Annotated in this window: 52 protein-coding genes and 3 riboswitches (2 of these 55 cut by a window edge); of the genes, 19 read left to right on the top strand and 33 right to left on the bottom strand. The window is 70.6% G+C overall.

The features are described from left to right. From ACQP2E_RS21640 to ACQP2E_RS21660, 5 genes are all read right to left on the bottom strand, one after another. Window positions 1-503, bottom strand: partial view of a LacI family DNA-binding transcriptional regulator gene (locus ACQP2E_RS21640; protein ID WP_433824748.1) — the 5' portion only. The gene continues 583 nt to the left of window position 1, outside the view; the window shows 503 of its 1,086 coding nt (coding positions 1-503); the start codon lies at window positions 501-503; its stop codon lies off the left edge, out of view. A 542-nt stretch (window positions 504-1,045) separates the two neighbouring features. After that, entirely contained in the window at window positions 1,046-2,929 is a 1,884-nt protein-coding gene (locus ACQP2E_RS21645; RefSeq protein WP_433824749.1) for a hypothetical protein, read from the bottom strand. After that, window positions 2,929-3,213: a hypothetical protein gene (locus ACQP2E_RS21650; RefSeq protein ID WP_433824750.1), complete on the bottom strand. Its 285-nt coding sequence runs from the start codon at window positions 3,211-3,213 to the stop codon at window positions 2,929-2,931. Before ACQP2E_RS21650 ends, ACQP2E_RS21645 begins: the two co-directional genes overlap by 1 nt. A 66-nt stretch (window positions 3,214-3,279) precedes the next feature. Then, window positions 3,280-3,735, bottom strand: a complete 456-nt coding sequence (locus tag ACQP2E_RS21655) for a lamin tail domain-containing protein (RefSeq protein WP_433824751.1) — start codon at window positions 3,733-3,735, stop codon at window positions 3,280-3,282. 90 nt (window positions 3,736-3,825) lie between these two features. Next, window positions 3,826-4,383 carry a TetR/AcrR family transcriptional regulator gene (locus ACQP2E_RS21660; protein ID WP_433824752.1) on the bottom strand — a complete coding sequence of 186 codons (558 nt, stop codon included), beginning with the start codon at window positions 4,381-4,383 and terminating at the stop codon, window positions 3,826-3,828. A 74-nt stretch (window positions 4,384-4,457) separates the two neighbouring features. Between ACQP2E_RS21660 and ACQP2E_RS21665 the strand changes: the two genes are divergently transcribed. After that, window positions 4,458-5,888, top strand: coding sequence for an MFS transporter (locus tag ACQP2E_RS21665; protein WP_433824753.1), 1,431 nt, complete (start codon window positions 4,458-4,460; stop codon window positions 5,886-5,888). A gap of 37 nt (window positions 5,889-5,925) precedes the next feature. Here the strand turns inward: ACQP2E_RS21665 and ACQP2E_RS21670 are convergent, their stop codons facing one another. Beyond that, window positions 5,926-9,000 (bottom strand): discoidin domain-containing protein, encoded by a 3,075-nt coding sequence (locus tag ACQP2E_RS21670; protein ID WP_433824754.1) that lies wholly within the window; start codon window positions 8,998-9,000, stop codon window positions 5,926-5,928. Window positions 9,001-9,201: 201 nt separating this feature from the next. Here ACQP2E_RS21670 and ACQP2E_RS21675 point away from each other — a divergent pair, with 201 nt between their 5' ends. Then, window positions 9,202-9,669, top strand: a complete 468-nt coding sequence (locus ACQP2E_RS21675; RefSeq protein WP_433824755.1) for a hypothetical protein — start codon at window positions 9,202-9,204, stop codon at window positions 9,667-9,669. On the opposite strand, the gene ACQP2E_RS21680 is transcribed toward ACQP2E_RS21675, so the two are convergent. Continuing rightward, entirely contained in the window at window positions 9,638-9,871 is a 234-nt protein-coding gene (locus ACQP2E_RS21680) for a pentapeptide repeat-containing protein (RefSeq protein WP_433824756.1), read from the bottom strand. The two genes, ACQP2E_RS21675 and ACQP2E_RS21680, sit on opposite strands and share 32 nt — an antisense overlap. Between ACQP2E_RS21680 and ACQP2E_RS21685 the strand changes: the two genes are divergently transcribed. The 3 genes from ACQP2E_RS21685 to ACQP2E_RS21695 are packed head-to-tail and all read left to right on the top strand — an operon-like array spanning window position 9,777 to window position 11,330. Continuing rightward, window positions 9,777-10,037: a winged helix-turn-helix domain-containing protein gene (locus ACQP2E_RS21685; RefSeq protein ID WP_433824757.1), complete on the top strand. Its 261-nt coding sequence runs from the start codon at window positions 9,777-9,779 to the stop codon at window positions 10,035-10,037. The two genes, ACQP2E_RS21680 and ACQP2E_RS21685, sit on opposite strands and share 95 nt — an antisense overlap. Continuing rightward, window positions 10,034-10,459: a hypothetical protein gene (locus tag ACQP2E_RS21690; protein WP_433824758.1), complete on the top strand. Its 426-nt coding sequence runs from the start codon at window positions 10,034-10,036 to the stop codon at window positions 10,457-10,459. The genes ACQP2E_RS21685 and ACQP2E_RS21690 overlap by 4 nt, the downstream gene beginning before the upstream one ends. Before the next feature lie 22 nt (window positions 10,460-10,481). Continuing rightward, window positions 10,482-11,330, top strand: a complete 849-nt coding sequence (locus ACQP2E_RS21695; protein WP_433824759.1) for a TPM domain-containing protein — start codon at window positions 10,482-10,484, stop codon at window positions 11,328-11,330. A 608-nt stretch (window positions 11,331-11,938) separates the two neighbouring features. Here the strand turns inward: ACQP2E_RS21695 and ACQP2E_RS21700 are convergent. Beyond that, window positions 11,939-13,390 (bottom strand): MFS transporter, encoded by a 1,452-nt coding sequence (locus tag ACQP2E_RS21700; protein WP_433824760.1) that lies wholly within the window; start codon window positions 13,388-13,390, stop codon window positions 11,939-11,941. Between the two features lie 124 nt (window positions 13,391-13,514). Between ACQP2E_RS21700 and ACQP2E_RS21705 the strand changes: the two genes are divergently transcribed. Further along, the gene (locus ACQP2E_RS21705; RefSeq protein WP_433824761.1) at window positions 13,515-14,183 is read left to right on the top strand and encodes a TetR/AcrR family transcriptional regulator; all 669 of its coding nucleotides are present in this window, start codon (window positions 13,515-13,517) and stop codon (window positions 14,181-14,183) included. 88 nt (window positions 14,184-14,271) lie between these two features. Here the strand turns inward: ACQP2E_RS21705 and ACQP2E_RS21710 are convergent, their stop codons facing one another. From ACQP2E_RS21710 to ACQP2E_RS21740, 7 genes are all read right to left on the bottom strand, one after another. Then, a complete protein-coding gene (locus ACQP2E_RS21710; protein WP_433824762.1) occupies window positions 14,272-14,751 on the bottom strand; it encodes an N-acetyltransferase family protein in 480 nt (159 codons plus the stop codon). A gap of 19 nt (window positions 14,752-14,770) precedes the next feature. Continuing rightward, window positions 14,771-15,139, bottom strand: coding sequence for a hypothetical protein (locus ACQP2E_RS21715; RefSeq protein WP_433824763.1), 369 nt, complete (start codon window positions 15,137-15,139; stop codon window positions 14,771-14,773). A gap of 182 nt (window positions 15,140-15,321) precedes the next feature. Next, window positions 15,322-17,007, bottom strand: coding sequence for a WD40 repeat domain-containing protein (locus tag ACQP2E_RS21720; RefSeq protein WP_433824764.1), 1,686 nt, complete (start codon window positions 17,005-17,007; stop codon window positions 15,322-15,324). 954 nt (window positions 17,008-17,961) lie between these two features. Beyond that, window positions 17,962-18,267: a MazG-like family protein gene (locus ACQP2E_RS21725; protein ID WP_433824765.1), complete on the bottom strand. Its 306-nt coding sequence runs from the start codon at window positions 18,265-18,267 to the stop codon at window positions 17,962-17,964. A 392-nt stretch (window positions 18,268-18,659) separates the two neighbouring features. After that, window positions 18,660-19,985 carry an L-serine ammonia-lyase gene (locus tag ACQP2E_RS21730; protein ID WP_433824766.1) on the bottom strand — a complete coding sequence of 442 codons (1,326 nt, stop codon included), beginning with the start codon at window positions 19,983-19,985 and terminating at the stop codon, window positions 18,660-18,662. Further along, on the bottom strand, window positions 19,982-20,353 hold the full coding sequence (gene gcvH, locus ACQP2E_RS21735) for a glycine cleavage system protein GcvH (protein ID WP_433824767.1): 372 nt from the start codon (window positions 20,351-20,353) through the stop codon (window positions 19,982-19,984). Before gcvH ends, ACQP2E_RS21730 begins: the two co-directional genes overlap by 4 nt. A gap of 38 nt (window positions 20,354-20,391) precedes the next feature. Next, window positions 20,392-20,475: riboswitch (glycine riboswitch) on the bottom strand. A 4-nt stretch (window positions 20,476-20,479) separates the two neighbouring features. Beyond that, a riboswitch (glycine riboswitch) is annotated at window positions 20,480-20,575 on the bottom strand. 50 nt (window positions 20,576-20,625) lie between these two features. Then, window positions 20,626-23,910, bottom strand: a complete 3,285-nt coding sequence (locus ACQP2E_RS21740) for a PAS domain S-box protein (RefSeq protein WP_433824768.1) — start codon at window positions 23,908-23,910, stop codon at window positions 20,626-20,628. A gap of 145 nt (window positions 23,911-24,055) precedes the next feature. On the opposite strand from ACQP2E_RS21740, the gene ACQP2E_RS21745 reads away from it, so the two are divergent. Beyond that, complete coding sequence (locus tag ACQP2E_RS21745; protein ID WP_433824769.1) at window positions 24,056-24,307, top strand: hypothetical protein; 252 nt, start codon at window positions 24,056-24,058, stop codon at window positions 24,305-24,307. A gap of 21 nt (window positions 24,308-24,328) precedes the next feature. On the opposite strand, the gene ACQP2E_RS21750 is transcribed toward ACQP2E_RS21745, so the two are convergent. Together ACQP2E_RS21750 and ACQP2E_RS21755 are read right to left on the bottom strand one after the other, a co-directional pair. After that, complete coding sequence (locus ACQP2E_RS21750) at window positions 24,329-24,631, bottom strand: STAS domain-containing protein (protein WP_433824770.1); 303 nt, start codon at window positions 24,629-24,631, stop codon at window positions 24,329-24,331. Beyond that, complete coding sequence (locus ACQP2E_RS21755) at window positions 24,628-28,725, bottom strand: SpoIIE family protein phosphatase (protein WP_433824771.1); 4,098 nt, start codon at window positions 28,723-28,725, stop codon at window positions 24,628-24,630. The genes ACQP2E_RS21750 and ACQP2E_RS21755 overlap by 4 nt, the downstream gene beginning before the upstream one ends. Before the next feature lie 117 nt (window positions 28,726-28,842). Between ACQP2E_RS21755 and ACQP2E_RS21760 the strand changes: the two genes are divergently transcribed. Then, on the top strand, window positions 28,843-29,853 hold the full coding sequence (locus ACQP2E_RS21760) for a zinc-dependent alcohol dehydrogenase (RefSeq protein WP_433824772.1): 1,011 nt from the start codon (window positions 28,843-28,845) through the stop codon (window positions 29,851-29,853). Window positions 29,854-29,857: 4 nt separating this feature from the next. On the opposite strand, the gene ACQP2E_RS21765 is transcribed toward ACQP2E_RS21760, so the two are convergent. The 8 genes from ACQP2E_RS21765 to ACQP2E_RS21800 form a co-directional block, all read right to left on the bottom strand. Then, window positions 29,858-30,877, bottom strand: a complete 1,020-nt coding sequence (locus tag ACQP2E_RS21765; RefSeq protein WP_433824773.1) for a hypothetical protein — start codon at window positions 30,875-30,877, stop codon at window positions 29,858-29,860. Continuing rightward, window positions 30,874-31,857 (bottom strand): alpha/beta hydrolase fold domain-containing protein, encoded by a 984-nt coding sequence (locus ACQP2E_RS21770; RefSeq protein WP_433824774.1) that lies wholly within the window; start codon window positions 31,855-31,857, stop codon window positions 30,874-30,876. The genes ACQP2E_RS21765 and ACQP2E_RS21770 overlap by 4 nt, the downstream gene beginning before the upstream one ends. Before the next feature lie 54 nt (window positions 31,858-31,911). Then, window positions 31,912-32,898 (bottom strand): nitronate monooxygenase, encoded by a 987-nt coding sequence (locus ACQP2E_RS21775; protein WP_433824775.1) that lies wholly within the window; start codon window positions 32,896-32,898, stop codon window positions 31,912-31,914. A 22-nt stretch (window positions 32,899-32,920) separates the two neighbouring features. Further along, a complete protein-coding gene (locus ACQP2E_RS21780) occupies window positions 32,921-33,706 on the bottom strand; it encodes a sulfite exporter TauE/SafE family protein (protein ID WP_433824776.1) in 786 nt (261 codons plus the stop codon). A gap of 238 nt (window positions 33,707-33,944) precedes the next feature. Beyond that, window positions 33,945-34,490, bottom strand: a complete 546-nt coding sequence (locus ACQP2E_RS21785) for a transglycosylase family protein (protein ID WP_433824777.1) — start codon at window positions 34,488-34,490, stop codon at window positions 33,945-33,947. Further along, a riboswitch (cyclic di-AMP (ydaO/yuaA leader) is annotated at window positions 34,489-34,672 on the bottom strand. It overlaps the preceding gene by 2 nt. A gap of 222 nt (window positions 34,673-34,894) precedes the next feature. After that, window positions 34,895-35,257, bottom strand: a complete 363-nt coding sequence (locus tag ACQP2E_RS21790) for a DUF1304 domain-containing protein (protein WP_433824778.1) — start codon at window positions 35,255-35,257, stop codon at window positions 34,895-34,897. Continuing rightward, complete coding sequence (locus ACQP2E_RS21795) at window positions 35,254-36,468, bottom strand: DUF418 domain-containing protein (protein WP_433824779.1); 1,215 nt, start codon at window positions 36,466-36,468, stop codon at window positions 35,254-35,256. The genes ACQP2E_RS21790 and ACQP2E_RS21795 overlap by 4 nt, the downstream gene beginning before the upstream one ends. Before the next feature lie 240 nt (window positions 36,469-36,708). Continuing rightward, window positions 36,709-37,125, bottom strand: a complete 417-nt coding sequence (locus ACQP2E_RS21800) for a nuclear transport factor 2 family protein (protein WP_433824780.1) — start codon at window positions 37,123-37,125, stop codon at window positions 36,709-36,711. Window positions 37,126-37,200: 75 nt separating this feature from the next. Here ACQP2E_RS21800 and ACQP2E_RS21805 point away from each other — a divergent pair, with 75 nt between their 5' ends. After that, the gene (locus ACQP2E_RS21805) at window positions 37,201-37,644 is read left to right on the top strand and encodes a MarR family winged helix-turn-helix transcriptional regulator (protein WP_433824781.1); all 444 of its coding nucleotides are present in this window, start codon (window positions 37,201-37,203) and stop codon (window positions 37,642-37,644) included. On the opposite strand, the gene ACQP2E_RS21810 is transcribed toward ACQP2E_RS21805, so the two are convergent. Beyond that, window positions 37,633-38,256, bottom strand: a complete 624-nt coding sequence (locus ACQP2E_RS21810; protein WP_433824782.1) for a sensor histidine kinase — start codon at window positions 38,254-38,256, stop codon at window positions 37,633-37,635. The genes ACQP2E_RS21805 and ACQP2E_RS21810 overlap by 12 nt on opposite strands. A 656-nt stretch (window positions 38,257-38,912) precedes the next feature. Here ACQP2E_RS21810 and ACQP2E_RS21815 point away from each other — a divergent pair. After that, window positions 38,913-39,470, top strand: coding sequence for a hypothetical protein (locus ACQP2E_RS21815; RefSeq protein ID WP_433824783.1), 558 nt, complete (start codon window positions 38,913-38,915; stop codon window positions 39,468-39,470). Here the strand turns inward: ACQP2E_RS21815 and ACQP2E_RS21820 are convergent. Next, window positions 39,442-40,512 carry an alkene reductase gene (locus tag ACQP2E_RS21820; protein WP_433824784.1) on the bottom strand — a complete coding sequence of 357 codons (1,071 nt, stop codon included), beginning with the start codon at window positions 40,510-40,512 and terminating at the stop codon, window positions 39,442-39,444. The two genes, ACQP2E_RS21815 and ACQP2E_RS21820, sit on opposite strands and share 29 nt — an antisense overlap. A 154-nt stretch (window positions 40,513-40,666) precedes the next feature. Then, window positions 40,667-40,984, bottom strand: coding sequence for an ArsR/SmtB family transcription factor (locus ACQP2E_RS21825; protein ID WP_433824785.1), 318 nt, complete (start codon window positions 40,982-40,984; stop codon window positions 40,667-40,669). Window positions 40,985-41,179: 195 nt separating this feature from the next. Between ACQP2E_RS21825 and ACQP2E_RS21830 the strand changes: the two genes are divergently transcribed. From ACQP2E_RS21830 to ACQP2E_RS21860, 7 genes are all read left to right on the top strand, one after another. Beyond that, window positions 41,180-41,815, top strand: coding sequence for a TetR/AcrR family transcriptional regulator (locus ACQP2E_RS21830; RefSeq protein WP_433824786.1), 636 nt, complete (start codon window positions 41,180-41,182; stop codon window positions 41,813-41,815). Between the two features lie 68 nt (window positions 41,816-41,883). Then, the gene (locus ACQP2E_RS21835) at window positions 41,884-43,674 is read left to right on the top strand and encodes a flavin-containing monooxygenase (protein ID WP_433824787.1); all 1,791 of its coding nucleotides are present in this window, start codon (window positions 41,884-41,886) and stop codon (window positions 43,672-43,674) included. A gap of 99 nt (window positions 43,675-43,773) precedes the next feature. Then, window positions 43,774-44,391 carry a DUF998 domain-containing protein gene (locus ACQP2E_RS21840; protein WP_433824788.1) on the top strand — a complete coding sequence of 206 codons (618 nt, stop codon included), beginning with the start codon at window positions 43,774-43,776 and terminating at the stop codon, window positions 44,389-44,391. A 12-nt stretch (window positions 44,392-44,403) separates the two neighbouring features. Beyond that, window positions 44,404-44,766: a YciI family protein gene (locus tag ACQP2E_RS21845; RefSeq protein ID WP_433824789.1), complete on the top strand. Its 363-nt coding sequence runs from the start codon at window positions 44,404-44,406 to the stop codon at window positions 44,764-44,766. A gap of 38 nt (window positions 44,767-44,804) precedes the next feature. Continuing rightward, complete coding sequence (locus ACQP2E_RS21850) at window positions 44,805-45,983, top strand: RNA polymerase sigma factor (protein WP_433824790.1); 1,179 nt, start codon at window positions 44,805-44,807, stop codon at window positions 45,981-45,983. 82 nt (window positions 45,984-46,065) lie between these two features. Continuing rightward, complete coding sequence (locus ACQP2E_RS21855) at window positions 46,066-48,108, top strand: ATP-binding protein (protein WP_433824791.1); 2,043 nt, start codon at window positions 46,066-46,068, stop codon at window positions 48,106-48,108. Window positions 48,109-48,184: 76 nt separating this feature from the next. Continuing rightward, window positions 48,185-49,111, top strand: a complete 927-nt coding sequence (locus tag ACQP2E_RS21860; protein ID WP_433824792.1) for a M56 family metallopeptidase — start codon at window positions 48,185-48,187, stop codon at window positions 49,109-49,111. A gap of 20 nt (window positions 49,112-49,131) precedes the next feature. Here ACQP2E_RS21860 and ACQP2E_RS21865 read toward each other — a convergent pair whose 3' ends face one another. Beyond that, window positions 49,132-49,506 (bottom strand): BlaI/MecI/CopY family transcriptional regulator, encoded by a 375-nt coding sequence (locus ACQP2E_RS21865; protein WP_433824793.1) that lies wholly within the window; start codon window positions 49,504-49,506, stop codon window positions 49,132-49,134. Window positions 49,507-49,600: 94 nt separating this feature from the next. Between ACQP2E_RS21865 and ACQP2E_RS21870 the strand changes: the two genes are divergently transcribed. Both ACQP2E_RS21870 and ACQP2E_RS21875 read left to right on the top strand, forming a co-directional pair. Further along, window positions 49,601-50,959: an MFS transporter gene (locus tag ACQP2E_RS21870; protein WP_433824794.1), complete on the top strand. Its 1,359-nt coding sequence runs from the start codon at window positions 49,601-49,603 to the stop codon at window positions 50,957-50,959. Beyond that, on the top strand, window positions 50,895-51,716 hold the full coding sequence (locus ACQP2E_RS21875) for a hypothetical protein (RefSeq protein WP_433824795.1): 822 nt from the start codon (window positions 50,895-50,897) through the stop codon (window positions 51,714-51,716). The genes ACQP2E_RS21870 and ACQP2E_RS21875 overlap by 65 nt, the downstream gene beginning before the upstream one ends. Window positions 51,717-51,721: 5 nt before the next feature. Here ACQP2E_RS21875 and ACQP2E_RS21880 read toward each other — a convergent pair whose 3' ends face one another. From ACQP2E_RS21880 to ACQP2E_RS21895, 4 genes are all read right to left on the bottom strand, one after another. Beyond that, window positions 51,722-52,459 (bottom strand): dienelactone hydrolase family protein, encoded by a 738-nt coding sequence (locus tag ACQP2E_RS21880; protein WP_433824796.1) that lies wholly within the window; start codon window positions 52,457-52,459, stop codon window positions 51,722-51,724. A gap of 1,018 nt (window positions 52,460-53,477) precedes the next feature. Beyond that, window positions 53,478-55,043 carry a hypothetical protein gene (locus ACQP2E_RS21885; RefSeq protein ID WP_433824797.1) on the bottom strand — a complete coding sequence of 522 codons (1,566 nt, stop codon included), beginning with the start codon at window positions 55,041-55,043 and terminating at the stop codon, window positions 53,478-53,480. Window positions 55,044-55,057: 14 nt separating this feature from the next. Continuing rightward, complete coding sequence (locus ACQP2E_RS21890) at window positions 55,058-56,140, bottom strand: DUF3500 domain-containing protein (RefSeq protein ID WP_433824798.1); 1,083 nt, start codon at window positions 56,138-56,140, stop codon at window positions 55,058-55,060. Window positions 56,141-56,245: 105 nt separating this feature from the next. Continuing rightward, window positions 56,246-56,709, bottom strand: the 3' portion of a protein-coding gene (locus ACQP2E_RS21895; protein ID WP_433824799.1) for an ROK family transcriptional regulator. The gene runs 703 nt beyond the window's last position; the window shows 464 of its 1,167 coding nt (coding positions 704-1,167); its start codon lies off the right edge, out of view; its stop codon occupies window positions 56,246-56,248.

A 56,709-nucleotide genomic window follows, 5' to 3' on the forward strand; every position in this document is an offset into this window, starting at 1 on the left:
TGCCGGGTGCCGGCCGCGATGTCCGCCGAGATCGACAGCATCCCGGGAACCTGGCGGTGCACGAGAACCGTCGAGTCCGGATCAGCGGCCTCTGCCAGCTCGGCGTCGGTCGCACGCGGCGAGCAGAGCAGCACGCCGTCGGTGTTCCTGCCGAGCGTGGCAAGGGCTTCCAGCTCGGCCGACACATCCTCGTCGGTGTCGGTGATGAAGACACCACAGTCGACAGCGCGAGCCCGGGCGCTGATGCCTTTGGCGATGTCCGCGAAGAACGGGTTCTGCAGATCCGGAACGATCAGCCCGTAGTTCCCGGTCCGGCCGGTGATGAGCCCTCTGGCGGTACGGTTCGGCCGGTAACCGAGTCGCTCGGCGGCGGCCATGACGGTGGCGCGGGTGGCGGGGCTGACACTGCCGCCGGTAAGTGCCCGCGAGACGGTGGACACCGACACACCGGCGGCATCCGCGACATCGTGCACGGTCGTGCGCACCGGGTTCGTCTCCCTCATCAGGCTGGCCGCCAGCATAGCGGCAGCCGGCCCGGTTGTGACACGGCGTGGGAATTCTCTGCATACGTTTGCAAGTGGGGTTGGCGGGTTCCGTGGTCGGCGCGGCCCGCGCTGGCGTTGCGTGTCACAACCCGTTCGGCATCCTAGGACTCTAGGAAGAAACCTGGCGCTTGTTGCTGGCGCTTGTTGCTGGCGCTTGTTGCTGGCGCCTGTTGCTGGCGCTTGTTGCTGGCGCTTGTTGCTGGCGGTCGTCGCCAGTTGCCGGGCGCCGGGCGATCTTGAGCGATTGTCTACCGCGGAGGGGTGAAAGTCGCTCAAGATCTCGCGTGGAGCAGCGGCGGCCGGCTGGGGGTGCCGCCACACGTGGGTCGCGCTCTGGATGGTCGCGCTCTCAATGGTCGCGCTCTGGATCTTGAGCGATTCCGGCCCCTCCGCGGTAGAAAATCGCTCAAGATCCGGGGCGGCTGGAGGGGGTGTCGTCGATCTTGGACCTTTGGCTGCATACGGGTGTGGTCAAAGGCTCAAGATCGGCGACTTGGTGCTCAGTTGTTGAGCGAGGCGCGGGCTTTCTCCTGGGAGTTGCTCGGGGCCTCGGCTGTCGGCTTGTTCGAACTGGGTGAGTTGTCGGCGTTGTCCTTGACAGCGCCGTTGGCCTCGCCGCGGGTGTCGGCACTGTTGTCCTTGGCTGCGCCGTTGGCGTTGCCGCCAGGGCTGGGGCTGTTGTCCTCGGACGGTTTGTTCGTGCCTGTCGGAGTGTCCGGGTTGTCGCTGGCGGAACCGCGCGCATGCTCGGCGTTTCCGGCGTTGGCGTCCTCGGCCGGCTTGGTGGAGTTCGCGGGCGTGCCGGAATTTTCCTTCAGGCTGCCGTTCGCGTCGTCGCGCTGTCCGGCCTGCGCCGAGTCGCTGTTCGGCGTCGGCGTCGGCGCCGGGGAATGGCTGGTGGCATCGTTCGAGGAACGGTCACCACTGTCCTGGGCGCCGGCGTTCGAAGGCTGGGCGGGGTTCTCACTGATCGTCCCGTTGGACGGCTGGCTCGGCCCGCCCTCCGCCGGCTTGTTCGGGGTGGCCTGCACGGCGTCGCCCTCGCCAGCCTTGTTCGGTGTCGACTCACTCTCCGTGGACTTGTTCGGTGTGAGCTGCGCCGCGTCACCCTCGGTCGGCTTGTTCGGCGTCGCCGGGGTGGATGAGCCGTCGCGGTTGGAGTCGCGCGCTTCGGCCCGGGCCTCGTCGTTCGGCTTGAGTGCGTCGGAGGAGGCTTCGCCATTCGGCCTGAGCGTGTCGGAAGAGGCTTCGCCATTCGGCCTGAGCGTCGCGTCGGTTTCGAACCCGGCACCGGGCTCGGCCGCTTCGCTGACGCCACCCGCGATTCCACCGGCGGCCGCGCCGACGGCCCCTCCGGCACCAGGTCCTCCGGCAACACCCGTGGCGGCACCGCTTACTCCAGCTGCGACGTCACGGGCAGCACCGCCAACACCGGTACCTGCACCCGCACCTCCACCCGCACCTGCAACTGCGCCTGCAGAGCCGCTAATGCCTGCGGCAAGGCCTCCGGCGGCCGCGCCCAAGCCGGTGCCCGCCGCAGCGCCGCTGACGCCGACGGCCAGGTCACCGGCTGCTGCTCCGACCGCGCCTCCAGTACCGGCAGCCCCGCTCAGACCTGCGGCCAGACCACCGGCAGCCGCACCGAGTCCGGCACCTGTCCCACCTGCCGCACCGCTGACCCCGCCGGCCAAGCCCTCGGCGAGACCGCCGGCGGCAGAACCGAGCGCTCCACCAGCACCAGCACCAGCACCAGCCAAGCCTGCAGCAAGACCACCCGCCGCGCCGCCGAGCACTCCCCCGGCACCCGCGGCCAGACCACCCGCCACGCCCGCGGCCAGACCACCCGCCGCGGCGCCTGTCGCGCCTGGGTTGGCTACGTCGGAAGGGCGGATCACCGGTACGCCTGCCGCCGCCGCCTGTCTGGCCCGGACTGCCTGGATCGCGGCGGCCATCTCCGCTCGGGCGTCTGTGGCCTGGGCCGCCGCGGACTGGTAGGCGGCTACCTGGCGGGGGTAGTCCGGGGACGACGGGTTCAGCGGTTCATTGATCAGCATGCCGTAGACCGGGAGGCCGCCTGCTGCCGCCGTCTCGCGCGCCGATGCCATCCGGCTCTGGGCCATCGCCAGGTGCCGGCCGAAAGTGTTGAACGCGCCTGCTGTCGACTGGATCTCGCCGTGCAGGGCTGAGGCCAGGGTGCCGGCTCGGGACATGCGGGTGCTGAAGGCCGCTCCGCCGGAGCCCCGCCAGCTCGTGGTCGCGTCGGCGCCCACGCTGCGCAGGGTTTCGGCGCTCGCGCGGACGTCGAAGGCCAGCTGGTCGCGGAGCCATCCGGCGGACTCGAAGATCTGGCCCGGGTCGCCGTCGAGGCGGGTGTCGATGGGCATCACAACACCTCGCTGATCCTCTGTCCGGCGGCGGTGTCCTCGTACGCGTACGTCTGGCCGGCCTCGGAGACACGCATGCCCGCGTCGTGGAGCCCGGCCGCCAGGCCGGTGGAGCTCTCGGAGAGCTGCGCGAGCAGCTCGGCGAAGATCGGGGTTGCCTCGCCGGCGTCCGGGGCGGCGCGCAGCCTGCCCGCGCCGGCGGCACGCAGCGCCTCGCCGGAGCGACGGAGCCGGTCGGAAATCGATTCGAGCAGTACCAGGTCGACGGTCAGACGATCAGCCATGATTCTTCCTCCCCACCGTGCGGATGCTCGGGTGTACACCGCACGGTGGGAGAAAGGTTCAGATAATCAGCAGGCGATCTTGCTGCGGCCCTTCTTGTTGGTCCACGAGCAGGTGTCGTACGCCTTCTTGCTGGGCTTGCGCAGGGTCGCCTTGTCGCCGGTGTTGTTCCAGATGTAGTTGCCGCTGTTCCAGTAGACGTGCTTCTTGGTGTCGGTGCCGTTGCCGGTGTGCAGGTAGATCTTGCCGCCCTTGGCCGGGATGCTGACGGCGCCGAACGTGTAGACCCGGCCGCCCTTCTCCTTGATCGACCAGCCCTTGAGGTTGACCGCCTTCTTGCCGGTGTTGACCAGCGAGATCCACTCGGCGTTGCGGGACTTGTTGCTGCGGGTGTCCTTGCCGGGCGAGTCGTAGAAAGCGGTGTGGAAACGGAGCGTCGGCGCCGCCTGGGCCGGGCTCGCCGCGGCGAGGGTCCCGCCGAGGGCGACGGCGAGGGCGGCCATGGTGCCGAGCAATCTACGCATGGAAAAGGATCCTTTCGGTGGAGACCCAGGATCCTGCCGAACAGCGGGCGGCAGTTCACGCACCGCGAGTAGCCCCTTCGGCTGGAAAAGTCAGCCGGTGGCGCGGATGCCGTCCAGCGCGAAGTGGAGGACGCGGTCGCGCTGGGCGTCGTCGACGAAAGCGGCTGAGGTCAGGCCGGAGACCAGGCGCAGGACGTCGTCGAAGCTGGCGTCGGCGCGGACCTCGCCGGACTGCTGGGCGCGGGCGAACAGGGGCTCACCGGCCGCGTACATCACGACCCGGCAGGACCGGAACATCTCCGAGTCCCGGTTGAGCAGGTCGATGATGGCGCGCTTCGTCACGGCGTACGCAACAAAGCGCTGGAGCCAGACCCGTAAGGCCTCCCACGGCGGGAGAGACGCGGCGGCCTCGGCCGCCGCGGCGAGCTGGTTGATCTCCTCGACGTAGACCGCTTCGAAGAGGTCCTGGCGAGCCGGGAAGTTGCGGTACAGCGTGCCGATGCCGACTCCGGCGCGTTTCGCGATGTCCTCGAGGGAGGCGTCGGCGCCCTTCTCGGCGAACGCGTCGCGGGCGGCGGCGATCAGCGCGTCGTAGTTGCGGCGGGCGTCGGCGCGCTGCGGGCGGCGCAGGGTGACCGGACCGTCCATGGTGAGGCTCCTCACATCCCCGGGGATGGAAAACCGGTTGCTAACCGGAGGCACACCTCCGCTAATCTGGAGGCATGCCTCGACTTTACCAGCCATCCCCGAGGGTGACCTTCGCGGTGCTGGCCGCGGCGGCTGCCGCCTTCTCGCTCATGCAGTCACTGGTCACCCCGGTGCTGCCGACCATCCAGCAGGATCTGCACACCAGCACCGGATCGGTCACCTGGGTGCTCACCGCCTGGCTGCTCGCCGCGTCCGTCGCCACCCCGCTGATGGGCCGCATCGCCGACACCATCGGCAAGGACCGCACCCTGCTCGTCGCGCTCGCCGCCATCGCGCTCGGCTGCCTGGCCGCCGCGCTCGCCCCGAACATCGGCGTGCTGATCGCCGCCCGGGTGCTGCAGGGTCTCGGCGGCGCCGTCTTCCCGATCTCGTTCGGCATCGTCCGCGACGAGTTCCCCCCGGCCCGGGTCGGCTCGATGATCGGCGTGCTCGCCGCGGTCATCGCCACCGGCAGTGGCCTCGGCATCGTGCTGGCCGGACCGATCGTCGGCGTGCTCGACTGGCGCTGGCTGTTCTGGATCCCGATGGCTGTCGTCACGATCGTCGCCGTCGTCGCGTGGCGGGTCATCCCGGTCTCGCCACGGCACGGCCAGGGCCGGATCAACTGGCTCTCCGCCACCCTGCTGGCCGGCTGGCTCGTCGCCCTGCTGCTGCCGCTGAGCATGGGACGGACCTGGGGATGGTCGTCCGGGCGTACCCTCGGGCTTTTGGTCCTGGCAGTTGTTGTTGTCTCTGCCTGGCTGGTGGCTGAGCTGCGCTCCGCGGAGCCGCTGATCGACATGCGGATGATGCGGCTGCCGGCGGTCTGGACCACCAACCTGGTCGCACTGCTTTTCGGGGCCGCGATGTTCGGGGTCTTCGCCTTTCTGCCGCAGTTGCTGCAGGTGCCGGCTTCCACTGGGTACGGGTTCGGCGCGACCGTGACCGGCGCCGGCCTGCTGATGCTGCCGATGCTGGTCTCGATGGCGGTGTTCGGGTCGCTCAGTGGGCCCCTGGCCCGGTGGGTGAGCAACAAGGCGCAGCTGTTGTGGGGTTCGGCGATGGGTACGGCGGCGTGCCTGTCGCTGGCGCTCGCGCACTCCGAGAAGTGGACCGTCGCGGTGGCGGCCGGGGTGTTCGGAATCGGACTCGGGCTCATCTACTCCTCAATGATCAATTTGATCGTGTCGAGTGTTCCGGCCCACCAGACCGGCGCTGCCAGCGGAATGAACACCAACATTCGTACGATCGGAGCCTCGCTGGGCACGGCGGTGGTCAGCACTGTCGTCACCGGTCACCTGCAGCCGAGTGGGTTACCGGCCGAGGCGGGGTACACGACGGCGTTCCTGCTGCTGGCGGGCGCGAGCGCGGCGGCGTTCGGGGTGGCTTTGCTGGTGCCGGCCGCTCGGCGGGCGGTGTCGCCGGTGCCTGAGGTACTGCCCGAGCTGAGCCCGGTCGAGGTGTGAGGCGGGTCGGCGCCGGTGAGCGGTGCGGACCCGGACGTCACCGGGCCGCCACGCGCATCTCGGAGATGCTCGTCCACGGGCCGCCGTTGGCCTCCGACAGCGCTCGCAGGCGGACGTAACGGGCGGTGCGGGCGGTGAAGCAGGCGTTCTGTTCGCCGATCACATTCGGCCAGGTGCCGGCGGCTGCGGGTGTGCCCCAGGTGCTGCCGTCGGTGGACGTGTAGACCTCGTAGCGGGCGATCCGGCCGTTGACATGGTCCTGCCGGGGGCGCTGGTAGACGCAGCTGACGGTCATGTTCCGGCCGAGGTCGAGCTGGATCTCGTGCGGGTGCGGCGGGTCCGGGTTGCCGGAGTACGCCGTGTGCCAATACGTCGCCAGGTTGTTGTCCAGGACGTTGGTGCCGCGTGCGTTCGTGCTGGTGGTCTCCTGGCTGTCGACGGATCGGACCGTGGTGGCGATGCGCGGCAGCCTCGGGTAGACCGTCACGTTGAGTTCGGCGATCGACGTCCAGGCCCGGCTGTTGACCTCGGAGAGCGCGCGCAGCCGGATGTACCGGGCGCTCTTCGGCGCGATCACCGCGGTCTGCTCGTCCGCGTTGTTCGCGAACGTGCCGGTGGCGACGGCGCTGCCCCAGGTGGTGCCGTCGAGCGACAGATAGACCTCGTACCGGCCGATCCGCCCGTTGGCCACGTCGGCGCGGCCGCGATAGACCAGTCCGGTCACGTCGTAGATGCCCCGCAGATCAAGATCGATCTCGTGCGGGTGCGGCGGGTCCGGGTTGCCGGAGTACGCCGAATGCCAGAACGTGGCGGCGTTGCCGTCGAGGACGTTGCGGGACGGCTCGGTGGCCTCCTGCGAGTCGACACGGCGCACGGTGATCTGCGACTGGACGAGCCTTTGGCGTACGAAAGTGGCGGTGTATGTGGTGTTCGCCGCCGGCGCGATGATCGTGTGGGTCTGCCCGCCGCCGTCCGACCAGGCGGCGAAGACCTGTCCGGCACCGCCGGAGGTCTGCGGGGTGATGCCGCTGACCGTGTTCGCCGAGCCCTGGATGACCGTCCTGGTGAACGGCGTCGTCTGCGCGGCGCCGCCGAACGCGATCTGGGTGCCCGGAGGGTTGCCGGCAAAGGTCAGATTCACCGTACGCGGATCAAGGCGCCGCGTCGTCGTGGACGACAGCCCGCCCGCGTCGGTGGCGGTGAGCACGAGTTCCAGATAGGACGGGTACTCGTGGTCGGGCGCCGGGAACGAGGCGCCGGCCACGCCGTTCCATTCCTGCGCGGTGTGGATGTGGCAGTTGTCCGCCGTGTAGCAGTGGTACTGCAGCAGCCGCCAGCGCAGCGCCGACGCGGGCAGTGTCCCCTGGTTCGGATCGGTGGCGCCGCCGCTGAACGTCATGGTCTGCCCGACGGCGAACGTGGTACCGGCGGCCGGGGTGGCGATCGTCGCGACCGGTGGGCTGTTGCCGGCCTGGATCTGCACGGTCTGGGTGTCCGCCGCGTCCAGGGTGTCGGCGACGCGCAGCCGTGCGGTGAACGGCCCGCCGCTCGACGGATAGGTGTACGTGGCCGTGGCGTTCCGCGAGTCCACGGTCCCGTCGTTGGTGAAGTCCCATTCGTACGTGAGCAGGCCGGCGTCTGCCTCGTCCGGGTCGCTCGACGCCCGGGCGTCGAAGTTGACGGTGAGCGGCGCCTCCCCGGTGGTCGGCGAGGCTTCGAGAACCGCGTTCGGCGGCTGGTTGCCCGCGAAGTACCGGATCCGCTTGACCGTGCCGCCCGCGTCGGCGTAATACAGCTCGCCACCGGGCCCGATCGCCAGGTCGACCGGGTTGGACGCGGCGGAGACGAAGGTGAGCCGGTTCCCGGAGTCCGGCGCGCCGCCCTCGGCCGACGGCAGCATGGCCCAGATGCAGTCCCGGGTGTAATCGGCGAAGAAGAGCGCACCCCGATATTGCGCCGGGTAATCGCCGTCGGCCGTGGGGTAGAACGCCATCCCGGAGATGCTGGACCCGCCGGTCGGGCACGCCTCACCAGCCACCACCTGGCCGGAGTGCTGGTACGCGTAATGCGGCGCCGTCTGCCCGCCGGCGGTGTACAGGCTCTCGCAGAGGTCGAGGTTCGCGCCGTCGTACCCGCCCTGGCGGACCGTGCCCTCGAAGCACGGCCAGCCCAGGTTGCGGACCGTCGCGACGTCCGGCAGCCGGTTCACCTCTTCCCAGGTGTTCCAGCCGACGTCGCCGGCCCAGAGTTCGCTGGTGCCGGGACGCAGGGCGAAGCGGTACGGGTTGCGCATCCCGTACGCGACGATCCGCTGCGTGTTCGGGTCGGCCGACCCGATGGCGGGGTTTCCGGGCGCGGCCGCGCCGGTCGCCGGGTCGAGGCGCAGGATCGCGCCGTCGAGGCCGGTCGGGTCGCCGCCGGTCCGCACGTCCTGCGAGCGCAGCGCTCCGCCCTGTGCGGTCGGCGCGGTCATCGTGCCGCCCGGCGGGTCGGCGCACGGGTTGATCGGGTTGCCGAGCTGGCCGTAGTCGACGACGTTGTAGCTGGCCCCGTCGCCGGCGCTGAGGTAGAGCATGCCGTCCGGGCCGAAGTGCAGGTCGCCGATGGAGTGCGACGGGTACTGCTGGCACCAGTCGTGCAGCAGCACCGTCTCGGCGCCGGTCATCACGTTGCCGCCGGCCGTCAGCCGGGACAGCCGGGCGGTGACGATGCAGCGACCGCCGTTCGCCCCGCCGACCGCTGAGCAGTTGTCGTTCCAGACCGGCGCGGTCTGCCCGGGCGGGGCGTCGTAGGTGTAGAGCACGTAGACGTACGGCACCACCGGGAAATCCGGGTGCAGGGCGAGGCCGAGCATGCCCCGGTCGTTCTGGCTGTGCACGTTGACGCTCAGGTCGGCGAAGATCGTCGGCGTGGTGTCGGCGATCGAGTCGAAAACCTTGATCCGGCCGGCTTTCTCGGCCACGAAGATCCGCCCGTCGGGGGCGAACTCGACGTTCATCGGAAGGTCGAGCCCGGACAGAACAGTCTGCTCCCGGAACCCGGCAGGCAACACGGCGGCGTGCGCCGGCGAACCGCCGACCACTCCTAAGAGGGTGGTGACCAGCAAAAACACGACCAAAATGGAAATAGTACGCCGACCGGCCACTGCCGTCCTCCCCCGAGGCTGGTAACCGAAGTCGGATGACAACATGGCCGGCAGGCGATCAGTTGATTTCAATTGTGTTTCTTGCGGATGACGCCAATTCGGCACTTTCCCATGTGGAAAGTGGCTGCTACTTTCCTGGTAGGAAAGTACGTTCCCGAGGAGGAAGTCATGAGTGTCCCGCCCATCGACGCCGAACTCGCCCTCGCCGAGATCCAGTTGCGCCGCGCCCAGGTCGTCGACACGAACCTCGTGCCCCGCTGGTTCTGGTTCAGCATCGCCGCGCTGATGGTGGCCTTCGTCGCCGCCGTCGAGTCCGGCGTGACCTGGATCGTCGCCACCGGCTCGATCGTTTACGCCCTGGGCATCTGCGCCCTGATCATCGCGATGGTCCGGCACGCCCGCGTCCAGGTCCGCACCGGCCTGCTCGGCTTGCGCGGCGGGCTCGCCATCGCCGGGTTCACCCTGGTGCTGGTCGCCGCCGGCATCGGGCTCGGGTTCGCCCTGGAAGCGCTCGGGGTGCCGTTCCCGGCCACCCTCGGGTGCGTGCCGGTCGCGCTCGGCCTTGCCGTCGGCGGCCCGGCCCTGATGTCCCACCTGCGCCGGATCATGCTGGCGCGGCCGCTGGCGGGTTCCTGATGGGCACTTTCGCCTCGGACAAGTCCGCCTCGGACAAGTTCGCCTCGGACAAGTTCGCCTCGGGCAAGTTCGATGAACTTATCCACGCTCCCACCCGACTGTCCTTGGTGAGTCTGCTGGCCGCGACGGACTGGGCCGACTTCCGGTTCCTGCGCGACAGCGCGGACCTGTCCGACTCGGCGCTGTCCAAACAGCTGACCACCCTGGAGGAGGCCGGTTATGTGGAGATCCGCAAGAGCTTCGTGGGCAAGCGTCCGCGCACGTCGGCGCGGCTCACGCCACAGGGCCACGAGGCCTTCGCCGGGCACGTGGCGGCGCTGCAGGAGATCGTCGCCCGGGCCGGTCTGGCGGTGCTCCCCCAGCCGTGATCACCACGTTCCGCCCACCCCTCTGGCTGCGCGTGGTCCAGATCATCCTGTTCGGCGGCCTGGGCGCCGCGCTCACCGGTGGCGGCATCGACGAGGGCGGCTGGGTTCTGCCCCTCGCCCTGACGGGCTCGGCCCTCACCCTGGCGTCCGGCGCGCGCTTGTGGGTCCTTCGCATCGATGTGTACGCGGACCGCCTGGTCCTGATCAACCTGTTCCGTACCGTCGTGCTGCAGTGGCGCGAAGTCGCCAGAGCCGGCCACGACGACCAGGGGTTGTGGGTCCGCGACCACGACCTCCAGGAATACCGCCCGACCGCGCTGATGGTGAACAGCCAGAGTCTGGCGTTCGTCCAGCGTGCCGCCCTCGCGGACGCCCGGAAGGCCGCCGCTCTCATCGAAAGGATCCGCAAGAAGCATTCTTGACACGGTCCCTCACATTGACGGCATGAGAGCACGCCTCGCATTCATCGTCGGCTCTGTCGCCCTGGCCGTCGCACTGCCGGCACCGGCCCTCGCGGCTCCGGCGTTCCCGGCCGCGGATGGCTGGTGTGTGGATGAGGCAGGTGTGCTCGGCGGGCTCTGCGACCAGATCACCGCGATCCTGCGCGAGGACGAGGCCGCCACCTCCGACGAGATCGCGGTGGCGGTGGTGCCGACCACCGGCGACGCCTCCATCGAGACCTGGAGCACCGGGCTCTTCAACGACTGGGGCGTGGGCAAGGCCGGCGCGGACAACGGGATTCTGCTAGTCGTCGCGGTCGAAGACCATCGGGTACGCCTGGAGACCGGCCGTGGCATGGCGCAACGCCTGGACGACGCCACCGCCGCCACGATCATCGACACCGTGATCACACCGCGTTTGACGGCCGAGAACTACTCGGCCGGCATTCTCAACGGGCTGGACGAAGTGCGGCGCACCCTCGGCCACCCGGTGGAGCCCGGCAACGCCCTGGCCGATCTGACCGGCACCGGTGCGGGGAGTGACGGTGCGGGGAGTGACGGTGCGGAGAGTGCCCTCCTCGGGCAGGACACCGATTTCCAGCCCCCGCAGCCGGAGAGCCGGAGCCTCCTCCCGATCATCGTGTTCGGAGTGATCGCCGTCGGCCTCCTCGGTCTGATCGGCTGGGCCACCGGCCGCGGCAAGCGCGGGCCGGGTTCGTCGGGCGCTTACCACACCGGCGCGGCGACCGGCACCTACGTCGGCTACGACTCGTCCTCCTCGTCGAGCACCAGCAGCGGCTCCAGCTTCGGCGGCGGTTCCTCGGACGGCGGCGGCTCGTCCGGAGGCTGGTGACCAGAGAAAGGCTGGTGACCAGAAGAGGCTGGTGACCAGAAACAGCCACGCCCGCGCGAGATCAGAACCGTGCCTCGTCGATCACATGGACTGACCTTGTGAGTTTGTGGCTGCGACAGCGGCATTGACTCACAAGATCCAAGAACGACGGAAGCGAGCCACGGGTGCACGGCGACGTTCTGTGCGACCTGACCCACGCCGCGGCTGCTTCAGCTGGCTCCCAGCGCTGCCTCGCCGGCGATTCGACAGCACTGACCCTGCTGGTCAATTCGCCGAGCCGTCAACGGTGTGCGGTTGCGCCACTGGACCGACCCGAAACCCACAAGTTCCACCGCCGCGCCCAACACCCAGCCCGTTTCGCCCGTCGCCGCCGGAACGCCCGCACGCCCGCACGCCCGCAGCCCAGTGTGACGACTTGCAGTCCAGTGTGTTGATTTAGGGTGCGATCCGCACCCAATGTCCACACGCACGCCGTGGAAGCGGCTGTTCGTGTTGATTTCAGGTTGGAATTGCACCCTAAATCAACACGCTGAGCTGACACTTGGGCTTGGTCGCAGCAGGCGGCGGCACCCCCGCCGGGGGTGCCGCCTTTCGTCATCGGAGAGGGCTCACGCGGCGACTTCCTCCACCTTCGTGCTGCGGCGGGCCGCCCAGATCACCAGCGCCGCGCAGATCGCGGTCAGCACCAGCGTCGCCGTCGTCACCGCGTTCTCGAATTCGTGCGCCGCCGCCGCACTGCCACCGATACTCGTCAGCGACCCTGCGATCGCCGCCGCCACGATGGTCCCGGTCACCGCCATGCCGACGCTGCCGGCGACCTCCTGGCTGGTGTCGCTGAGCGCCGCCCCGGTCGACGTCTGGTCCTCCGGCAGCCCCCGCATCACGGTTACCCCGGCGATCGTGGCGACCACCCGCATGCCGGCCGCGGTCAGTGCCAGCGCGATCGCGATGAACACGTAGTCGTACCGTCCCAGCAGGGCGTAGACGAGCAGGCCGGCCACGACCGAGGCCGCGCCGAGCGCGCCGGCGCGCTGGGTGCCGAGCTTGTCGGCGATCTTCTCGACGAACGGGCCGATCGCGATGAGGACGACCACCTGCGGGAGGTTGCCGAGCGCGGCCTGCGCCGGCGACCAGCCCCAGACGAGCTGCAGCTGAAGCGAGACGCTGTACGCGATGGCGGCCATGCCCAGGCCCATCGCGGCCTCGTACGCCAGACTCGCCGACACCGCCGGCCGCTTGATCAGGGCGAAGTCGAAGATCGGGTGGGCGGTACGGCGCTCCCGGACCACGAAGGCGACAGCGCTGGCGATGGCGCCGGCCGCGGACAGCCACGGCGCGGCGTGACCCCAGCCGTCCTCGACGGCGAGGGTGGCGGTCCAGAGCGTGAGCAGCAGCGTGGTCGTGCCGAGCATCGCGCCGAACAGGTCGAGCGGGGTGGTGTTGCGCTGCGCCGGGTTGTCGGCCGGGATGCCGCGGCGGATGCAGAAGAACGCGAGCACCGCGATCGGCACGTTCATCACCAGCAGCGTCTGCCACGGCAGGACCTGCAGGACCAGGCCGCCGACGGTCGGTCCGATCGCCATCCCGACGAGGCCGACAGTGGCGATGAAGGAGGTGGCCCGCATCAGCAGGTTCTCCTGGTCGAACAGCCGGAAGCAGAGGGCCATCGTGCCGGGCGCGGTCATCGCGGCGGTGATGCCGATGGCGGCACGGACGGCGATCAGCTCACCGGGCGTACGAACGAAAAGCACGGCGAGGCTGGCGAGGGCGAACAGGCTGAGCCCGATCAGCATCATCCGCCGGGTTCCGTAGCGATCGGCGATCGCGCCGAAGGCGATCATCAGGCCGCCGAACAGCAGGGAGTACCCGGAGGTGATCCACTGCAGGTCGGACGCGGTGGCGTGCAGCTCGCGGGCGATGGTCGGCAGCGCGACGCTCAGCACGGAGTTGTCTAGCATCTCCACGAGGAAGACGACGGACAGCCCCAGAATCGCGGGCCAGACGGCCCACAGCGACGTGGCGGGCGCTTTCTCGCGCGCCTCCAGAACAGTGGCACTCATGATCTTGACCTCCCGCAAACGACACCGGACACGATCGTCCGGCGGACTTACCGGGCGAATCACTGGAACACCGTTCCATGACTCCTAGCTTGGAACACCGTTCCAGACATGTCAAGATGGGTTCATGGCCACCCGGACGCGGAACACAGATCGGCGCGACGACGCGCTATCCAAGGTACGCATCGTCGAATCCGCTGTCGCGATGCTGGACGAGGCGGGCGAGAGCGGTCTGACGTTCCGGGCGCTCAGCGCGCGGCTGCAGACCGGGCCCGGCGCGATCTACTGGCACGTGGCGAACAAGGACGAACTCCTGGCCGCCGCCACGAACGCCGCCCTGACCAGCCGCATGACGGCCGAAGCGGCAGTCGGCCCGCCGAAGGACGTGATCCGCGCCATCGCGCTCATCATGTTCGACGCGATCGACGAGCACCCGTGGCTCGGCGAGCAGCTCTCCCGCGGGCCGTGGCAGGGCGTGACGCTGCAGATCTGCGAGCGCATCGGGCAGCAGATCCAGGCGATGGGCGTACCGGCCGGGGCGCAGTTCACCTCGGCGTCCGCGTTGATGATCTACATCCTGGGTGCGGCGCGGCAGAACGCCGCGAACGCCCGCATGCACCCGCCGGGCACCGATCGGGCCGAGATCCTGGAGACCCACGCGGCGGCATGGCGGAGCCTGGACCCGCGGCAGTTCCCGTTCCTGCACGACATCGCCGGCCAGCTGCGCGACCACGACGACCGCGCCCAGTTCCTGGACGGGATCAACCTGATCCTGACCGGGGTGAGCGACCTCTGAAAGCCGGGATCAGCGACCTCTGAAAGCCGGGATCAGCGACCTCTGAAAGCCGGGATCAGCGACCTCTGAAAGCCGGGATCAGCGACCTCTAGAAGGCTCGGTGCATCACGTGCAGACCGACCGGCCCGTGCACCGGATGCTCGAACGCGCCCGGAATCGTCCCGACGATCGCGAACCCGAACGACAACCAGAGCTTCACGGCCGGATTCGTCTCGACCACGGCATTGAATACCATCGCCCGATAACCGTCCTCCGGCGCCTCGGCCAGGACATGCTCGGCCAGCCGACGCCCGATCCCCCGCCCGCCGAACGCCGGGTCGACCATGAATCCGGCGTTCGCGACCCTCGCCGCCGGGCCGCCGTAGTTCGGCTTCACATACGCCGACGCGACCACACGACCGTCGTCCTCGACGACGAAAACCCGGGCCGCCGGACTCATCCAGAGCGCGCGGGCGCCGGCTTCGGTCGTCTCACGATCCCAGGTGTACGTCTCACCGGCCGCCACGATCGTCCGCCAGAACGGCCAGATCTGGTCCCAGTCGGCCGCCACCGCATCTCTGATCTTCATGATCACCAAGGCTAGCCGGTCAGACCGCCAGGTCGAAAAGGTCGCCGCTGCGCAGCATCTGACGCGGGTCGACGCCCTTCTCCTGAAGCAGGCTGACCAGCTGTGACGCGCTCGCCTTCCGTACGTCGGCCGGGTCGGAGGCGAGAGCTTGGCTGAGCCGCTCGGACTTGGCAGCCTCCCGAGCGGCCTCCCGAGCGACCTCCTGAGCGGCCTCCTCCCGAGCGGCCTGCTGGGCCTCCGCCACGGCCTTCTGGCTCTTCGCGACCGCCTTCTCATCCTCGGTGATGGTCTTCGTGTCCGCCTTCGCGGCCTTGTCGGCGGCGAGCTGCTGCTGCGCCGTGAGGAGGTCGGTACGGGCGTCGGCGTACGCGGTGCTGATCGAAGCCATGGTGTTTCTCCTGTTCGAAGCGGTGCCTGTTGCTTACGCCGGTCCAGTCGGTCGCGCCGGGACGGGCTTTCGGCTTCGACAGCTGATCCACAGCAACACAAAGGTTCCTGCTAGCTCCGGTCCTTCTCGAACGCCGCACGGCTGGCCTCGACGTGCGGCACGTGCTCCCCGCCGCTGACCGGTCATCGCGCCCTGAGCCGGGCCTTCAGGTCGCCGGTCAGCAGATCCCACACCCGCACGGTGCCGTCCTCGGACCCGCTGACCACCTGGATGCCGTCGATCGCCACCGAGGTGATCCGCCCGGTGTGGCCGGTCAGGCGTACCCCGGCCTCGCCGTCCCAGATCCGCACCGTTCCGTCCTCGCCGCCGGTCACGACGACGAGTCGTCCTTCGTGCACGGTCGCGGCCACCGCCGTGAGCTGCCCGTCGTGGCCGGCCCGCCGGAATATCAGCTCCCCGGCCGCCATGTCCCACACCCGCAGCTCGCCGTCGCGGCCCGCGCCGGAGATCACCACCATCCGCCCGTCGACGCGCGCGACCGTCACCGGCGGCCACGTCACGCTGCCGCCGGCGCCTCCGCCGGCCATCGGCGTACCGATGACGTTGCCCTCGGCGAGGTCCCACGCCCGCAGCGCGATCTCGCCGGCGTCGTACTCCCCCGTCGCCTCGTCGTAGGGATGGTCCTCGGTGACCGCATAGATCACCTCGCCCACCTGCGAGAATGCCCGAGCTCCTGCCCACTCGTCCAACGGACCGGCGGCAAGCTCGCCGGTCGCCAGGTCCCATGCCCGGGTACGCCCGTCGCCGTGCAGACAGACCGCGATGGTCCGTTCCTGCCAGTCCGCGGCGGCGAGCACAGTGGCCGGATACCTGGTGTCGATCGGATCGCCGGCCGGGGCGCCGGTGGCGAGGTCCCAGGTCCGCAGCGAACGGTCCCCGGCGGTCACGGCCACCGTCCGTCCGTCGAGCTCGGTGGTGGCGATCGCGCGTACCCAGGAGGTGTGGCCGTTGATCTTGTCGCCCGCCGGGGTGAGGGTGGTCAGATCCCAGCGGCGCAGCGCACCGTCGCCGTCGCCACTGATCACGAACGGACGCCCGCCGGCGTGGCCGACCGCCACCGTGGTGATCGAGACCGTCTCGTCGGCCCAGGGCGTGCCGATCGGCGCGCCGTCCGGAAGCTCATGGGTACGCACCGACTCGTCGAGCCCGTGGGTGACCAGAACCGGACGACCGTGAAGCACGGTGGCGGCGAGGGCGTCCACCTCGTCGAGCGAGCCGGCCGGGAGAATGGCCTTACGACCGTCGGTGGTGACAATAATGATCTTGCCGTCGATCTCGGCGGCGGCGATCGAGGCGACAAGCTCGCCGGGCCGGTCGATCGGTGCACCGGCCTCCTCACCCGAGGTCAGGTCGGACTGGTGGATCACCCCGTCGACATCGGCGCTGACCACGATCGAGTCCCCGGCCAGCGCGAGAGCGCTGATCTGAGCCCGGTGCACGGCAAGTGGACCGCCCACCTCCGCGCCGGTGGCGATGTCCCAGCGGCGCAGTTCGGTACCGGCCCCGCCGATCAGAGTCGGCCGTCCCGCCAGCACCCCGGCGGTGATCACCTGAGGCGCGGTCCCGGCGAACGTGATATCCACGCCGGCGCCGGACGCCAGGTCGAACACGTGCAGCCGCTCGTTCGCCACACAGATCGCGATCGGTCGTCCGTCGAGCTCGGCTGCGGCCACCGCCTCGATCCCGGCGAGCCCGGTCGGAATGGTGCCCGCCGACACACCGGCCACCAGGTCGATGACGTCCAGCGCCGGACCACGCACAACGATCGCGTGCGGCCCGCCGGCCTCAAGCACTGTCAGGCAAGACATGGCCGTCACTCTAAGCCGCCAGATCCGGTCGGGACGAGAGCGGATTGTCGATCTTGAGCCCGGCGTGTGCACGCTCCCATCCGTCCACAGTGCCATCCCGGAGAGCAAACACCCTGCTCAAACAGGCTGCGTGCGCACCCATGCCACCGGCGTCGCACACCCAGATACCGGCTAGCGGCCGACCAACCACGGCAGCCAGCTCTACCACCGCAGGCGGCGCTCTACCACCGCGACCAGCACCAGCGTCGAGGGCAGCGCTTCCAAGATCCGGGGTCGACGCTCGGAGGGCGGCGCTCGGAGGGCGGCGCTCCACGATCCGGCCAGCCGGCCCACATTCGGCGCGCTGGTCGGGCCCGCTCCGACGCGCCCGCACTCGGTGCGCCGGAGCGGGCCCGACCAGCGCGCTCACACTCGGAGCTGCGCTGTCGTGTCCGAGCGCCCGGCTCGCGCTCACGGTCGCCATCGCGCCCCCGAAACGACCTCGAGCACAAGCCACCCCAGCCCGGCTCGCGCTCACGGTCGCTTCCCCGGCCGCCGCACGGCCACGAGCACGAGCCGGCCAGGCGGCCAGGCAGCCAGGCGGCCAGGCAGCCGGGTGCCGCTCGGCCTTGAGGCGGTCAGCCGGGAGCAGAGCGAAGTCGTGAGCTTGCGCCGTCCCACCGACCACAAACTCACAAGGTCGCGGAGAACAGCCCGCCGGAACATCACCGCCCGCGGCGCCTGCCCGAGATCTTGTGAGTGTGCGCCGCCACGGCAGCCACAAACTCACTAGATCTCCTCGAGGTTCGCTATCAACGCCGGGCGCGCAGGGCGGGCGGGGCGGGCGGGGCGGGCGGGCGGGGCAGGGCGGGTGGGCGGGCGGGAGCGGGTCTAGGGCACACGGTGGGTCCTGGATTCCCGGCGAGGGAGGCCGGCTGCCGGCGGCTTGTCCTCACTCGATAACGGCGGGTGGGACTACTGCGGCAGGTAGCCGGCGGCCTTCTTCGCGCAGGCCTGCACTGCTTCTTCGGCGTCGGCACCGATGCTTTCCAGGGCTACCAGCGCGGTGAAGACGACGTCAGCCAGCTCGCCGATCACCTGTTCGCGGGTGTGGGTGACGCCTTTGCGGGGGTTCTGGCCGAGCAGGCCGATCCACGCCTGAGCCGCCTCGCCGGACTCCTCGGTGAGTTTGAGGATTCGCAGGGTCTGTTCGAGTTCGGACGTGCCGTTGCGTTCGTCGAGGTGGGCACGCCAGCGCTTGGCCTCGGTCCAGATGTTCATACGGCGATTCTGGCGGCCCAGCGCCGGCCCCGATCGCCGGGCCCCGGGCCACGAGCCACGAGCCACGAGCCACGAGCCACGAGCCACGAGCCACGGGCCACGGGCCACGGGCGGCCGCCGTCGGTTCCGGCGGCCGCCGTCGGTCCCGGCACCGCCCGCCGCGTGCTGACCAGCCGATCCGACACTCCAGCCGGCTGAACACCACAGCGACCACCACGTACAGCCGGCCGAGAGCGGCTGCACACCACGGCCCCCGGCTGTCACCCACGGCGACCACCACGTACAGCCGGCCGCCCTGACGTACAGCCGGCCGCCTTGACGTGCAGCCGGCGGCGGGACTGGGCGGGGGCGGGACTGGGCGGGGGCGGGACTGGGCGGGGGCGGGGCTGGGGTCAGCACTCGATGACGTTGACGGCGAGGCCTCCCCGGGCGGTCTCCTTGTACTTCACCTTCATGTCGGCGCCCGTCTCCTTCATCGTTTTGATGACCTTGTCGAGGGAGACGTGGTGCCGGCCGTCGCCCCGCAACGCCATCCGGGCCGCCGTGACCGCCTTCACCGCGGCCATCCCGTTGCGCTCGATGCACGGGATCTGCACCAGCCCGCCGACTGGGTCGCAGGTCAGGCCCAGGTTGTGTTCCATGCCGATCTCGGCGGCGTTCTCCACCTGCTCCGGGGTGCCGCCGAGCACCTCGGCCAGCCCCGCCGCCGCCATCGCGCACGCCGAACCTACCTCGCCCTGGCAGCCCACCTCGGCACCGGAGATCGAGGCGTTCTCCTTGAAGAGCAGCCCGATCGCACCGGCCGCGAGCAGGAACCGGACGATCCCGGCGTCCGAGGCCCCCGGCACGAAGTCCAGGTAATAGCGCAGCACGGCCGGGATGATGCCCGCGGCGCCGTTGGTGGGCGCGGTCACCACGCGGCCTCCGGCCGCATTCTGCTCATTCACTGCCATGGCGTACGCGGTGAGCCACTCCATCGAGAGTGTGGCCGGGTCTCCGGCCGCCCGCAGCTGACGGGCCGTCGACGCTGCCCGGCGTCGCACCTTCAGCCCGCCGGGCAGTACCCCTTCGGCGTCCAGGCCCGCGTCGATGCAGTCGGACATGACCGACCAGATGTGCAGCAGGCCGTCGTGAACCGAGGACGCGGGGCGCCGCACGGACTCGTTGTCCAGCATCAGGCGGGAGATCGACAGGCCGGTCGACCGGGTCAGTGCGAGCAGCTGGTCACCCGTGGAGAACGGATGCGGCAGGTCCGGTGCGGAACCCCGTACCGGAGAGAAGAGATCTCCCACCACGAAGCCGCCGCCGACCGAAAAATATCGCTTGGTGAGCAGCTCGGCGCCATCGGCGCCGAGCGCGGTGAAAACCATCCCGTTGGGGTGCTCGGCGAGCGAGCGACGCCGGTGCAGAACCATCTCCACGGCCGCCTCGGCGCCGTGCGGCAGTGTGAGAAGGCCGTCGGCGGACGGGTCGAGGGTGACGTCGACCGTCTCCGGTTCGAACCCTTGCAGACCGAGCAGCACCGCCTTCGGCGTGCCGTGCCCGTGACCGGTCGCGCCCAGCGAGCCAAACAGTTCGGCGCGCACCGTCGTGGTCCCGCCGATGCTGCTCAAAGAGGAGGCGAACATCCGGGCCGCGCGCATCGGGCCGACCGTGTGGGAGCTGGACGGACCGATACCGATCGAGAAGAGGTCGAACACGGAGACGGCCACGATCATGACTCCGGTGAGATCAGCGCGGCATAGCCCGCGGCGTCGAGGACCTCGGGGGCGCGGGTGACCCGCACCCGGTAGAGCCATCCTGCGCCGTACGGATCGGAGTTGATCAGCCCCGGGTCGCCGGCGAGCGCGCTGTTGATTTCCACGATCTCTCCATCGGCCGGCGCATAGACCTCGCTGACCGATTTGGTGGACTCGATCTCACCACATGTCTGGCCGGCCGTGGTGATCGTGCCGGCTTCCGGAAGGTCGACGAACACGACGTCGCCGAGCGCGTCCGCGGCGAACGCGGTGATGCCGACGGTGGCGATCTCGTCGTCGGTGAGCCACTCGTGGTCGCGGCTGTAACGAAGGTGGAGGGGGATCAAAGGAGGCTCCTGGTGAACTGAGGTCGGGGCCTCCCTCGCTCTGTCATGGTGCCTGAGAGGTTCACCGCCGGACAGCAGCGGTTTGCACCGTCGGCGCGGGTCTCGCACCCGGCTTTCCAGAGTCGCCTGCCCGCAGCGGTACGGGGGCCTGAGAGATTCTGAGGGAGAAGTTGCTCCTTCGGCGCCTCTTGGAGATCAAGAGGGCTCTCCCGCTGCGAGTGAAACGGCTTCTTCAATTGTGGCTGCAAGCTATCCGGGCCGTCATGATCACGTCAAGCGGAGCGGCCCTGCCCGGCAGCGGGCAGGGTCAGCGTGAAAACACTCCCGCCGGCCGGCCCGGGCTCGTACCCGGCAGTGCCGCCGTTCGCCTCGGCGAGACCTTTCACGATGTAGAGGCCCAGGCCGTTGCCCTTGATCGACGGGCTCATCCCGGCCGCTCGCACGTATCTGTCGAACAGGTGCGGCCGCAGGTCCTCGGCGATGCCCTCGCCCTCGTCGCACACCCCGATCACCACGGTCCCGCCCCGCCGTTCGACGGTGACCGCGGTGACCCCGCCGCCGTACTTGGCCGCGTTGGTGCAGTAGTTGGTGACGATCTGCTGCAGGTGGCTCGGGTGCACCAGCACGGTCGTGCCGGGCTCACAGGTCACCGGCGGGCTGATCTCCAGCCCGGCGAGGATCTCGCCGAGCGCCGGGCGGATCTCCACCGGCTCCGGGGTCGCGTTCATCTGCCCGGCGTCCAGGGTGCACATGGTGAGGATCTCGGCGCAGAGGATCTCCAGGCGGCGTGCCGACCGGGCGATCACCTCGACCGCCTTGCGATGCGTCGGCTTCACGCCGTCGAGGTCACCCTGCAACAGCTCGGCGTACGCCGTGATGGTGTTCAGCGGAGTGCCGATCTCATGCGAGAGCATGCCCATCAGGTCGAGTTTCAGGGCATTCGCGTCGGCCAGCTGGTTGTTGCTGTCCTGCAGCTCGTCGTTGCTCTCGGCGAGCTGGGCCGCCGCGGCGTCCCGGTCGCGTTCGGCGGCGAGCCGGGCGGTCACGTCCTGCAGCACCGCGATGAAGCTGACCGGCTGGCCGTCGCTGTCCCGGACCAGGGACATGCCCATCGCGGCGTCGACGATGTGCCCGTCCGCGTGCAGCATCCGCAGGTGCCGGTCGAGCGGCAGGTCCTGGGTGAAGAGCCGGGCCGCCGCCCGGTGGTTGCCGGCCCGCTCGTCCGGGTGGGTGATGTCGTCGAGCGTCATCGACTCCAGCAGCGCCACCGAACGGCCCAGCATCCCGGCCAGAGCCGGGTTGACCTGCTGGAAAGCACCGTCCAGGGCGATCGTGGCCTGCCCGACGGTGGCGAGCGAGAACTGGGTGCGCAGCCGTTTCTCGCTGTCCGCCATCCGCCGCTCGGCGACCTTGCGCGCGGTGACGTCGATGTTCACTTCGAGGATCGCGATCGGGTGGTCGGCGTGGTCGCGCTGCACGGCCTGGTGCGACAGCACGGTGATCCGGGTGCCGTCGCTGCGCAGGTGGTCCAGTTCGCCGTGCCACTCACCGGTCTCGGACAGCGCCGTGTCGACGAGAGTTCGCAGGACCGGGAACCGGGTGTCGAGCAGCCGGTGGGTCGGGCATCCGAGGGCGGCGTCGGCGTCCCATCCGTACGTGGCCTGGGCGCCCCGGTTCCAGTAGGTGATCCGGTCCTCCAGGTCCTTCACGATCACCGCGGTCGGCGCGAGGTCGAGCAGCTCGGCCTGCTGGCGCAGCTGCTCCTGGTCGTGCTGGCGCTCGGTGACGTCGCTGCACACGCCGTCGATGTAGAAGACCCCGCCCTCGTTGCGGGGCACCGCCCGGGTCCACACCCAGCGGATCACCCCGTCGGCGCCGATCACCCGGTTGGTCACCTGAGCGGCCTGGCCGGAGAGGATCTCCTGCCCGAAGGCGTCGAACAACGCCCGGTCCTCCGGGTCGACCATCCCGGTGGTCACCTCGGACAGGTCCTCGCCGGTCGGCACGATCCCGCCGAAGATGCCGGCGCTGTCGTGGCTGGCGTAGACCATCTCGACCTGGCCGGGTGCGTCCACGCGTACCGTCCAGAGGAAGTCGTCCAGGTTGGCGATGACCCGGTCGAACTCGCTGCGGGCGCGGCCCAGCTCGAGTTCCAGCTCCTCGGCGCGGCGGCGGTGCACGTACTGCCCGATGTGCGCCGCGACCGTGTCCAGGGCGGCCATCAGCTCGGGGTCGGGTTCGGTGCGGCGGCGTTCGAACGCGGTGAGCACACCGACCACGTCGGTGCCGTTGCGGACCGGCACCGCCACCGCCGTGTTCAATCCGGCGCGCTCGGCGGCGGCGGCCCGGGGCAGGTCGGTGCCGGGCAGATCCCGGATCCAGCGGGCGGCCGCGTCGGCCCAGACCTGCCCGACGATCCCCTCGCCGTGGGCGAACTCGGTGATCTCCTCCATCGGGGCGGTCACCTCGCGGTCGCGGGTGGCCACGGCCAGGCGTACCAAATGGGTCTCGTCGTCGTCCAGCTGCCAGTACTCGACGTAGGGCCAGCCGAGTCCGTCCGCGACGGCGGCCACCACCTGGGAGATCGCCTGCTCGACGCTCTCCGAGGTGGCCAGGGCACCGGACACGGCATGCTCCAGGGTGCGCAGCATCTCGCTGCGGCGCACGCTGGTCAGATCCCGGACGAACATGTACGCGGCCATCCCACCGGGCCGGTCCAGGGCGGTCAGCGACAGCTCGATCGGGAACTGCCGGCCACCGCGCTGCAGGCCCAGGAACTCCACCCGGCGGCCGGCCGGGTCGACCTCGGTCTCGAACGACGCCGCCATCATCCAGCCGGCGTATTCGCGCCGGTGCTGCGACGCGATGATCAGCTCGTTCATGCTCTGACCCAGCGCCTCCGGCTCACTCCAGCCGAACATCTCCTGGGCCGCCCGGTTCCAGCCGGTGATCCGGCCGCCCAGGTCGGTGGCGACGAACGCGTCCAGGGTGCTGCCGAGGATCTGCTGGATCAGCTCGGCGGACTCGGCTGCCTCGTGCACGGCGACCTGCGCGGCGATCTCGGCGGTCGCGGCAGCAGCCAGGTCCTCCATGACCGCGACGTCCGCGTCGCTCCACAGCCGAACCTCGCGGTCGACCGCGCAGAGCGTGCCCAGGACGAACCCGTCCGGCGAGCGCAACGGCACACCCAGGTACGCGATCGCGTTGTGCTCGGTGATCGCCGGGTTGTCCCGCAGCAGCGGATGTTGCCGGGCATCCGGTACGACCATGGGCGCGCCGGCCTCCACCACGTACTGGCAGTACGAGTGCGACAGCGGCGTCTCCCGGAACATCGGGCTCGCCGACGGACCGGCCTGGCTCACGAAGCACTGGCGTTCCTCCTGCACCAGCGTCACCAGCGTGGCGCGGCCGCCGACCAGGCGCTGCGCGAGACCGGTGATCCGGTCCAGGACCGGCGACTCGCCGTCGATCAGGCCGGTCGCTTTGACAGCTGCCAGCCGCGCAGGGTCCAGAACCGCCCCTGGTATGCGGCTCGGCTGGAGAGACACGCCGTTCATCGCCACACCGATCGGCAACCCGCCGGCAATCCTGAGGCGCCAACCATCCCGCGGGGATGAGGCAGCCACGGCGACCGGCTCGGACGATCGGGTTAGCCGGATCCGGACTGGGGCAAGGCGAAGTAAAACCCCTCGGGAGGACCTCATGACGATGTACGACAGCTCCATCGATGCCCAGCACAACATCGCCGGCTCCGGCGACCCGGCCGAGATCGCGGCGAACGCCGAGGCCGCCGGCGCCGAGCTGGGCGTCACGCCCCAGCGCCGCCTTCTGCCGATCATCCTGGTCACGGCGGCGATCGCGGCCGCTACGGCGGGAGCGGTGTACGGCGCTGCCAAGGCGGTCGAGGCACGCCGCAGCCGCAGCTGGTGGGACAACCTGATCAGCCGGTTCTAGAAGCGCGGGACGGCCGGGGGCTCAGAGCCCCCGCACCGTCGTCAGCTCCGACAGACCGGACACGGTGAGCAGCGGCGCCAGCAGCGGCCCGGTCACCACCTCGATCCGATCGGCGTGCTGGAACAGTGTGGCCAGCCCCGCACTGTCCAGGTATTCGACAGCGGTCAGGTCCACGAGCAGCGCGGCCGCGGTCGCCCCGGCGACCGCGTCGCGCAGCGCCGACGCGAAGGTGTCGGCATTACTCATGTCGATCTCACCGGCTGCGGCGAGAACCGGAACGCCATCGGGTCGCTGCCCGCTGGTCAGCGTGAGCGCGGTGGTCATGGCACGATCCTCGCCTGCATGTCGATGGTGGTGCCGGCGATGCCGGTGGTCACAGTCACATGGTGCATGAACGCCTTCATCAGCATGAGACCCCGACCACGGTACGGGTTCTCGGCGGGCCGTGGTGTCAGCCACCGCCCGTTGTCCACGACCGTGAGCCGCAGGTCCTCCGCCGTCGCTATGGCCCGCAACCGGATCTGGCCGCCGGTGTCCCGATGCCCGTGCTCGATCGCGTTGGCACATGCCTCCCCCGCCGCGACCAGCACGTTCTGGATGGTGACCGGGTCGATGGCGCAGCGTTCCAGCCAGCCGCGCAGCGCGGTGCGCACCGGGGCGAGCCGGGACGCGTCGGCCGGGAACTCGAGCTCCAGCGGGCCGGGCTGACGGTAGAGCAGCAGGGCGACGTCGTCGTCGTAACCACCGTCCGGGGCGAGCCGGTCCATCACCTCGCTGGCGAGCTCGTCGATCGGGGTGCTGCGACCGAGCCGCACCGCGTCGGTCGCCGCGTCGATGCCCTCGGTCAGCGGCTGCCGGCGCCGCTCGACAAGGCCGTCGGTGTAGAGCAGCAGCGTGGTCCGGGGTTCCATCCGGTACTCCGCCTCGTCGCGTTCCATCGTCGGCCGGATCGCCAGCGGCCGGGAGCGTCCCTGATCGAGCAGCTCGATGGCGCCGTCGGCCTGCGCGGCAATCGGTGGTGGGTGACCGGCGCTGGAGTACACGAGGTGGCCGGTCGCCGGGTCGAGCACACCGCAGAACACGGTGGCACAGGTGGCGCCGGGCAGCAGCGCCGCGAACCGGTCGAGCGCCATCAGGGTCCGGGCCGGCCCGGTGTCCTGCAGCAGCAGGGCCCGGCAGGCGCTGCGGAGCTGACCCATCACGGTCGCGGCGGGCAGCCCGTGCCCGACGCAGTCGCCGACGACGATGCCGATCCGGCCGTCCGGCAGGGTGACCGTGTCGTACCAGTCACCGCCGACCTTGAGCGGCCGGGTCGCCGGCTCGTAACGCACCGCGAAACCGGCCGGCAGCTGCGCCGGGCCGAGGATGGCGCGTTGCAGGGCGAGTGCGGTCTCCCGCTGCTGGTCGATCTGGTGCACCCGGCGCAGCGCCTGGCCGAGGTGGCCGGCGAGCAGGGCGAGCAGGGTCTCGTCCTGCTCGGTGAACGGCCGCCGGTCGCCGAGCTCCAGCCAGACGACCATGGTCCCGTCCGGGTGGCCGAACGAGATGCCGGCGCCGGCGTCGCGTTCGCTGACCGCCGTGAGCGCTGGGCCGCCCGACAGGCCGGTGATCGTCTGCCGCCGCTGCTGCGGCAGACCGTCCCAGGTCAGCGAGGCGTCGGTGGCCTCGAAAACCGGGATCGGTGAGCCGTCGAAGACGGTCGCTGACGCGTACGCCGCGTGCCAGAGGCCCCGCAGCTCGGCGAGGGCGCCGCCGAGCGCGCCCGGCAGGTCCTCGGCCTCGGACAGCCGCAGGCTGAGCGAGGCGACCGCGCTCTCCCGCTGGATCGCGTAGTGCTCGTCGGTGACGTCCCGGAACGTGCCGACGATCACCCGGCGGCCGGTCTCCGGGTCACGGACCCGGGTGAACGTGGCGGCCGCCCACAGGCGGCGCCCGTCGCGATGGTTGACCGGAATGGTGTAGGACCCGTGCTCCTGGTGCGTGAGCCTCTCCAGCGCGGCGGTCACCTCGGCGTACGCGTCCGCGTCGGTCTCCGCGTCCGGCCACCACGGAGGCACGCCGCGATAGGGCAGGCCCTGAGGCCCGTACCCCAGGATGTCGGTGAAAGCCGCGTTGATCTCGATGACGGTGCCGTCCTCGTCGCAGACGAAGAAGGCCTCCTGCAACGACTCGACGAGTGCGGTACGCCACCGGGCGTGATGGTTGCGCATCCGGGCCAGCTCGACGTTGGCGCGGACCCGGGCCAGCAGCTCGGCCGCCGAGAACGGCTTGAACAGGTAGTCGTCGGCGCCGGCCTCGAGGCCTTCGATCGCGGCTTCCTGGCCGGCCCGCGCGGAGAGCAGCAGCACCGGTACCCCCACGGTCCGGCCGTCCTCGCGCAGCGCCGCCACCAGCTGCAGACCGTCCATCTCGGGCATCATCACGTCGCTGACCACCAGGTCCGGCGCGTCGGCGCGGGCCGCCTCGAGGGCCTGCCGGCCGTCGCTGACCGCGGTGACCCGGTGCCCGGCCGAGCGCAGCAGCCGGACCAGGTAGTCCCGCATGTCCGCGTTGTCGTCGGCGACGAGCACCCGGGCGGCGGAGCCGGGAACCGGCGCGGCCGACTCGATCGGATAGTCCGGCTCGGACGGCAGCCAGCGCAGCGCCTCCTGCACGAACGGGTCGGCGGTGGCCGAGACGGCAGCCGGCTCGGCGGCGGGCACCACCGCGTCGGCGGGCAGGTGCGCCGAGCCGAACGGCAGGGCGATCGTGAAAACGGTGCCCTGCCCCGCGGTGCTCTCCGCGCCGACCGTGCCGCCGTGCAGCAGCACCAGCTCCTTCACCAGCGCCAGCCCGATGCCGCTGCCCTCGTTGGAGCGCGACCGGGCGTTCTCGATGCGGTGGAATCGCTCGAAGAGCCGGGGCATCTCCTCCGGCGCGACACCGGCGCCGGTGTCGGCGACAGTGACGACAGCCCGGCCGTCCTCGGCTCGCACGGCGACCCGGATGCCGCCGTCGAAGGTGAACTTCAGGGCGTTGCTGAGCAGGTTGAGCACGACCTTCTCCCACATGCCCCGGTCGACGTAGACCTCGGCGGGCAGCGTGGGACAGTCCACCTCGAAGGAGAGCCCGGCACGCTCGACGGCGGAGCGGAAGACGCTGGCCAGGTCGGCGGTGGTGGCGGCCAGGTCGACCGGCTCGTACCGGGCCTGCATCCGGCCGGCTTCCAGGCGGGAGAAGTCGAGCAGCGCGTTGACCAGCTTGCCGAGGCGCAGCGCGTTGCGGTGCATGACGTCGAGGTCCTCGCGCATGTCCTCGCCGGCCCGGCTCCGCAGCTCGTCGAGCGGTCCCATGATCAGCGTGAGGGGCGTCCGGAACTCGTGGCTGATGTTGGAGAAGAACGTGGTCTTCGCCCGGTCCAGCTCGGCCAGTTCCTCGGCCCGCCGCTGCTGCGCCTGGTAGTTGCGGGCGCTGGCGACGCCGGCCGCCACGTGGCCGGCGGTCAGCTCGATGAAGCCGCGGTACTCCTCGTCCAGCGCGCGGAAACGGTTCAGCGCGGCCACCAGGAACCCGTACGCCGTACCGCCCTGGCGCAGCAGCGGCACCAGCAGGGCCCCGTCGGGCGGGTCGGCCCAGTCACCGGTGGGCAGATCGGCGCCGGCCAGGTCAGCGGCGGGCAGTTCGACCAGCGCCGACTCGTGGCGGGCCGGACCGGACACCGGCCACGGGCCGTCCGGGTACGCGATCTCCGGCGCGGCCGGGTGCCCGGCCGGGATGCCGGTCGACGACGCGAGCCGGGCCGACCCGTCCTCGGCGAACAGGTAGGTGAGGGTGAAGGGCAGGTCCCTGAGGTTCTTGCCGAGCTGCTGCGCCGTGAACGCCAGCATCTCCTGCTCGGTACGCACGACGCTGGGGTCCGAGCCGAGGTCGCGCAGCGTCGCCATCCGCCGCTCGCCGATGACCCGCTTGGTGTCCTCGCTGACCACGCAGAGCATCCCGACCAGGGCGCCCTCGTCGTCACGCAGCGGGCTGTAGGAGAACGTGTGATATGTCTCCTCGGTGTACCCGGAGCGCTCCAGGAAGAGCAGCAGGCCCTCGTCCCAGGTGGCCTCGCCGGTGCTGAGCACGTTTTCGATCCGGGGGCCGATGTCACCCCAGATCTCCTTCCACACCTCACTGGCCGACCGGCCGAGCGCCCACGGGTACTTGCGTCCCAGGGTGTCGCGCCGGTATGCCGCGTTGCAGAAGAAGGTCAGCTCCGGACCCCAGCACATCCACATCGGGAACCGTGATGCCAGCAGGATGCTCACCGCGGTGCGCAGACTCTGCGGCCACTGCTCGGGTTGCCCGAGCGGCGTCTGCGTCCAGTCCACCGAGGCCAGGTCACGTCCGACATCACCACCCGCGGCGAAGACGTCCGCCGCAGCCGTACCGCTCATCTGCCCACGTTCTCCCGCGTCGTGCCCATCAACCGGCCCGCAGACAACGTAGCCGACGCGCCGCGATCCGGCTCGCGCACGTTCGGTGGACTTCGCCGGGCGTGCTCTACTTGGCTGATGATCATGCGCGCGCTGGTGTTCACCGGGCCCGGCGAGGCTGAGGTCCGCGAGGTGCCCGAACCGGTCGCCGGCGCCGGCCAGGTGGTCGTGGACGTCGAGCGGGCCGGGGTGTGCGGCACCGACGTCGAGCTGTTCACCGGTGAGATGAGTTACCTGCACAACGGCCGGTCGTCGTACCCGCTGCGGCCCGGGCACGAGTGGGCCGGCGTGGTGACCGCGACCGGGGCCGGCGTCGGCGAGAGCTGGCTGGGGCGGCGGGTGACCGGCGACACGATGATCGCCTGTGGGGGCTGCCGGCGCTGCCGGTCCGGGCGGCATCACGTCTGCGCGCGGATGCGGGAGCTGGGCATCGCCGACGGGTTGCCCGGGGCGCTCGCCGAGAAGCTGGCGTTCCCGGCCGCGTACCTGCACGCGCTGCCCGACGAGATGGACGCCACCGTGGGTGCGCTCGTCGAGCCCGGTGGCAACGCCCAGCGCGCGGTCGCGGCGGCGGCGCTGGAGCCGGGTGAGCGGCTGCTGGTCCTGGGCACCGGCACGATCGGGTTGCTGGCCGCGCTGATCGCCCGGTCCCGGGGCATCGAGGTGCACCTGCTCGGTCAGCACCTGGACTTCGCCCGGTCGCTGGGATTCGACCGGTCGTGGACCCGCGAGACACTGCCCGGCCTGGAGTGGGACGCGGTCGTCGACGCCACCAACTCCCCCGCCATGCCGGGCCTGGCCGTGGAGCTGGTCGAACCGGGGCGGCGGGTCGTCTGCATCGGGCTGTCCGGCACGCCCAGCACGGTGGACTCGCGCGACATCGTGCTCAAGGACGTGACAGCGGTCGGGATCCTCGGCGCCTCCGCCGGGCTGGCCGACGCCGTTTCCGCGTACGCAAGCGGGAATGTGAACCCACAAGCGCTTGTCGCGGCAGTGACCGGGCTGGACGAGGTGGCCGGCGTGCTGGCCGGGAACCGGCCGGCGGGGGCCGGCGCAGGACCGAAGATCCTGGTCGACCCCCGGCGCTGACCGCCTATCGGCGACCCAGGCGGTTGGCCCAGAGCCAGCCGCGCAGGTAACCCAGCTCGGAGCCCTCGCCATAGACGTAGTGCCACGCGACCGACGCGTCCACGACCGGGCCGATCTCGTCGAAGAGCGCCTTCGCCTCGGCGCGGCGACCGGCCAGGACGTGGTACAGCGCCACCCAGTGCAGGCACTCGACGTCGCGGTCGGCGCCGTTCCACTTCGCGACCCACGCGTCCATCTCCTGGTGGACCTCGGGCTTGCCGAAGTACGCGCGGGCGGCCTTGAACCCCTTGCCCGACGCCGAGTTCCAGTTGAACTCGCGCAACGCGTACTCGTAGTGCGCGAACAGTGGCAGCAGCACCGTCCTCGAACCGGGCGGCGCGGCGGCCGCGGCGTCACGGGCGGTGGCGAACATCTGCTCGTGCGAGCCGTACCACTTCTCGCAGAGCAGCATCACCGCGGTCAGATGCAGGGCGAAGTTGTGCGGGTCGCGGCGGCGGCCCTCGGCGTAGATCTCGTCGAGCGACGACCGGGCCGCCCGGTTGCCGAACATCGTCCGGATCTTGCGGGCGTACGGCACCGGGTCGCCCGGCAGCGCCAGGGCGATGGCCCGGTCGGCGGCTGTGCCGGCCAGGCCGGACTGCCGGTGGAAGGCGTGGAACTGCTCCGGCGTCGTCTCCGAGGCCGACGCCGAGCCCCGCGCCCGCGCGGCCCGGATCTGCAGCGTCTCCGACTGGATCAGCACGGCGCCCGGGTCGTCGGGGGCGGTCTCGAGCCAGGTCTGCAGCCAGGAGCCGTCCTTCGCGGCGGCGTCGGCGAGCAGCTGGACCCGCCGGCCACGCCGGTCCCAGTCGCTGCCCGCGTCCGCGAGCAGCTTCTCGGCGGCGTGCCAGTCCCCGCGCACGGCCCGGTTGCGCGCCTCACGCTCGGTCTCGTCGGTCAGCGGGAGGTCGTCGGTGAACTCGGGCGGATCGGGGACCGGACCGTGGAACAGCGCGTGGATCAGGTAGCGCAGAAACATCATCACCGCGGGATCATATTCGCGCCCATCAACTCGATGATGCCCGTGGCGGCGACCGTGAACGGCTCGCCCAGACAGCCGTGCACGGCGGCGGACTCCCGGTGGACGGTGACGTCGGCGCCGGCCGCGCGGAGCATCTCGGCGAACGCCTCCCCGGAGCTGCGCAGGGTGTCGGTCTCGCAGTTGACGATCAGGGTGCGCGGCAGGCCGGTCAGGTCGCCGGCGGCCGGGAAGGCGTACGGGTCGCCGGGGTCGGCGCAGTAGTGCCGGCTCATCGCGGCCACCCATTCCGGGGAGAAGTAGACGGCTGCTCTGTCATCCCGGATCTTTCGCAGCTCATCGGCTTCCCACGGCGGCAGCTCGGCATGCAGGATCGGGTAGATCAGCTGAAGCGAGGCCGGCCGCTCGCCGGCGCCGTCGCGCAGCCGTTTCGCCACTCCGGCGGCCAGGTTCGCCCCGGCGCTGGCCCCGCCGAGGTGCAGCCGTCCGGCCGGGACACCGAGCAGGCCGGCGTTTGCGACGGCCCAGGTCCAGCCGGTGAGCACATCGTCGGAGCCGGCCGGGTACCGCACGCCGTGCAGGGCCTTGCGATAGTCCAGCGACAGCACCGAGAAACCCCGGGCTGCCAGGGCCAGGGCGGTGAAGTGCGCCTCGGCCATGTCCAGGGATCCGCTGACGAACGCGCCGCCGTGCACCCAGACCAGGCCGGCCACCGGCTCGCCGGGCCCGCGGTAGAGGCGGGCCGGAACGCCCGCCGCTTGATCCTCCGCACGGACCGCCGCCAGCTGCGGGAAGCGGGCGAACAGTTCGGCGTCGGTCGGCCCGGTCTCCGGCAGGTCGCCGGCGATCTCCAGCATCCGTACGTAGTCCGGCACCGGTGGCAGGTCGCCGCCGGCGGCGCGGGCCATGATCGCCCGGCGGAGCGGGCGGGGCAGCCGGCGCAGCGTCTTCATCGTGTAGCCCAGGACGGTGCCGGTGGCGGTCATGGCTGCCAAGTTATCCGGTGAGCCGGCCGGCCGGCTCGGCGACAGGCCGTGCGGTCAGCCGGTCAGGCCGCCGGCCAGCTCGGCGACAGGCCCGGGTGTCGCGCTGCGGAAGCCGGTTCCGGCCCACAGGTTGAGCGCGCCCGGGTCGCCCGTCGCGGCGGCGGCCGCGCGGATCGGCGCGGTCAGGTGATGCACGGCCGGATAGCCGATCGGGGCGGCCGCCTCGTACGCGTCGATGAACCGGTTGCGCAGCCCGCGGGCCGGCTGGCCGGTGAAGGCCCGGGTCACCACGGTCTCGGTGAACTCGCCGGAGAGCATCGCCGCCCGCTGCGCCGGACGGGTGCCGGCCTCGTCGGCGAGCAGGAACGCGGTGCCGCACTGCACTGCCGCCGCGCCCGCCTCGAGCAGGTCGTGCACGTCCTCGGCCGTGCTGACGCCGCCGGCCGCGACCACGGGCAGGTCGGTGACGGCGAGGATCGCGGCGAGGGTCCCGGCGGCGGTGCCGGTTCCGGCGTACCCCTGCGGGTCGGTCGTGGAAGCGTGCCCACCGGCGGCGCCGGACTGGGCGATCAGCGCGTCGGGCGCGGCCGCGAGGGCCGCTTGCGCTTCCCGGGGGTTGGTCACCGTGATGAGTACGGTCGAACCGGCCACGTGCAGCGCCCGGACGACAGCCGCATCGGGTACGCCGAACGTGAAGCTGACGACCGGCACCCGATAGGCGACAGCGAGCTCGACCTTCGCCGCGAAGTGATCGTCGTCGTCGAGGCGTACCGGGGGCAGGTCGACGCCGTACCGGTCGGCCTCCGGCTGGAGCAGCCGGCGGTACGCCTCGATCGGCGCCGGATCGGCGGGCGGCGGCACGGGTACGAAGATGTTCAGCCCGTGCGCCACCGAGGCGACCTGGCGCAGTTCGGTCTCGACGGCGTCCGGTGTCTTGTATCCGGCGGCCAGGAAACCCAGGGATCCGGCCCGGGCGGCGGCCTCGACGAGGGCGGGCGTGGATGGTCCACCGGCCATCGGGGCGACGATCAATTCACGCATGGGCCGACCCTATGCGCCGATGTCACGCGGTGTGCCAGAGGAATCCCGCCAGAGTGAGCGCGGCCAGCGCGATCGCCACTCGCAGCGGCCGTTCCGGGGTACGCCGGACCAGCGCCGGCCCGATCCAGCTACCGACCAGGCACCCGGCCGCCAGCAACGCCGCGGCTGTCCAGTGCACCGGGGCGAACAGCGCGTACAGCACGGCCGCGGCCACGTTCGAGAAGCCGAGGACGATGCTCTTCACCGCGTTGGTCACGGCGAGCGGCTCGGCGGCGGCCAGGGACATCGCGGCGAGCATGAGCACACCGGCGGCCGCGCCGAAGTACCCGCCGTAGATCGCGATCAGGAACACCACTACGGCGAGGGGAGGGCGGTGCGCTTTCGGTGCCCGCTCGCCGGGCTGTTTTTCCGCCGCGTGCTCGCCGGGCCGGGTGTACCAGGTCCGCAGCGGTTCGCGGAACAGCAGCGCGAGGGCGCCGAGCACGATCAGGCCGGGCACGATCCGCTCGAACGCGTCGGACGGGGTGCTCATCAGCAGCAGCGCTCCGGCCGTGCCGCCGGCCACCGCGACCACGCCGTGCCGCAGAATCCGCCGGCCCTGGCCGCGCAGCTCACGCCGGGATCCGGCGGCCGAGCCGACCGCGCTGGAGAGCAGCGCCACCGTGTTCGTCACGTTCGCGGCGATCGGCGGGATGCCCACGGCGAGCAGCGCGGGGTAGCTGACCAGCGACGCGAGCCCAGCCATCGAACCGGTCAGCCCGGAGCCGATGCCGCCGAGGAACAGCAGGGTGGCATGGCCGGCATTCACGGAACGCCAGAGTACGTCCCCGTGATCGGAGCCGGCAGCGCGAAGCAAACCGTGCCGGCGCCCGCCTCGGGGTGGCGGTTGCAGGCCCCCCGCCGCGATCTTGGCAAGTTGTAACGCATCGTTACGCACAACTTGCCAAGATCATGAGAGGCCACGGAGGCCGTCGGAGATCCAGAGACCATTGAAATGATGTCGCGACGCCTCGATGACCCCGGACAAACCCCGCGGAATTCGTGCGTCAGCGCAGGCGCAGACGCTGCCCCGGGAAGATCAGGCTCGGGCTGTCGAGGCGGTCCTTGTTGAGCTTGTACAACCCCCGCCAGCCACCCTTGACCTTGTACTTCTTCGCGATCGAGGCGAGTGTGTCGCCGGAGCGGACGACGTACGTGCCCTTCGTGACGGCCGGCTTCTTGCCCCCGGTGGACGCCTTCTTGTAGACGCCCGGCTTCTTGCCGCACACCGGCCACGGCTTCAGGCCGCGCTTCTTGTACAGCTTGTTCGCGATCTTGATCTGTTCGGCCTTGGTGGCCTTGTCCGCGGTCGAGGCGTATTTGCCGCCCCCGTTCGCTTTCCACGTGCTGCGGCTGAACTGCAAACCGCCGTAGTACCCGTTACCGGTGTTGATGTGCCACCGGCCGCCGGATTCGCATTTCGCGACTACGTCCCAATTCACCTGCCGAGCCGCCGAGGCGGGGCTCGCGGGTGCCAGCAGGACGCCGGCTCCGGTCACGCCGACGGTCAACAGACCGAGGGCAAGGCGCGTTCGTCTACCGATCCGAGACATGGATGATCCTCCACGCCTACGAGGTGAGCTGTCGGGTTCGGGCAGAGTGGCCCGGCCGTTCTGTGCGGCTTCACCCCAAGGCGTAGCTGCGGAAACAGGCAGCTAGCCGACGTACTTGGGTCCCCCGCTCCTGCCATCGATTCGTGTCCGCGGACGGCGGCAGGATTCGGCGGACCGTCCACGGTGCCCGCTGTCGCAGGACGGCCCGACGGTAACCACGTCCCATCGACAAAGGCCAAGCTCCGGCCCCCGGATAGTGACGTTGTTCACGGTATTTGCCCGATTTGATCTTGTTCGTGCCCTGGAATGGCGGGCATTCCCGATTCACGAGGTCCGTCGTAATCAGCAGTAACAAAAAATGCCCGGCCGGGTGACTCCCGGCCAGGCATTTCGGTTGTTTTCCATCATCCGGCGATGATGACCGCCACCAATGCGAGCACCGCCGGAACCGTCTGGACGAACAGGATCCGCCGGCTCGCGGTCGCCGCGCCGTAAACGCCGGCCACCGCGACGCAGGCGAGGAAGAAGAGCTTCGCGGCGTACCCGGTGTCACCACCGGCAATCAGCCCTCCGACGAGACCGGCCGCGAGGAAACCGTTGTAGAGCCCCTGGTTGGCCCCGAGCACCTTGGTCTGCTGGGCGAACTCCTCGCTCAGCCCGAACGCCTTGCGCCCTTGCGGTTTCGTCCAGAGGAACATCTCCAGCACGAGAATGTAGACGTGGATCAGCGCAACCAGCGCCACCAGCACGTTCGCCAAGATGATCACGGCGACACCCTAGCGCGTGAACGAGCCGCCCTCCCCGCACGGTAAGCGTCACCGCCACCCGAACCCCCGGCCACGGCCCCACCGCCCGAGCCTCCTGCCCCGCCCCCGCCACTGCCGTAGGTGATCCGCCGCACCAGCGCCTCGAACGGCCCCCGCCACCCCGCCCGGCGCATCCCCTCAGCGACGACAACCGTGACCGCCCACGTGCAGGCAGCGAGCAGAGCCGTCCCCGCGACGGTCAGCTGCCCGGACAGGTCGAGCAGGAAGGGTGTGAACACCACAGCCCAGGTGACCGACTGCATCAGATAACAACTCATCGACCGCTCACCGGCAGCCGCGACAGCCGTCACGAGCCGATGACCGCGCCCGCCGGCACTCAGCCGGGCCGCCACCACGGCCAGCAGTGCCGCGTAGCCGAATCCACCCAGCGTGCCCGTCGTGCCGTGCAGAGCGACCACCCACCCCGCCATCGGCGCCTCGCTCACCCCACCGGCGATCAGCGCGAACGGCTGCGCCCCCAGAGCCGCGACCGTAATGCCGATCACGGCGGTCGTCAGCAGCAGGCCCCGGAACCGCTCCGGCTGCTCCAGAACACGCCGGCGGCCGGCCCACAGACCCACGGCGAACGGGCACAGGAACCCGAGCGGCCCGAGCACCGCGACGAACAGCGCGGCCGGCACCCGCTCGGTGACCATGACACCCAGGTCCGCCGGCAGCATGGCGGGATCCGGCGTCGCGGAGACGAGCCCGCCGGCGTCGTCCGGCAACGCGCCGATGGTCAGGAAGACCGCGGCGGTCACCAGCAGCCACCGGTCCGTCCAGCGGATCATCAGCGCGCCGGCGAGAAGCAGCACACCGTACGCCGCGAGGATGTCACCGACGTAGAACAGCACCGCGTCGGTGAGCCCCACGACGATCAACGCCGCGCTGCGCCGCCACAGCAGGCGGCGCACACCCCGCGGACCACGATCACGCTGCCGCTCGGCGATGCGGGCGGCGCCGTACCCGAAGAGCAGGCCGAACAGTGGGAACGCGCGCCCGTCGACGAATGTCGACAGCAACCAGGCCACGGCCGATCCACCCTGCGGATAGCCGCCGATCACCGGACCGGACTGCAGGAAGTAGTGCGTGTTGGCGAGGGCGATGAACAGCAGCATGAAGCCACGGGCCAGGTCGGGCCCCAGCGATCGTCCGGGCGGGTCGGCGCTCATGCCTCGACGCTAGGCACCGCCGCACCCGGCGGGCAGTTGCCGAAGGTTTAGATCTCACCTACCAAAGTCAGCGGGACAGTCTCAAGATGTAACGGTGCTCACCGGCTCCCCGCGCTGGTTGTGAACGGTCACCCGGGCTGGCACGGTCCCGGGCCGCGACGACGGTGTGCTGGGAGGGATCAAAAGCGGTCTCGGTAGGCATGACCGCAGCCTGCCCGCAAGAGCAGCCGCCGCCGTCCGTCAACCGGCTGCCGGCAGATCAGCCCGAGTCCACACCAGGTTCATCCGCACCGACCGGAACCGCCACCCCACCGGCGTACGCACCACCGTGAACGCCATCCGCATGCTGCTCGTCCGGTGCGGCGCCTGCCCCTCCCGGTAGGCGTGCACCAGCGAGTTCGCCGACGTCGAAGCCTCGTCGCCGGCAAGGTCGACCACGACATCGGTGAGCCGCCGCTGACTGCGCTCGCCGTCGATCCGTCCACGACGCAGGTTCTCGACCACGGTGGCGATGCCCTGAAACGTCCCGCCCTGGGGGTTGCGCACCTCGACATCGTCGGCATAAACGCTGCCGGCGTCCTCGAACCGCCCCTCGTCCAGGAACACCGCGAGACGCGCGTGCAGATCGGCGATCTCGATCCGGTCATCAGCCAGCATGGCTCTCCCCTATTCGTTGGTGCGGCCAACGATATACCTAAGTCGTTGGCCGTACCAACAATGTAGGGTCGCATCGTGGAAGAGATCCCCGCTCGCCTCAGCGCCAAGCCCACCTGGCTGATCACCCAGCTCTCGGTGTACGCGCACCGCCTGGCCACCGAGGCCTTCACCGCCGCCGGCGCCCGTGGCTACCACTACCGGATCCTCACCGCGCTCGACGAGTTCGGCGTCGCCAGCCAGGCCGACCTGGGCCGCCGCTGCAACATGGACCGCAGCGACGTCGTGGCGGCGATCAACGAGATGGCCGGCCAGGGTTACGTCGAACGAACCCCGGACCCCGCCGACCGCAGACGCAACCTGGTCTCCTTGACCGAAACCGGTCAGCAGCAACGGCAACGCCTCGAGGAATCCCTGGCACGAGCACAGGACGAGCTGCTCGCCCCGCTCACGGCCGCTGAGAAAACGACGCTGACCCACCTGCTGCACGAGGTGCTCACCCACCAGCGATCACACCGGTAAGCCGGCCTCCACCACCCAGCCACCACCCACCGCCGGGCCGGCACTCAACCGCCCACCCAGCTCCTGGATCCGCTCCCGCAGACCGGTCAGTCCCCGCCCGCCACCGACAGCACCCAGATCTGGTCCTGAACCGGGTGCGTTCTCCACGCGTACCATCAAGTGCTGGACCGAACCGCTCACCGTGACCCGCACGGCCGCGCCGGGCGCGTAACGCAAGGCGTTGGTGAGGCTCTCCTGCACCACCCGGAAAGCGAGATGCGCGACCGCCGCGGGCAGGCCGTCGCGCACCCCTTCGAACCGGCACGAGACGTCAAGACCGGACCGGGCCGCGCGATCCACCACCTCGCCGATCAAGGCCAGGTCCGGCCCCTCGGACGCCACCCCACCCAGCAGATCGACCAGTCGCTGGAGATCACCCCGACCCTGACGAGCCGATTCGGCGATGGCCGCGAACGCCTCCCGTGTCCGATCCGGATCACGATCCACCAGCCGCTGCCCGGCCGCTGCCTGAATGATCATCACGCTGATCGCATGGCCGACGATGTCGTGCAGCTCGGCAGCGATCCGCGCCCGCTCGTGCCGCAACGCCAGGGTCGTCCGGCTCGCGCTCACGGTCGCGTTTTCGGCTCCAGCACGACCACAAGGACAAGCCGTCCCCGCGCCTAGGCCAACATCGGGAAAAGGCGGATTTATCCGGCTTGATAGGCAGGCCGAAATCGAGCGCCTTCCGCCAGCCGGTCCCACGTCCGCGCGACCGCACGACACGACCGCACGACCGCACGACCGCACGACCGCACGACCGCACGACCGCACGACCGCACGACCGCACGACCGCACGACCAGCGTGTGGACCTAGGGCTCAGCGTGTTGATTTAGGGTGCGATCCGCACCCATTTTCGACACGCACACCGCCAAGCTGCTGTTCTGTGTCGAATTCAGGTTCGTATCGCACCTTTAATCGACACGCATCAGGAGTGCTGCGGCGAGCAGCGGGTTTGCGGGACGCCGGCGGCCTGCTTTCGTCGCTCTGCGTGTCGTGTCCGCGGGCATCACGTGCCGATCTTGGAAACTGGCCGAGTCTGGAGGCCCCACCGTGCTCCACATCGGCCGCCGGCCTGGCTCGCCGTGACCGTGCGTAACACTCCACAACCCGAAGTTTCCACGATCGCGGGACGGCCGGGCACGGCCCCTTCGCTACATCCACTACCGAAACGGCGAAGCTCGAGCGGCGGGGTGAACGTGTCGAACCCTGGCTCCAGGGCCGTGCCGTGAACAGTCATATTGAGAAGATCATCGATCTATTTCGTGCCGAGGCCCTGCTGCGGGACATCCCGGCCCCCGATGTGGAGCGTCGTGGGCCGGTGCTGCTGCCCGGCGACGCCGACGACCCCGTCCCGCCGCTGATCGTCACCGTCGACTGTGCCGTGCTGCCGGCCGGCGTGACCGATGCCGCTCGGCGGATTCGGCACCGACGACAACGGCGTAGCCCGGTCCAGGCCGTCATCCGCTTCACCGCGGAAGGCCGGAACGAGGAAAGGGAGGACCAGGAAAGGGAGGACGACGAAGGGGAGGACGACGAAGGGGAGGACGACGAAGGGGAGGACGACGGCGCCGCGGACTGGCTCCGGCTCGGCGAGTTCCACGGAGGCCGCCAGGGCGGCGCGACGAACTTCTGGATGATCCGCCGCGCCGGCCTGACCGCCCGCCGCTTCGAAAACGCCCGCGTCCTCGTCGACGGGAACCCGGGAAACGCCGACCAGAACCTGGGAAACGCCGACCAGAAACCGGGAAAAGCGGTCAGCCCGCCAGCGCCGGATAGTCGATGAAACCCTGGTGGTCGCCGCCGAAAGCGGTCGCCTTGTCCATCGCGTTGAACGGGCCGCCGGCCGCCAGCCGCGCCGGCAGATCCGGGTTGGCCAGGAACAACGCGCCATAAGAGATCAGGTCGGCGGTGCCGTCCTCGATCAGCGCGAGCGCCTCCGGGCCGGTTGTCTGCGGGTGGGTGAACGGGTTCAGGATGAACGTTCCCGGCCACTGCGCCCGCAGCCGGCGGGTCAGCTCGCGATCCGGGCTCTCCACCACGTGCAGATAGGCCAGCCCGAGCGGCGCCAGCCCGTCGAGCAACGCGGTGTACAGCTCGTCGACCCGCTCCTCGGCCATGTCGTTGTAGGGGTTGGCCGGCGAGATCCGGATGCCCACCCTCGCACCGCCGATCGCGGCCGCCACGGCGCCCGCGACCGCGATCGCGAACCGGCTGCGGCCTTCGACAGTTCCACCCCATTCATCGGTACGCGTATTCGCGCTGCTCGACAGGAACTGCTGAACGAGATACCCGTTAGCCCCGTGGATCTCGACACCGTCGAAGCCCGCCGCCACGGCGTTGCGCGCGGCGTCCGCGAAGTCGGCGATGGTCCGCTCGATCTCGCCGGTGGTGAGCTCGCGCGGCGTCTCGAACTCCTGCGCCCCGGTGTGCGTGAAGATCTGCCCGGCCGGCTTGACCGCCGACGGCCCGACCGGGTGCAGGCCGTCCGGCAGGATGCTGGGGTGCCCGATCCGGCCGGTGTGCATGAGCTGGGCGAAGATCACGCCACCTTCGGCGTGCACCTTGTCGGTGACCGTGCGCCAGCCCGCGATCTGCTCATCGGAGTGCAGGCCCGGTGTGTTGGTGTACCCCTGCCCGATCACCGACGGCTGAGTGCCCTCGGTGATGATCAGCCCGGCGCCAGCCCGCTGCGCGTAGTACGTCGCCACCATGTCGGTCGGGCTCAGCCCCGGACCGTACGCCCGGCTGCGGGTCATCGGCGCCATCACGATGCGGTTCGCCAGGGTCGTGCCGGCCAGGTCGTACGCGTCGAATGCGGTCGTCATGTTCAGTCCTTGGTGAAGAAGCCGGCGAAGCGGAAGTTCGTGCCGCGAACCAAGTTAGTTCGTGCCACGAAGCCCAGGCCCAGCCGCTCTGCATGATCAAGAACCAGCCGCGCGGCATGAGCAACTGCACCGGCAGCTGACCCCCGGCCCCTGCCTAAACCGTGCCGCCGCCGCAGACGATCGCCAGGACGGCGGTGAGGACGCCGGGGAAGCGTTGTTCCATCTCGGCGAGGCGTAGTTCGCAGCGGCGGAAGCGGCCCTCCTGGGTGACCCGGACCAGGCCGCTGGTCAGGAGCACGCCCAGATGGTGCGAGAGCGTCGACATCGTGACGCTCACCTGGAAACGGCCGGTGACCACGCCGTTCGAGGCCGCCAGCTGCCGGATCACCTCGAGCCGGACCGGGTCGGCGAGCGCGTCGAGCACGGTCGGCAGCTCGACGTCGTCGAGTGAGGGTGCCTGAACACCGCGCATGATCGCCCCTTGCCGTCGTCTTCCTGCTGCAAGAGTCGCACCACCGGCCCGGAAAGTTCCGGACACTCCCAGGAAGCGGTCAGGCCAGGAGCGGCCGTGCTTGACGCGTACCCTCGCAAGGAGCGCAAGCGGCGCGCCTGGCGCGGCCGCCGGTGTATCGTGGCGGCTTCCCTTCGTCGGTCACGGAGCGTGGTGATGACGCTGCGCAGGACGCGCGACGTGCAGGTCGCGGCTACCCGGGCGAGCATTCTGGACGCCGCTGAGCGGCTCTTCGCGGAGCACGGTGTGGCGGCGGTGTCGAGCCGGCAGATCAGCGAGGCGGCCGGGCAGGGCAACAACGCCGCCGTCGGTTACCACTTCGGGTCGAAGACCGACCTGGTCAGGGCGGTGATCCGGCGGCACGCGCTGCCGATGGAGGACGTGCGGCGAGCGCTGTTCGAGCAGCATCGCGACAGCGCCGATCTGCGGGATTTCGTCACCTGCGTGGTGTGCCCCTACACCGAGCATCTCGGCACGCTCGGCGCACCCACCTGGTACGCGCGATTCGCCGCCCAGGTGATCACCGATCCGGGGTTGCGGCAGCTCGCGGCGGAGGAGTTGCGGGATGCGCCGATGCTCGCGGCGGTGAGTGCGGCATTGCAGCGATGCCTACCGGCGCTGCCGGACGAGGTGTACCGGGAGCGGGAGGACATGGCGCACACGCTGATCGTGCATTTCTGCGCGCAGCGTGAGCGGGCCGGCACTCCTGATTGGACGGCGACCGCGACAAGTCTGGTGGATGCGGTGGAGGGACTTTTCCAGGCGCAACGGACTCTGAGACACGGGGGCTGACTTTTCGTCATGCACGTGCTTTAAATTGTGCCCTGACTTCGCATGATCCCCGGCGAAAGGGCCCCGTCGTGTCCGCATTCATCCCCCACCGGCTCAAGCCCGCCGACTTGGACGCGCTGCGTGCGCGTTACCGCGCGGAACGTGACCGCCGGATACGCCCGGACGGGGCGACCCAGTATCAGCGGGCGGCCGGCGAGTTCGGTTATTACGCGGCCGACCCGTACACCGAGCGGGTCGACCGGGCCCCGGTGACCGACCGGGTCGAGGCTGTCGTCATCGGCGGCGGGTTCGGCGGGCTGCTGAGCGGCGTCCGGCTGCGGCAGGCCGGCGTCCGGAGCCTGCGGATGATCGACGAGGCGGGTGATTTCGGCGGAACCTGGTACTGGAACCGGTATCCGGGCATCCACTGCGACATCGAGGCCACGGTCTACATGCCGCTGCTCGAAGAGGTCGGGTACGTCCCGCAGTGGCGGTACGCGCCCGGCGAGGAGATCCGGCAGCACTGCATCGCCCTGGCGAAGAAGTTCGACCTCTACGACGACGCCCTGTTCCATACAAGGGTGGTCGACCTCAAGTGGGATGAATCCCAGGAGGAGTGGACGGTCACCACGGATCGTGGCGATTCGTTTAAATCTCGATATGTCGTCATCTCCTCCGGCACGCTCTCGCAGCCGAAACTGCCCGGCATCCCCGGCATCGAGGACTTCCAGGGTCACACCTTCCACACCAGCCGCTGGGACTACGGCTACACCGGCGGCGACCAGAACGGCGGCCTGCACAAACTCGCCGGCAAGAAGGTGGCCGTGGTCGGCACCGGCGCCACCGGCATCCAGGTCGTCCCACACCTGGCCCGCGACGCCGAGCACCTCTACGTCTTCCAGCGCACCCCGTCCTCGGTGGACGTCCGCGACAACCGGCGTACCGATCCCGAGTGGGCCGCCTCCCTGCAGCCGGGCTGGCAGCAGGAACGGATGGACAACTTCCTCACCATCGTTACCGGCGGGTACGCCGAGCAAGACCTGATCGCCGACGGCTGGACCGGCACGGCCAAGCTCCAGCGGCAGATGCTGACCGGCTCCGTCGACCCGAACCTGCCGGCCGCCGAGCGGGAGTACCTCGACGAGCTGGCCGACTTCCGCAAGATGGACGAGATCCGGGCTCGCGTCGACGAGATCGTCGAGGACCCGGCCACCGCCGAGGCGCTCAAGCCCTGGTACCGCTACATGTGCAAGCGGCCGACGTTCAGCGACCACTACCTGCAGGCCTTCAACTCGCCGGACGTGACCCTGGTCGACACGGCGGACACCGGCGGCATCACCCGGATGACCGCGACGTCCATCGTGGTCGGTGACACCGAGTACGAGGTCGACTGCGTCATCTTCGCCACCGGTTTCGAGGTCGGCATCTCCGGCGTCATCTCCGGCACCCTGCCGGTGACCGGGCGCGGCGGCATGCCGTTGCTCGGTCACTGGCGCAACGGCCCGCGCAGCCTGCACGGCTTCTACAGCCACGGCTTCCCCAACCTGTTCCACCTGGGATCGCTGCAGAACGCCGCCTCGGTCAACTTCGTGCACGTGCTCCAGGAACAAGCCACCCACATCGGGGCTCTGGTCGCCGAGGCCACCGCCCGGGGCGTACGCACGATCGAGCCGACCGCCGCGGCCGAGGAACGCTGGATCGCCACCATCCGGGAGACCGCGCCGGTGAACGTCGATTTCCAGGCCGAGTGCACCCCCGGCTACTACAACGGCGAGGGCAACCCGCGCCCGGTCAACAACTCGTACGGTCCCGGGCCGGTCGCCTTCCACGACCTGCTGCGCCGCTGGCGCGCCGAGGGCGGTTTCGACGAGGTGATGTGACCCGGATCGGGTGTCGTCAAGAATAATTCCGGAAGTCGTGTCCGAAACGGCTCCTGCCGTTCGAGGAGCTGGTAGAAGACACGACTGAAGGAGATCACGATGACCCCCGACCAGGCCACCCGCTCGTTTCTCGGTTACGGCGTGCTCGCCGGCGCGTTCTACGTCATTGTCAGCCTCGCGCAGGCGCTGACCCGCGACGGCTTCCGGCTCGGCGAGCACGCCTGGAGCCTGCTCCAGAACGGCACGCTCGGCTGGATCCAGATCACCAACTTCGTCCTGACCGGCCTGATGACCGCCGCCGCGGCCTTCGGCCTGCGCCGGGCCGTGGGTGGCTGGGCTCCGCGACTGCTTCTTGGGTACGCGCTGAGCCTGATCGCCGCGGGCATCTTCACCGCCGATCCGGCGCAGGGGTTCCCCGCGGGTACGCCGGAGACGACCACGGTGAGCTGGCACGGTGTGCTGCACTTCGTGACCGGCGGGATCGGCTTCCTCTGCCTGATCGCCGCGTGCCTGGTGCTCGGCTCCCGGTTCGCGCGCGAGGGGCGTACCGGCCTGGCCTGGTTCTCCCGGGTCACCGGTGTCGTCTTCCTCGCCGCGTTCGCCGGGATCGCGAGCGGCTCGCACGGGCCGGCGACGCTCGCGTTCGTGGCCGCGGTGGTGCTCTCCTGGATCTGGCTCGCGACCGTTTCCGTTCACTACTACCGCGTCCTCGCCTGAAAGGATCCGGCCGTGCGTTATCTGATGATTCTGAAAGCGGCGCCGCCCGCCGGTCCGCCGCCGGCCGGCCTGATGGAGGCGATCATGAAGCTCGGCGGCGACGCCACGGCGGCCGGCGTCCTGCTGGACACCGCGGGCCTGGCCCCGAGCGTCGCCGGCGCCCGGGTGTCCCTGGCGGGCGGGGAGCTCAGCGTCACCGACGGCCCGTTCACCGAGACGAAGGAGACGATCAGTTACGCGCTGTACGAGGTGCGGTCGAAGCAGGAGGCCGTCGAGTGGGCCTCCCGGTTCCTGACCCTGCACCGGGACATGTGGCCGGGCTGGTCCGGCGACACCGAAATCCACCAGGTCCTCGGGCCGGAGGACTTCAGCTGACGGTGGATCCCCATGTCGTCGTGGAGACGGTCTGGCGGATGGAGTCTGCCAAGATCGTCGCCACCCTGGCCCGGCTGGTCCGGGACGTCGGGCTGGCCGAGGAACTCGCCCAGGACACCCTGGTGATCGCTCTGGAACAGTGGCCGTCCTCGGGCGTACCCGAGAATCCGGCGTCCTGGCTGATGGCGACCGCGAAGCACCGGGCCGTCGACCTGCTCCGCCGGCAGAGCCGGTACCGGGAGAAACTCGCCGAGGCGGGCCGGTCCATGGTGCCGTACGACGATCCCGATCTGGCGGCCGGCCTCGACGACTACGTCCGCGACGACCTGCTGCGGCTGATCTTCACGACCTGCCATCCGGTGCTGTCCACCGACTCCCGGGTGGCGCTCACCCTGCGGCTGCTCGGCGGGCTGACCACCGAGGAGATCGCCCGCGCCTGCCTGGTGCCGGAAGCCACGGCCGGCAAGCGGATCACCCGGGCGAAGCGGACCCTCGCCGAGAAACGGGTGCCGATCGAGCTGCCGCCACCGGCCGAGGCCGCCGCCCGGCTCGCCTCGGTCCTGCAGGTCATCTATCTGATCTTCAACGAGGGGTACGCGGCGACCGCCGGCGACGACTGGACCCGGCCGGCGCTCTGCACCGAGGCGTTGCGCCTGGGCCGGGTCCTGGCCGGGCTGGCGCCGGACGAGCCCGAGGTGCACGGCCTGGTCGCCCTGATGGAGCTCCAGTCGTCGCGAATCCCGGCGCGGACCACCGCGGACGGCGGCCCGGTGCTGCTGCAGGACCAGGACCGGCGGCGCTGGGACCGGCTGCTCGTACGGCGCGGCCTGGACGCCCTGGCCCGCGCCGCCGGAACGTACGGCCCCTACGTCCTGCAGGCCGAGATCGCCGCCTGCCACGCCCGGGCGCTCACGCCCGGCGACACCGATTGGGTACGCGTAGCCGCCCTCTACGAAGTCCTGTCCTACGTCTCGCCGTCGCCGGTGGTGGACCTGAACCGGGCCGTCGCGGTCGGGCACGCCGAGGGGCCGGCCCGCGCGCTGGCGATCGTCGACTCCCTGGTGCTGCCGGGTTATCCGCTGCTGCCCGCCGTCCGCGGCGATCTGCTGGAGAAGCTGGGCCGCCGCGACGAGGCCCGCGCCGAGTTCCGCCGGGCCGCCGCGATGACCGGCAACGCCCGCGAGAGGAGCATCTTCGCGGCACGGGCAGGCGAATAGAAATGATTTAGCCTAAATACCTGGTTCAACCGTTTTATACATGGGCATTCGATGACGTCGCTGGCGGCTGGGGAGGTGGCGCGTGTTCGGATCCGACAAGGTGCTGTCCGGCGACCCGGCGCGGGCGGCCCCCGCCCAGGACCACCGGGACGGCGACGGCGTGCTGCCGCCCCTGAGCAGCGCCGCGCTGCTGGACAGCATCCAGGAGGCGTACTTCGCGGTCGACGCGGGCGGGATCGTCCGCGGCGTCAACCGGGCCACCCAGGACCTGCTGGGCTTCGACACCCGGGAGGTGTGCGGGCGCCACCTGGACGAGACGCTGTCGCCCGAGCACGACGCGGAGCCGATCGCCCCGGCCCTGGAACGGCTGGTCGCGGCCGGCCCGGCCCGCCCGGTCGTCCGCGAGCTCACCGTCCGGCATCGCGACGGTCACCGGGTGACCGTCCGGGCGTCGCTGTCGGTGGCCAGGGGCGCGGCCGGCGCCGTCGCATGCGTGTTTCTCACCGACCTGTCCGCCGAGGTCACCGCCGACCGGGACGCGGGCTTTCTGACGGCGCTGCTCGACAGCCTGTCCGTCGGAGTGATCGCCGTCGACGGCGACGGCCGGGTGATCGTGGTCAACCGGGCGCTGCGCCAGGTCCAGCACCGCCCGCCCTCCGACGTCCCCCGGTCGATCCCGGACTACCTGTACGACACCTCGATGCGTCCCCTGACCTGGGAGCAGACCCCGGTGATGCGGGCCCTTCGCGGTGAGCACGTCGATGGCCTCGATCTGATGGCACGTGCCCCGGACGACCGGCTGCTGACGTTCGCGTCGGCCGCGCAGCCGATCATCGGCCGCGACGGGCGGCGGCTCGGCGCGGTGGCGGTGGCGCACGAGGTCACCGCGATGCGACGGGCGGAACGGTTCGGCGCCTGCCGCAAGGAGGTCGAGCAGGCCCTGGGAGCGTCGTCGTCGATCGCCGAGGCCGCTCCGGCGGTGCTGAGCGCGGTCACCGCGGCGCTGGGCTGGCCGTGCGCGGAGCTGTTCATCATCAACGAGGCCACCGGCGGGCTGCACGCGGTCGGGCACCACAGTCACACCGACGCGGACCTGGAAGAGATGTTCGGCCACACGCCACGCCGGGGCCAGGGTGTCACCGGCCGGGTGTGGGAGACCGGGGAGCCGCTGTGGGTGCCGGACATCACCGCCTACGCCGATCTGGTCACCGCGTACGAGCGGGAGCGGGTCGACTTGTGCTCCCGCCACGGCATCCGGACCGCGCTGGCCATCCCGGTTCGCGACGGGGGAACCCTGCTCGGGGTGCTCACCTGTTACTCCGGCCTGCCGGAGGTCGACGAGGAGCTGCTGACCCTGCTGCTCGACGGTGTCGCCGCGCAGATCGGTGTCTACGTCGCGCTGCGCCGCGCCGAGGAGCTGGCCCGGCAGCTGCACCGATCGCAGGACGACTTCCTCGATCTGGTCGGCCACGAGCTGCGTACCCCGCTCACCGCGATCACCGCGAACGTCGCGATGCTCACCGAGGAGACCGTCGGTCTCGACCCGGAGCTGCGGCAGATGATGGAGACCGTCGCCCGCAACACCGGGATGCTCCAGCGGATCGTCGACTCCCTGCTCGACCTGGCCGCCCTCGAATCCGGCCACGAACAGCTCGCCGACGACCGGGTCGACCTGGCCGCGGTCGTCGCCGACGCGGTCGCCGCGATCCGGATCACCGCCGCCGAAGCGGGTGTCCGGCTCGTCACCGAGCTCACCCGCGGCCTGGCCGTGCCGGGTGAGGCGCGCCGGATCCGCCAGGTGGTCGACGATCTGCTGTCCAACGCGGTGAAGTACAGCCCGGCCGGCACGGAGGTCAGCGTCGGCCTGCGCGTCGCCGATCACGGTGCCGAGCTGAGCATCGCCGACCACGGCATCGGCACCCCGGCCGGCGAGCAGGATCAGGTCTTCGAGCGCTTCTACCGGGCCAGCAACGTACGCCATCACGGCGTGCCCGGCAGCGGCCTCGGGCTCAGTCTGGCCCGCGCGATCGTGCGCCTGCACCACGGCACGATCACCCTGGCCGGCAACGAGCCGGTGGGCACCGTGGTGTGCGTACACCTGCCGTTCGACCCGTCACCGCGCTGACCTCGATGCGGCACGCGCTGTCCAGGGCTCGCCGGGCCGTGCGAGACTGCGGCTTCCACCTGCGAGGGAGCCCGCGATGTTCGACCACTTCGTCTGGGAAGTCGTGATCTGTCCGGCCCTGATCGCCGTGGTGATCCGCTTGCTGGCCGATCGGCTGCGCCCCGAGGCCGCCGCGATCTTCCTGGTCACGTCACTGGTCGCCACCGCGGCGGGCTGCCTGCTCACGCTCGCCGCGTTCGCACTCAAGGCCGTCGCCGAGCTGCCGTTCGCCGCGTCGCCCCTGCACATCTCGGACGCGTACGTGCGTGCCGACACGGCCCGCGAGCCGTGGGTGTCGTGGCTGTCACTGGTGTTGCTGGTCGCGGCGCTGGCCGGTATCACCCGGGTGTGGCGTACCCATCACCGCGATGCCGTGTACGCCCGCCGGTTCGCCACCCTGCCGGTCGCCGGCGACGGTGTCGTCCTGCTCGACGACGAGCGGGCCGAGGCGTTCGCGGTGCCCGGCACGCCCGGCCGGATCGTCGTCACCACCGGCATGCGCGCCGCCCTCGACGACTCCCGGTACGCGGCCCTGCTCGCCCACGAACGCGCCCACCTGACCGCCCGGCACCACGTCATGGTGCTGCTCGTGCACCTGTCGGCCGCCGTCCACCCGGCGTTCCGCCTGCTGGTACGCCCCTTCGACTACCTGATCGAACGAGCCGCCGACGAACGCGCCGCCACCGAGGTCGACGACCGCCGGGTGGTCGCCCACGCCATCGGCGCCGCCGCGCTGGTGTCCGAGCACACCCACCGCGCCGGCAGCCTGCGGATCGCGCCGTCGCGCCGGGACCTGCGCCGCGCCGGAGCCGTGCCGCGCCGGGTGGCGTCGCTGATCGCACCGCGCCGCGCCCGGTCGCTGCTGCCGCTGCTGATCCCGGCCGCGGTCGCGGCGTTCTCGCTCGCGTGGACCGCCGAGTGCGTGCTGGACCTGGGCCAGCTGCTGGCGGCCGCCCACCACTGATCTTCTGCCGGAACGAGGTCTCAGGTCTCGTCGTCGAGCAGCCGGCGCAGCAGGTCCTCGTCGCCCGGCCGCAGCCCGGCCACGAACCGGCGCAGCACGGTGGCCCGATCCGTTCCGGCGCCGAGCGCCGCGTTCATCCGCTGCGCCGCGACCGAGGCCTCGTCGGTGAGTGGCGCGTACCGGAACGACCGGCCGTCGCGGTATCGCGCTGCCATGCCCTTGTCGTGCATCCGGGTCAGGATCGTCACCACCGTGCTGTACGACAACGGCGAGGTCAGCCGGGCGAGCACGGCACGCGGGGTGAGTGGCTCGGACGCCGCGACGAGGACACGAAGCACCTCGGACTCGAGGGCGCCGGCCGGCCGGCGCGCCGGTGACTCCCCATCGTGCGGCACCCCGGCAGCATAGCCGCCCGGCGATATGTCGAAGATCAGGAGTTCCTGGGAAATCCCTTTGTTAGGACTCCTTTCAGTACGACAGAATCGGCTGATGTTGTGGACCGCCACCTTCACCCGATACTTCGTCGCCCGGGCGGTCTCGGTCTTCGGCGACGCGATGCTGACCGTGGCCGCCGCCCTCGCCGTCGGCCGGGTGTACGGCGCCACCGGCGTCGGCGTGGTGCTGGCCGCCTGGATGGTGCCGTTCCTCGGGTTCATCCTGTTCGGCGGGGTGTTCGCGGACCGGATCGGCGCCCGCCCGCTGATGCTCGGCGCCGACGTCGTCCGGACCGTGACCCAGGCCGTCGTCGCGGTCGCGTTCTTCACCGGCACACCCGCGCTGTGGCTGCTCGTCGCGTGCTCCGCGGTCAGCGGCACCGCCGCCGCGATGTTCCAGCCCGGCGTGAACGGCATCGTCCCCCAGGTGGCGACCGACCCGCACCGGGCCAACGCCACGATCCGGATGGCGAACGCGGTCGCCGAGCTGCTCGGCCCGGCCGTCGCCGGCATCCTGTTCGGCTTCTTCGGTGCCGGCCCGGTCTACGCCGTCGACGCGGCCACCTTCGCGATCAGCGCGCTCTGCCTGGCCGGCCTGCGTGTCGACAAGGTCAGCCGGGCCGCGAACTCCACGCTGAGGGATCTCCGCGACGGCTGGCACGAGTTCCGATCGCGTACCTGGATCTGGAGCGTCATCCTGGTCTGGGTCTTCTTCGGCGTCTTCCTGTTCGGCCCGCTCATCCCGCTCGGCGCGGTGCTGGTCAGTGACGGGCTCGGCGCTCCCGCGTACGGATGGATGCAGTCGGCGGTCGGAGCCGGAACGATCCTCGGAGGTCTCACCGCGCTGCGCCTCAAGGCGCATCGGCCGCTCGCGGCCGGCGCCGTCGTGCTGTTCGGCTTCATGCTGCTGCCGCTGGCGATCGCGCTGCACGCCGGACTGCCGGCGCTGCTCGCGGCGGCCGCGGTCAACGGGTTCGCCTGGGCGTTCTGGTCGATCCAGTGGCAGACCAGCGTGCAGACCCAGGTGCCGCCGGACGTGCTCAACCGGGTCACCTCCTACGAGGTGCTCGGCTCGACCGGCAGCCTGCCGATCGGTCAGGCCCTGGCCGGCCCGGTCGCCGCGGTGGCCGGGGCGGAACGGGTCCTCGGCACCTCGGTCGTGGTCGGTGTGCTCGGCTGCGCGGCCCTGCTGCTGATTCCGGCCGTGCGCGGCCTTCGCCGCGCCGGCGAGGCCGAGCAGGGTCTTCGCCGCGCCGGCGAGGCCGAGCAGGGCCTTCGCCGCGCCGGCGAGGCCGAGCAGGGTCTTCGCCGCGCCGGCGAGGCGGACTACAGTGCCGGGGATGCGGCTGGTGTCCCGTCTTCTGCTTCCCTGCCTGCTGCTTCTACCCGCCGGGTGCGGCGGGGAGAGCCGTGACGAGCCGCTGAGTCTCAGCGTCACCGCCGAGCAGTGGCGCGTGCACGAGGTGAACCGGCAGCTGGCGATCGCCCTGCACAACAACGGCCCGGCCCCGGTCCAGGTGAAGCGGGTCGAACCGGTGCTGCCGTCCTTCGAGGGCGAGGCCCCGGCCGGCACCGACGCGGTGCTTCCGGCAGGCGGGCTCCGGGTGGACGTTCCGGTACCCTTCGGCACCGGTGGTTGCGTACCCACTCAGGCCGCGCCGTCGCAGGTGATCGTGGACGCGCGCCCGGAGGGCGCGACGGACTGGCAGCGCGTCACGCTCGATCTGCCGGACCCCAACCCGCTGCTGGACAAGCTGCTTGCCATCGATTGCGCAGCCCAGAGGGTACGCGAGAGCGTGACGCTGCGCTTCGGTGCGTGGCAGGACCTCGGCGCCGGCGGGGTGCGCGGCAGCCTCGTGGCCGAACGCACCGCCGCCGCCACCGGAACCATCCGGGTGACCGAGCTTGACGGCAACGTGCTCTATCGTCTGGCGTTCCCGGGCGCTGCCGAGGCCACCGTGACCGCCGCGTCGCCGGCCGCGGCCATCGACATCGTGGTGACGCCGCTGCGCTGTGACCCGCACGCGTTCGCCGAGGTGAAGAAGCCGTTCGAGTTCCCGGTACACGTCGCCCTGGACGACGCCGAGCCACTCGTCAGCACGGTGCCGGTGGACGACGACGACAAGAGCGCCCTCGACACCATGCTGCGGCGGATCTGCAAGGTCCCTTGATCTTTTTACGTGGATCGGGCGGTGAAGAACGACACCGCCTCGGCGAGAGCGAGATCGGTCAGCTCCGGGTCGTGGCGCGGGCCGACATCGCGCATGAACGCGTGCTCCCCGCCCCGGTAGACGTGCAGCTCGACGTCGTCGTGCCCGGCCGCATAGAGCGCCGACACGATCTGCAGCCGCGCGCCGGCCGGCACGTGCGGATCGTTCGAGCCGAAAACGATCAGCAGCCGCCCCGCGATGTCGGCCGCCCGCGCCAGCGAACCGGCGTCGTCAGCGCCGAGCGACCCGTTCTGCAGCCCGGTCGGATAGAAGCAGACGGTCGCCTCCACCCGCTGATCGAACGCCGCCCGGAACGCCAGATGCCCGCCGAGACAGAACCCGGTCGCGAACAGCGCCGTGACGTCGTCGCGCGCCGCCATCCAATCAAGAACGGCCACCCGGTCAGCGTCGAACGCCGCCGTCGTGGTCGCCGCCGCGGCATCGAGCCCGGCCTTCTTCCCCGCGTCGTCGAACTCGAGTGCCACCCCGGCGACCGCCCCGTGCGGATAGATCTCCGGCACCACCACGACAAACCCCGAGGCTGCCAGGCGGCGCGCGGTCCGCAGCGTCGACTCGGTCAGCTGAAAGATGTCGGTGTAGAGCAGCACCCCGGGCCACCGCCCACCACCGACCGGCGCGATCACCGCCGTCCGGATTTCCCCGGCCGCCGACGGCACCGAGACAACGTCCTCAACCAGTTTCATGATCCGGACCCTACTTCCACAACCGGACACCGGCCGCCAACTCCCCCACCCGTCCCCCACCGAGGTAGCGCCCACCATCCCCGGTCCGGCCCGCGGCCGGTTCATCAGGTTCCGCTCGCCGCCGAGCCGGCCCCCGGAGCGCTCGGCGCCGAGCCGGGCCCCGGAGCGCTCGCCGCCGAGCCGGCCCCCGGAGCGCTCGCCGACCCACAGGACCCAGCGCCGGTCGGCGGCCGGATCCGCTGCGCGCCAGCCGGCAATCGTGTGCGCAGCCTGCCGGACGGCCGGGGTTGCGCAGGTCGCGGGGTGGATCAGGTCGCAGGTGGATCAGGTCGCACACAACGCCACCGTGTGCCCGGATCCACGCCCTGACCGTGATGAAGTCTCACCGACCGCAACCGTGCGACCCCACCCACGCCGGACGGAACAACCGTGCGACCCCACCCACGCCGGACGGAGCAACCGTGCGCGACGTACCGCAGCCGCTCCGGCAGCACGGTGACCGCGTCGCCCGCTCCACGCGCCACGTAGCTCCGAGCCCACGGTGGGCTCTCACCCTGTCTCCCGGAGCCGCCCGTTGTCCGCCCTTCCCCGCCCCGCACCGGCGCGCTGAGAAGGCGCCATCCGATGGTGCGACATCGCTCAAGATCCCGAAGGGCCGGCCGCGACGCCGCCGGCTACGTCACTCGTCTCAGCGAATTCTCACGGTGGGTAAGCGCCGGGCCGGGCATGCCACCGTCGCCGGCCCGATCTTGGCAACCTGTGGGCGCTCCGGCCACCACAGGTTGCCACAAAGCTGGAACTCTCCACCGTTGTGGTGGCAGCGCGTCACCGGGAGTGCTCGCGGACGAGCCGGCATCGACACGCCACGGCGGCGGCTTCCCTGGACATCGTGAGTTCGCGGTCGAACGGCCGGCCGAACCGCACAAGATCTGACCGGACCACGCCTCGCAGCGAAAGCCGTGAAACCCGCCGCCGAGCGCCACGGTGAGCAGGGTGCCGGTGAGCGGGGTGCCGGTGGTCAGAGGACGTCCAGGGTGCCGCTCACGGTCATCACCGCTCCCATGATCACCACCAGGGCCGCGGAGATCACCGGCAACCGGCGGAGCAGCGGGCCCGGGCGGACATCCGTGAACCGCTCGCGGGCGGTCACCAGGATCAGTCCGAGACCGATCAGGACCGCGCCGAGGCCTACGCTGAACGCGACGATCATCGCGAGGCCGAGCGCGGTGCGGTTCAGGCCTACCGCGAGGATCAGCACGCCGAGCGCCTCCGGGCACGGGATCAGGCCGCCTGCGGCGCCCATCGCGGCGATCTCTCGCCGTGTGCCGGTGGAGACCTCGGTGCGTTCCTTGATCGGGTACGCCTCAACGACCTCAATACGCTCGGCCACCCGCACCGGCGCACGGGTCTCGAATTCACCGGTGTGTGCCCCGACCGGTTCCAGGTCGCGGTCGAAGTCGCGGCCGGCGGCGTGCCAGTGTGCCCGGTCCCGCTGGAAGTCGTCCTCTTCCTCCCACTGCTCGTCCTCGTCGGAGTCCCAGCGGTCGTCCTCCTCGAAACGATCATCCACGTCGGAGTGCGCGTGGGGGTGGGAGTGAGGGTGGGGGTGGGGGTGGGAGTGAGGGTGGGGGTGGGAATGCGAGTGCCCGTGGGAATGGGAGTGCGCCGAACCCCGCAGCCGCCGCCGCAGGATCCGCAGACCCAGGAACAGCACCACGAGCCCGGTCAGCACCTTCAAAGCCGGCACCAGCAGCGCCGGCATCACGTAGTGCCCGGCCGCCAGCACCGCCGCACCCAGCAGCAGCACCGACCCGGTGTGTGTCACTGTCACCACGCCACCCAGCGCGATCGCCTGGCGGGGTGTGCCGCGCGAACCCACCAGGTACGCCGCGAGCATCGCCTTCCCGTGTCCGGGCGTCAGCGCGTGCAGGGCGCCGAGCAGCGCGCACACGGCGATCAGCAGCGCCAGGGCCCACGGTGAGCCCACGGGCTTCCTCAGGGCGTCGAACATGGCGGTTCCCGTACCCTCGCTGGGTCTGTCGGCGACGGTGCCGGCGGCTGCGGCAGCCGGGGTGAGGCCGACGGCGATGGCGCGTCCCTCGTGGCCGCGGCGGATCGATCCGGCGGCGCGGCCGGCGTCCTTGGCGACGAGCACGCTCATCTGGATGCGGGTCTTCTGGTCGGCGATGTAACCGTCGGTGACCGCGAAGGCTCCGGAGGTGGTGGGCAGAGGCGCGGTGGCGCGGACCGTGATGGTGCCGCCGCCGGCTGCCAGGAGGTCGTACTCCGGGTACGTGGAACTGGTGATCGTCACGTCGGCGGGCACGTCGTCGGTGGCCACGGCCAGGGCGGAGCGGACGCGTACATCATGGGCCGAGGTCTCGGAGGCGCTCAGCCGGCGGTCACCGTCGGTGTCGAGCGACCGGGCGAAGCCCGGCGCGACGAGCGCACCCGCGACGATGTCGATCTGTACGTCGAGCGTGGACGCGGCCGGGGTGAGGTAGACCTGCTGGATGACCTCGTCGAGCGGGTGGGCGGAGGCGGGCGTGGCCGGCAGCGCGACGAAAAGCGCGAAGAAAGCCACGACGATCTTCTTGATCAACTGAGTTCGGCCCCGTAGTCGTTGTCCGGCTCGCGGTAGATGGAATGGATGTGGGTGATGCCGCCGGCGTTGGCGCCCTGGCCCTGCTGGTGGGCGAACTCGATGGTCAGCGACGGACCCTGAACGCGGTAATAGATCGGCTGGCCGGCGATGGTCTCGCCGGACCAGGCGAACCAGGTCTTGCCGAGGTTGTCCTCGGCCTCGGTGATCTTCGACTGGGCCTGGTCGGGCGCCAGCGGGCTGATCCATTCGGTGATCAGCGCCATCAGCAGTTCCTTCTGCTGCTCGGTGAACGTGGAGACCTTCACGCCCTCGTCGGCGAGGGTCTTGCCGTCCTGCTGCGCGCCGAGCACGATCTCGGTGATCGTGGTGTCCAGCTGCGCGGCGTCCTGCTGCTCGTCGTCGAGCGCGTCCATCACGGCGAAGGCGGCGGTCGTCTCACCGGCGAGGGGTTCGACAGTGGTCCCGGACGTCGTGTACGAGGCCGGCTGCGCGCCCCAGAGGGTCGGCGCCATGGTCATCTCGTCGCCCTTGACGGAGATGTTCACGGCCAGATGGTGCCCGCCGTACTGGATCGTCCAGATCTCCGATTCGGACGGTGTGCCGAGGATCCGGATCCAGTAGTGGTCGGCGCCGAAGTCGAGGTCCATCCCGCCGGAGTCCTTGAGTACGCCGTCGCCGGTGGTGATGCCGGTGACCTGTGCGTACCCGTCGGAGCTCAGCGCGGCCTGGAGGATCTTCAGGACGGCGGCCTGCTGGTCGGTGGAGAGCGCGTCCATCCGCAGGCCGGCCCGTTTGAAGAGCTGGTCCGGCAGGTTGGACCACTGTGCGAGATTGTCGGTGGTCCGTTCGCCCTGCACGCTGGTCTTCTCGGTGTCGTTGAGCAGCGCCAGGAACGCCGTGGTGGCGTTGCGCACGTCCTCGGTGCCGCCGCTGCTGGTCGTGGCCGACGTCGCGGTGGCCGGGGTGGTGGTGCCGGTGGTGGTCGTGGTCTCGTCGTCGTCGCCTCCGCAACCGGCGGCCAGCGTCATCAGCAGGGCGACGGTGCCGGCGGTAAAGGCCCGGCGTGGGTTGGGCATCCGTGTCTCCTGTCGCGGTTGCGGGTGCGCGGCATCCGTGCCGCGTGAAGTGCACCCGCCCGGAAGGTAGCGCCGGGTCGTCCTTATCGTCCGCTTTTTAGGGTTTTATACAACTTTAAGGGGGTTGTCGAGCAGGGCCGCGAATCCGCGGTCCGCCGCTCCGAGCAGCGTCGCGTCGTCGGCCAGCCCGGAGACGCGCAGTTTCGCCCGATCCCGGGACACCGGCACGGCGTGCTGCGCGATCCGGGACTCCACCTCCGGGGCCGCCACCTCGTAGATCTCCCGCAGCACCCCGCCGAAGATCACCACGCTGGGGTTGAACAGGTTGATCAGGTTGGCGACGCCGATGCCGAGCCAGTCGCCGATCCCCGCGACGGCGGCGGCCGCCGCGAGATGCCCGGCCGCGGCGTCGCGGGCCACCGCCCGGACGGCGTCCCGGCCGAACTCGCCCTGCCGGCCGGCGGCCTCCAGGATCGCGTACTCCCCGGCCTCCGCCTCCAGGCAGCCCGCCGAACCACACAGGCAGGGCCGCCCGCCGACCGGGTTGACCAGCATGTGGCCGACCTCGG

Origin of the sequence: Actinoplanes sp. CA-015351 (genome assembly GCF_050955685.1) — a bacterium.
Classification (GTDB): domain Bacteria; phylum Actinomycetota; class Actinomycetes; order Mycobacteriales; family Micromonosporaceae; genus Actinoplanes.

Coding starts and splice junctions, on each gene's coding strand:
- ACQP2E_RS21645 (WP_433824749.1), bottom strand. CDS start 2,929: ATGCCCATCGACACCCGCCTCGACGGCGACCCGGGCCAGATCTTCGAG.
- ACQP2E_RS21650 (WP_433824750.1), bottom strand. CDS start 3,213: ATGGCTGATCGTCTGACCGTCGACCTGGTACTGCTCGAATCGATTTCC.
- ACQP2E_RS21655 (WP_433824751.1), bottom strand. CDS start 3,735: ATGCGTAGATTGCTCGGCACCATGGCCGCCCTCGCCGTCGCCCTCGGC.
- ACQP2E_RS21660 (WP_433824752.1), bottom strand. CDS start 4,383: ATGGACGGTCCGGTCACCCTGCGCCGCCCGCAGCGCGCCGACGCCCGC.
- ACQP2E_RS21665 (WP_433824753.1), top strand. CDS start 4,458: ATGCCTCGACTTTACCAGCCATCCCCGAGGGTGACCTTCGCGGTGCTG.
- ACQP2E_RS21675 (WP_433824755.1), top strand. CDS start 9,202: ATGAGTGTCCCGCCCATCGACGCCGAACTCGCCCTCGCCGAGATCCAG.
- ACQP2E_RS21695 (WP_433824759.1), top strand. CDS start 10,482: ATGAGAGCACGCCTCGCATTCATCGTCGGCTCTGTCGCCCTGGCCGTC.
- ACQP2E_RS21700 (WP_433824760.1), bottom strand. CDS start 13,390: ATGAGTGCCACTGTTCTGGAGGCGCGCGAGAAAGCGCCCGCCACGTCG.
- ACQP2E_RS21705 (WP_433824761.1), top strand. CDS start 13,515: ATGGCCACCCGGACGCGGAACACAGATCGGCGCGACGACGCGCTATCC.
- ACQP2E_RS21710 (WP_433824762.1), bottom strand. CDS start 14,751: ATGAAGATCAGAGATGCGGTGGCGGCCGACTGGGACCAGATCTGGCCG.
- ACQP2E_RS21715 (WP_433824763.1), bottom strand. CDS start 15,139: ATGGCTTCGATCAGCACCGCGTACGCCGACGCCCGTACCGACCTCCTC.
- ACQP2E_RS21720 (WP_433824764.1), bottom strand. CDS start 17,007: ATGTCTTGCCTGACAGTGCTTGAGGCCGGCGGGCCGCACGCGATCGTT.
- ACQP2E_RS21725 (WP_433824765.1), bottom strand. CDS start 18,267: ATGAACATCTGGACCGAGGCCAAGCGCTGGCGTGCCCACCTCGACGAA.
- ACQP2E_RS21730 (WP_433824766.1), bottom strand. CDS start 19,985: ATGATCGTGGCCGTCTCCGTGTTCGACCTCTTCTCGATCGGTATCGGT.
- ACQP2E_RS21740 (WP_433824768.1), bottom strand. CDS start 23,910: ATGAACGGCGTGTCTCTCCAGCCGAGCCGCATACCAGGGGCGGTTCTG.
- ACQP2E_RS21745 (WP_433824769.1), top strand. CDS start 24,056: ATGACGATGTACGACAGCTCCATCGATGCCCAGCACAACATCGCCGGC.
- ACQP2E_RS21750 (WP_433824770.1), bottom strand. CDS start 24,631: ATGACCACCGCGCTCACGCTGACCAGCGGGCAGCGACCCGATGGCGTT.
- ACQP2E_RS21755 (WP_433824771.1), bottom strand. CDS start 28,725: ATGAGCGGTACGGCTGCGGCGGACGTCTTCGCCGCGGGTGGTGATGTC.
- ACQP2E_RS21760 (WP_433824772.1), top strand. CDS start 28,843: ATGATCATGCGCGCGCTGGTGTTCACCGGGCCCGGCGAGGCTGAGGTC.
- ACQP2E_RS21770 (WP_433824774.1), bottom strand. CDS start 31,857: ATGACCGCCACCGGCACCGTCCTGGGCTACACGATGAAGACGCTGCGC.
- ACQP2E_RS21775 (WP_433824775.1), bottom strand. CDS start 32,898: ATGCGTGAATTGATCGTCGCCCCGATGGCCGGTGGACCATCCACGCCC.
- ACQP2E_RS21785 (WP_433824777.1), bottom strand. CDS start 34,490: ATGTCTCGGATCGGTAGACGAACGCGCCTTGCCCTCGGTCTGTTGACC.
- ACQP2E_RS21795 (WP_433824779.1), bottom strand. CDS start 36,468: ATGAGCGCCGACCCGCCCGGACGATCGCTGGGGCCCGACCTGGCCCGT.
- ACQP2E_RS21800 (WP_433824780.1), bottom strand. CDS start 37,125: ATGCTGGCTGATGACCGGATCGAGATCGCCGATCTGCACGCGCGTCTC.
- ACQP2E_RS21820 (WP_433824784.1), bottom strand. CDS start 40,512: ATGACGACCGCATTCGACGCGTACGACCTGGCCGGCACGACCCTGGCG.
- ACQP2E_RS21825 (WP_433824785.1), bottom strand. CDS start 40,984: ATGCGCGGTGTTCAGGCACCCTCACTCGACGACGTCGAGCTGCCGACC.
- ACQP2E_RS21830 (WP_433824786.1), top strand. CDS start 41,180: ATGACGCTGCGCAGGACGCGCGACGTGCAGGTCGCGGCTACCCGGGCG.
- ACQP2E_RS21840 (WP_433824788.1), top strand. CDS start 43,774: ATGACCCCCGACCAGGCCACCCGCTCGTTTCTCGGTTACGGCGTGCTC.
- ACQP2E_RS21850 (WP_433824790.1), top strand. CDS start 44,805: ATGGAGTCTGCCAAGATCGTCGCCACCCTGGCCCGGCTGGTCCGGGAC.
- ACQP2E_RS21860 (WP_433824792.1), top strand. CDS start 48,185: ATGTTCGACCACTTCGTCTGGGAAGTCGTGATCTGTCCGGCCCTGATC.
- ACQP2E_RS21870 (WP_433824794.1), top strand. CDS start 49,601: ATGTTGTGGACCGCCACCTTCACCCGATACTTCGTCGCCCGGGCGGTC.
- ACQP2E_RS21880 (WP_433824796.1), bottom strand. CDS start 52,459: ATGAAACTGGTTGAGGACGTTGTCTCGGTGCCGTCGGCGGCCGGGGAA.
- ACQP2E_RS21890 (WP_433824798.1), bottom strand. CDS start 56,140: ATGCCCAACCCACGCCGGGCCTTTACCGCCGGCACCGTCGCCCTGCTG.